Source organism: Bacteroides sp. ET336 (assembly GCF_024733815.1).
GTDB classification, from domain to species: Bacteria; Bacteroidota; Bacteroidia; order Bacteroidales; family Bacteroidaceae; genus Phocaeicola; species Phocaeicola cellulolyticus.
Genome location: NZ_JANRHK010000007.1, coordinates 115,343 through 159,606, shown reverse-complemented (window position 1 = coordinate 159,606; position 44,264 = coordinate 115,343). Strand labels below are relative to the sequence as shown.

Here is a 44,264-nt window from a genome sequence, read left to right as displayed (position 1 = left end):
AGACTTTGTTTACCTGTAAAATCATTTTTTGAAAGATGTGAAAGTAAAACGCACATAAATTTTACATTACGATTAATTTATTGTAAATTTACCACATTGACAAAAAAATTATATCTATGATAATAAAATCAATTTTAGATACAGACTTATATAAGTTCACTACATCATACGCTTATATAAAGTTGTTTCCTTACGCAATAGGAACATTCAGTTTTAAGGATCGTGACGAAACGGTGTATTCGGATGAATTCCTGAATGCACTTAAAGAAGAATTCAACAGATTGAAAAGAGTAGGGCTGACATCTGATGAACTTGAATATATGTCTGTCAATTGCAGATTTATGCCAAGAGTATATTGGGAGTGGTTGTCTTCTTTCCGCTTTAATCCTGAGATAATAGAGGTCTATCTTGATGAGGAGCGTCATCTGCATATCGAAGTTACCGACTATTTATATAAGGTTACTCTTTATGAAGTTCCTATTCTTGCAATAATTTCTGAAATAAAGAATATGTTTTTCAATCAGAAACCTTTGAAAGAAGAGGTTCTTGCAAAATTAGCCACTAAAGTGGAGTTGTCCAACTCGAATTTCATGCCATTTTCTGAATTCGGAACACGAAGAAGATTTTCTTTCGAAGTACATGATTGGGTGGTAGATTATCTGAAGAAACATTCTAAATACTGTACCGGTACATCAAACTGCTATCTTGCCATGAAATATAATATGCGTCCTATGGGAACGCATCCACATGAATGGTTCATGTTTCACGGAGCCCAGTTTGGATACAAGCATGCCAATTACATGGCATTGGAGAATTGGGTAAATGTGTATGATGGTGATTTGGGTACAGCATTGTCTGATACATATACTTCCGAATCGTTTCTGACAAACTTCAGCCGTAAGCAGGCAAAACTGTTTGATGGCGTAAGATGTGATTCCGGGGATGAACTTGAGTTTGTAGATAAACTTATTGACAGATATAAGGAATTGGGAATAGATCCTGTTACCAAAACAATAATTTTCAGTAATGCTTTGGATTTTGAGAAAGCTTTGTCATTATATAAGTATTGTCAGGGTAAAATAAGATGTTCGTTCGGAATAGGTACGAACCTTACCAATGACACAGGCTACCAGCCGTCGAATATTGTAATGAAATTGTCAAAATGTAAGATGAATGCCAACCAAGGCTGGCGAGAATGTATAAAATTGTCGGATGACATGGGAAAACACATGGGAAGCATAACAGAAGTTCAGGCATGCATGCATGAACTCAGAATAGAATGACCATTAACAGAATTGATATAATAATAGTAATAATATAGTAGAACTATTAAATTGTTGTTAAATACAGAGAAAAACTTTCATTTTATTTCATTATTCCAGAAATATATATACCTTTGCATCGAACAAAAAAAGAATATTATATGAATACAATGTTTTTACATATTTTGCTATGCGGTATTATTATTCTACTGGGAACACCGGTGGGAAGTGAGTCGCGTGCATACTGATGTAAAAATATTAAGATATATCAAGCCTTTCTCACTTCCCTGTGCGAAAGGCTTTTTTTTGATAACTATATAAAATGCAAAGAATATGAGTGAGAGATTATTTATTTTTGACACAACTCTTCGAGATGGTGAGCAGGTTCCTGGTTGTCAGCTTAATACTGTAGAGAAAATTCAGGTTGCCCGCCAGTTGGAAGCACTTGGAGTGGACATTATTGAAGCAGGTTTTCCGGTATCCAGTCCGGGCGATTTCAATTCTGTCATTGAGATTTCAAAGGCTGTTACATGGCCTACTATCTGTGCCCTTACGCGTGCGGTTCAGAAAGATATTGATGTAGCTGCAGAGGCTTTGAAATATGCAAAGCATAAAAGAATTCATACAGGAATCGGTACATCAGATTCACATATCAAGTATAAGTTCAATTCAACAAGAGAAGAAATTATTGAACGTGCTGTTGCAGCAGTGAAATACGCAAAACGATATGTTGAGGATGTTGAGTTCTATGCCGAAGATGCCGGACGTACTGAAAATGAGTATTTGGCCAGAGTGGTAGAAGCTGTAATCAAAGCCGGAGCTACAGTTGTGAACATTCCTGATACTACCGGATACTGCCTTCCTGAAGAATATGGTGCAAAAATCAAATATTTGATGGAACATGTCAATGGTATAGACAAGGCCATAATTTCAACTCACTGTCATAATGATTTGGGTATGGCTACAGCAAATACCATTTCCGGTGTTTTGAACGGAGCCAGACAAGTTGAAGTGACAATCAATGGTATAGGTGAGAGAGCCGGAAACACATCTCTTGAAGAGGTAGCCATGATTCTTCGTTGCCACAATGACATTGATATTGATACAAATATAAATACACAGAAAATCTATCCTACAAGCCGAATGGTTTCAAGCTTGATGAATATGCCTGTCCAGCCTAATAAGGCCATTGTAGGACGTAATGCCTTTGCACATTCGTCGGGAATACACCAGGATGGAGTATTGAAGAATGTTCAGACTTACGAGATTATCGATCCTAAGGATGTGGGTATTGATGATAATGCTATTGTATTGACAGCCCGCAGCGGACGAGCTGCCTTGAAACACAGACTTCATATTCTTGGATTGGATATGACTCAGGAGAAACTTGACAAGGTTTATGAGGATTTCCTTAAACTTGCCGACAAGAAGAAAGATATTTCTGACGATGATATAATGGTATTGGCCGGTGCCGACAGAAATGTGAATCATCATATCAAATTGGAATATCTGCAAGTTACAAGTGGTGTAGGAGTTCGTTCTGTTGCAAGTCTCGGACTTAACATATCAGGTGAGCATTTCGAGGCAGCTGCTACCGGTAATGGTCCTGTGGATGCTGCTATTAAAGCAGTTAAGCAGATTATCAAGCGCCAGATGACACTGAAAGAATTTACTATTCAGGCTATCAGCAAGGGTAGTGATGATGTTGGTAAAGTACACATGCAGGTGGAATATGACGGTCAGATGTATTATGGCTTCGGAGCCAATACAGACATTATTGCCGCATCTGTGGAAGCTTATATCGACTGTATCAACAAGTTCAGAAAATGAAACTTAATTAATAATTAACAATTAATAGTGATTGGTTTTGTTTATATAAAAAACAATAAACTCACAATTTTAAACTTACATGAATACTTTATTTGACAAAATATGGGATGCACACGTAGTGCAGAAGGTTGAAGAAGGACCTACCCAATTATATATAGACCGTCTTTATTGCCACGAAGTGACAAGTCCGCAGGCTTTCGCTGGTATGCGTGCACGCGGTTTGAAGTGTTTCCGTCCTGAGAAAATCTACTGTATGCCGGATCATAACACACCGACTCACGACCAGGACAAACCGATAGAAGACCCTGTATCAAAAGCACAGGTGGATGCCTTGGCACAGAATGCTGCCGATTTCGGTCTGACACATTTCGGAATGATGAACAAGAAGAATGGTATCATTCATGTGGTTGGTCCTGAGAGAGGATTGACACTTCCGGGAATGACTATCGTATGTGGTGACTCGCATACATCTACCCACGGTGCCATGGGAGCCGTAGCTTTCGGTATCGGAACAAGTGAAGTGGAAATGGTTATGGCATCACAGTGTATTCTTCAGGCACGCCCAAAGACAATGCGTATTACTATCGACGGAAAACTTGGTAAAGGAGTGACTGCAAAAGACGTAGCTCTTTATATGATGTCAAAGATGACTACAAGTGGTGCAACAGGATATTTCGTAGAATATGCCGGAGAAGCTATCCGCAGCCTAACTATGGAAGGACGTCTTACGCTGTGTAACCTGTCTATCGAGATGGGAGCACGTGGCGGTATGATAGCTCCGGACGAAGTGACTTTCGAATACATCAAAGGACGCGAATATGCACCTAAGGGAGAAGAGTGGGATAAAGCTCTTGCTTATTGGAAGACCTTGAAAAGCGATGATGACGCTGTATTCGATAAAGAAGTCCGTTATGATGCAGCTGATATTCAGCCGATGATTACATACGGAACTAATCCTGGTATGGGCATGGCAATTACTTCGAATATTCCAACTACAGATGGTATGAGTGAAGTGGAAAAAGGTTCTTTCGAGAAATCTATGCAGTACATGGGATTTACTCCAGGTGAAAGTCTTATAGGAAAGAAAGTGGATTATGTTTTCCTGGGTGCATGTACAAACGGACGTATAGAAGATTTCCGCGCCTTTGCTTCAATCGTTAAAGGACGTAAGAAAGCTGATAATATTACTGCATGGCTCGTTCCGGGCTCATGGATGGTGGACGAACAGATTCGTGAAGAAGGCTTGGACAAAGTTCTTGAAGAAGCCGGATTTGAAATACGTCAGCCGGGATGCTCTGCATGTCTTGCCATGAACGACGACAAAATACCTGCTGGTAAATATTCTGTTTCTACAAGCAACAGAAACTTTGAGGGACGTCAGGGACCTGGCTCAAGAACATTGCTTGCAAGTCCGCTTACAGCCGCAGCTGCAGCAGTAACAGGAGTGATAACAGATCCAAGAACACTTATGTAATCAGTAAAATTGAGTATAACAATGAAACAGAAATTCAATATAATAACAAGCACTTGTATCCCTTTGCCTTTGGAAAATGTGGATACAGACCAGATAATCCCGGCACGTTTCCTCAAGGCCACTACACGTGATGAAAAGTTTTTCGGTGACAATCTTTTCCGCGATTGGAGATATAATCCGGACGGATCGTTGAATAAAGATTTTGTTCTTAATGATCCTAAATATAGCGGACAGGTACTGGTGGCAGGAAAGAACTTCGGAAGCGGTTCAAGCCGTGAGCATGCGGCATGGGCTATAGCCGGATATGGATTCAGAGTGGTAGTGTCAAGTTTCTTTGCCGATATCCACAAGAATAACGAACTGAACAATTTCGTTCTTCCGGTAGTGGTAAGCGAAGAATTCCTGAAGGAACTTTTCGATTCTATATATGCCGACCCTAAAACTGAGGTAGAAGTAAACCTTCCGGAACAGACCATCACCAACAAGGCTACAGGCAAATCTGAGAAATTCGAGATAAATGCTTATAAAAAGCATTGTCTGATGAACGGTCTGGACGATATAGACTTCCTTGTAGAAAACAGGGACAAGATAGCAGCATACGAAGAAGCTGTAAGTAACAGATAATAATTGAACTGATAAATATGGATCATCCTGTAATAGAAATAATGGATACAACACTCCGCGACGGTGAACAGACCAGTGGAGTATCGTTTGTTCCACACGAAAAACTGATGATAGCCCGCATGCTGCTTGAAGACCTGAAGGTTGACAGGATAGAAGTGGCATCGGCACGTGTGTCCGACGGAGAACTGAATGCTGTCAGGATGATATGCGATTGGGCAGCACGCCACAATATGCTATATAAGGTAGAAGTACTTGGTTTTGTGGACGGAACTGTCTCTGTAGATTGGATACATGATGCTGGCGGACGGGTGATAAACCTTCTTTCGAAGGGCTCGGAGAAACACTGCCGCTATCAGCTGAAGAAAACACTGGAAGAACATCTTGAAGATATTCGCCGTACAGTGGCATACGCTTTGGACCGCGATATGGAAGTCAATCTTTATCTGGAAGACTGGAGTAACGGTATGAAAGACTCTCCGGAGTATGTTTTCGGACTTGTTGACGGATTGCTTGATGCAGGAATAAGGCGTTTTATGCTGCCCGATACTTTAGGTATTCTGAATCCTCTTCAGGTGATAGAGTATATGCGCAAGATGAAGAAACGCTATCCAGATTTGCATTTCGATTTCCATGCGCACAATGACTATGATTTGGCAGTCAGCAATGTATTGGCAGCAGTTCTGAGCGGAGTAAAAGGTCTTCACACCACAATCAACGGCTTGGGCGAGCGTGCAGGAAATGCTCCTCTTGCCAGTGTGCAGGCGATATTGAAAGATCATTTTCAGGCTATCACACATATTGACGAAAGCCGTCTGAATGAGATAAGCCGTACTGTTGAATCATACTCAGGTATAAGCATTCCTGCCAACAAACCTATAGTAGGTCAGAATGTATTCACTCAGGTGGCAGGTGTCCATGCCGACGGTGACAGCAAGAACAATCTTTATTTCAACGATCTTCAGCCGGAACGTTTCGGCCGTGTGAGGGAATATGCTTTGGGTAAGAACTCAGGTAAGGCGAATATCCGTAAGAATCTTGAGAGTCTGGGACTGGAACTGGATGAAGAATCAATGCGTAAGGTGACAGACCGTATCATTGAACTTGGCGACCGCAAGGAACTTGTGACTCAGGATGACTTGCCTTATATCATTAGTGATGTGCTCAAACATGATACGGTAGATAAAAAGGTCAAGCTTTTAAGCTACTTTGTCACCCTTGCCCAAGGATTGAAACCTATGGCAACATTGAGCATAGAGATAGACGGTAAAGTATATCAGGAAAGCTCAAGTGGTGATGGTCAGTACGATGCTTTTGTACGCGCATTGCGAAAGATATATAAAGGGACACTGAACCGTAAGTTCCCTATGCTTGTGAATTATGCCGTTACCATTCCACCGGGCGGACGCACAGACGCATTTGTACAGACAGTGATAACATGGAATTATGAAGACAAGGAATTCCGTACCCGTGGTTTGGATGCCGACCAGACAGAAGCAGCAATTAAAGCTACAATAAAAATGTTGAATCTTATTGAATAGAAAATAAACTTAAAACTCAAATACAATGGATTTTAAAATAGCAGTATTAGCCGGTGACGGAATAGGACCGGAAATCTCCGTTCAGGGAGTTGATGTAATGACAGCCGTTTGTGAGAAATTCGGCCATAAAGTTTCATACGAATATGCCATCTGTGGTGCAGACGCAATAGATAAAGTGGGCGATCCGTTTCCGGAAGCAACTTACGAGGCTTGTAAAAATGCCGATGCTGTATTGTTCTCGGCAGTAGGCGACCCTAAATTCGATAATGACCCTACAGCAAAAGTACGTCCGGAACAGGGACTTCTGGCTATGCGCAAAAAACTCGGTTTGTTTGCAAATATCCGTCCTGTACAGACTTTCAAATGTCTGGTACACATGTCTCCTCTTAAGGCAGAACTCGTTGACGGTGCAGACTTCCTTTGTATCCGCGAGCTGACAGGAGGTATGTATTTCGGCGAAAAGTATCAGGATAACGACAAAGCATACGATACAAATATGTACACCCGTCCTGAAATCGAAAGAATCCTGAAAGTAGGTTTCGAATATGCAATGAAACGCCGCAAACACCTTACTGTGGTTGATAAGGCAAATGTCCTTGCTTCTTCACGTTTGTGGAGACAGATTGCCCAGGAAATGGCTCCGCAGTATCCTGAAGTGACTACAGACTATATGTATGTGGACAATGCTGCAATGAAGATGATTCAGGAACCTAAGTTCTTCGATGTAATGGTTACAGAAAATACATTCGGTGATATCCTTACAGATGAAGGTTCTGTAATCAGCGGTTCTATGGGACTTCTTCCATCTGCTTCTACAGGCGAAAGTACACCGGTATTCGAGCCTATCCACGGTTCTTGGCCACAGGCTAAAGGGCTGAACATCGCCAATCCGTTGGCACAGATATTGTCTGTAGCAATGCTGTTCGAATATTTTGATTTGAAAGAAGAAGGAGCATTGGTCCGTCGTGCCGTTGATGCTTCGCTTGATGCCAACGTACGTACTCCTGAAATTCAGGTAGAAGGCGGTGCCAAATACGGTACTAAGGAAGTTGGCCAGTGGATTGTTGACTATATCAAGAAAGCATAATCATTACTCATATACAATATAAAAAGTCCGGACAGTGTTTTTTATTTTCTGTCCGGACTTTTTTTATATTTTCTGTGGTCGAATGTAATAATCTTACTGTGGTTTTCCTTTAAAGAATTTATGTTCCTTGATATTCTTGATTTTTATTTCTGCGTCTTGATAATAGGTTCTTCTGTCATTGTCTATTTCTCCGTTCTCGTCATACTTATAACGCTTGTCTTCAGGAACATTTTCCATATATTTGTTGAAATATTTTAAAGCATTCTCGTAGTCATCTCTGTAATAATATCTGCATCCGATGGTATAGAACAACACATTATCCTTGGAGTATTCGTATTGCTTTAATAAAGCGGCAATTTCGCCTTTGGTGTCAAGGTTCAGCTCGCAGCATTCTGCCAGACCTTTGTAGAGTCGGATCATAACACTGTCTGTTGGCATGGTCAGCGATATGGCAGTATTCATGGCTTCTACACCTTCTCCTTTCCATGAAGTACGTGCAGCAGATTTTGCGAAATAATATAAGGCTCCTGTGTTTGGTCCTGACGGTTGCATTATGCTTATAGCCTTTTTCAGATTGTCGTAAGCGGAATAAAAGTCATAGTTGCCGTAGTACGACATACCGAGATAGAACAGTGTCAGATAAGAATTGTCGCCCATTCTTTTCAAGCTTTCATATCTTTCTATCGCTTTGGGGTACATTTTCATCATGCAGAAAGCTTTTGCATTTTGACGGTTCACGTCTATGTTGAGTGAGTCATGTCGTCGGTATTCCTCTGTAATGAGCATTGCGTATGAATACTGCCCATTGTTGTTTACCATATTGGCTATTCTGGATATAATCTGAGGATCAAGAGAATCACGTCGAAATGCGGCATTATATCCGGCAAAGGCAGATAGAGGATCTTCGTTTTCGTATGTCTCTCCCAGCAGTCGGTATGCCGTAGCCGATGTAGAATCGCGGTCTATCCAGTCATGGCATGCTTTTCTTGCATTTTCCAGGTCGTCAAGAGCAATCAGGGCATTGATATGTTTTTGTCTGAAGAAAGATTTGTCGGGGCTGAGTCTCACGGCATGAGCGTATGCTTCAGAACTTTTCCTTACATCTCCAATCCTTCTGTAGCACTCTGCTATTTCTGCCCATGATTTTAGTGAGGTACTGTCCTGCTCAAGCCTATTCTGAAGTAGCGGAAGTGCGGTTTGCCATTTGTTGAGTTCCTTACAAGCCTGTAGTCTGAGTTCCGTACATTCCTCGTCAAGCGAGTCGGTACACGAAGTAAGTTCGAGAACCTTTTCGTATTCGTAGTTATCAATGGCAATTCTTATGCTGTCCTTGTTTTGAGCCAGCACTCCGAGCGTAAAGGTGCATGACAAACAAAAAAGAAGTCTTCCTGATTTCATATTTATGTATGTGGTTTATAGATTTTTCTTAATCTCGTCCTCTATCTCTTTGTCACTTATCTTTTCGGCGTATCCTTGGAATTTCTTCAATATCTTTCTGTCTTTACCTATCAGATAAAATTGAGGAACACTGCTTCCGGCCTGATAGTCATTAATAAGTTTTTCTATACTTTCCTTGTCGGCAGTGAGGAATTTGTATTTTATATCATTCTTCCTGATATAGTTCTCGCTCGATGATTTTCTCTTTATCCATGTCTCAACAGCTATGATTTCAAGCTCATTATTGTCGTATTTCTCTCTAAGCCTGTTCAGGAAAGGGATAGAAACTTTACACGGACCGCATCCTATTCCTGTGAGCTGTAGAAGGACAATTTTCGATTTAATGTCTTTAAGTGAGATTTTCCGGTCGTTAATATCAGTCAGAGTCCATTCCGGAGCAGTCTTACCTGTCATGTCAACGGCAGGCTTCTCTTTTTTCTGTCCTCTTATATACCGTTCATAGCCTTCCGGATAGTAATCTTCTGCTATTATTTTTCCCATTCCCGAGGGGTTGAATACAAAGTCGGAACAGATTTCTTCATTTATATTATGTTGCATTTCCCTGCGATAGCGGTATGGCATATCATTTTCTTTAGAAATCCATACTTTGTAAATAGATGTAGGGTCGTATGTGTAAGGGTTTTCCGGCATATATTGTGCCTTACCGAAAAACTCTACCTGATTGGGCATATTTATCGTCAGTTCCATAAGAAAATCTTTTCCCTCGTCCTTCAGTGTGAGGATAATGCTGTCGTTTGTGTTCAGCGCATAATCTATTATTGCTTTCATGTGATAAAAAGCTTCTTGTTTGATTAATCTGAATGGTAAAGGCCTTTTTCGTGTGAAGTCATCTATTACTATTTCTTTCTCCTTTTCTTCAATATATGATTGAACAGTTCCATCATATACTGATAGAGGATGCTTGAATTCCTTGTCTGATGCAATTAAATATGAATAACCTATGGCGGTATCTTCAGGATTTACATGCTCGTATATTTCCCTCTGTTCATCGTATACAGGTTCATTGTCTCCCGGCTCCCAAGATTTAAGTACACAATGGTATTTTACTGAATTTACCTTGTTCATATTCTCAAGCACTTCAGAAAGATATTCCCTGTCAGTTTTCTTTCCGCAGGCGGAAAACATTACCATAAATAATATAGAAATATAAATGTAGATATGTGTTTTCATAAATAGTGAAATTTGTTATTTGTGGTGATTTATTTTACGAATTTTTCAATTTTTTCTTTTATGATTCCTTTACGATACCCTGTCCAGATGTCTATTACCTTACATTCCGGAGATATCAGTACATAATGAGGTACGCCCTTTACACCGTATGCTGCCGCAAGTCCGTCGTTTACAGAACGAAGCTCATTCCACTGATTCCCGGTCATGTTGTTCTCCTTTATGAATTTCTTCCATCTGTCCTCTGTATTACTGCCTATACTTACAGTTTCAAGTTTTTCTTTATAAATTCTGCCAACTTCTTCCATTTCGGGTATTGAGGCCATACAAGGCTGGCAACCTATACTCCAGAAATCCAGCAGGATATATTTGCCTTTGAATTCGGAAAGACTACGTTTGTTTCCTTCCGTATCGTACAAAATTCCGTCCACCATATTTTCACCAGTTTTTACAGTTTCAGTCATTTTCATGTAGGCTGCTATCTCTCGTCCTACACGCGAATTCTTGTCTTCCTCAGTCAGGCGTCCGTATAGGGAATATACCAAATCTTTATGAGAATATTCAGGATTTTTATTTGTAAACAGATGCAATACCTGATAATAGTATTTTTCGAGCCACACTTTTGTCACCGGTGCGGTTTTCATGTATTCCAGTTCGCGAAGACGTGCCTTGTCCTCCAGCGGAAATACATGATTGTTTCTTATGGAATCTATCTGGTTTCGTATAGAAATGTCGCTTATATCCTTTCGGAACAATTCATATACTATCATCTCATTATTGAGCGCTTCAACCATTTCAGGCATTCCTATTTTGGTGAACTCACTTTCGTATTTCTGCTCTGGCACATTGCTTTCCACTTCCCAGAAAGGACAAAGCATCCCTTCACCTTGTATTTTAATTTCAGCTCCGGAAGTTATCCATAAAGGTAGTACTCTCACAGAAAAGGACTCCTTATATATTGTCATCAATTGCAATTGTTGAGGCACTTTGGAACTCATAGTATCTCTGAGAATGAATTTTCCTCCGATTATTGTGTCAGATACTATTTTAGCGGAGAACCTTCTGTCTTCTGCTTTGCATAGAGTGACAATAGTGCTGTCGGGGATATTTTCTATGTATCCCTCAATGAGGAATTCTCCTTCAGGAACTTTTTTATTATTACCGCTACAACCGCCAGTTGTAAATCCTAATATTATAGATGATAGTATAAAGAGCGTTGTTCTCATTGTATTAGTCTTATATTAAGAATCCACTTTAAGATTCCTGCCGTTAATCACATCTTAAAGTGGATTCAGAAAATTGATTTACTGTAGTCTGAATGTTACAGGGACAGTGTATTTCACTCTTACAACCTGACCTTTCTGCATTCCCGGTTTCCATTTTGGCATTCCGCCCAATACTCGCAATGCTTCAGCGTCAAGATCCGGATCTACAGAACGTACAACATTGAATTCAGTAGGAGTTCCGTCCTTTTCAACTACGAACTGTACAATAACTCTTCCTTGCACTTTTTTGTCCTGAGCTGCCTTAGGATATTTTATATTATCCTTAAGGTATGTCATAAGCTCCTTCATGCCTCCAGGGAATTCAGGCATCTGTTCCACTACGGCAAATGCTTCGTCTTTTGTGACAGGTTTGTCAATAGGGACTTCCTCTACATCAGGTTTTACTGTAGCAGCATTTTCTTTTACATCATCAGTCTTTGTTGCTTCCGAAGAGCATGAAATGTTTCCGGCAAGGAGTAGAGCAAAGGCCGGAATGGTGAACAGGGCATATTTGATATGGCCCGCACCGTTTGTCTTTTTCTTGTTCATCATAATGATACGTTGTTTAAGGTGAGAAAAATTAAAATTATTAGATAAACCGTACTTGTGACTGTATGTCAGTCCAAGCAGGTGATATTGATAGCTTTTTGTGGCAAATCCCGCATCCATAACCCTTCTGTCTGCCAGGAATTCAAGATTCAGTCTCACTTCGCGTTTCATAAGCCATGCGAATGGATTTATCCAGCAACATATATTTACCAGTTCGGAGATAATTACATCTATGGAATGTCTCTGGCGTACATGAGCCATTTCGTGAGTGAGAATTTCGCTTATTTCCTCTTCTTTTACATTGTCAGGATTCAGGAAAATCCAATTGAAGAATGAAAATGGTTCTGACTTGTCTTTCATGCATTTTATACGTATTCCGTTCACTGTTTTTTCCGATGTACGGAGTATAATCATATATAGGCTAATGGCCTGAACAATCAGTCTTACGGATAATGCCAATATACCTGCGATGTATATATTTTTTATCCATTCGGAAATTACGAATACCTGATTTCCCGGTTCCGTTCCAGCTGTTCCGACTACTATTTCAGGAATAGTGGTGGAATAATCAAAATTTGTCAGCATTACCAGGCTTTCACGTGTCTCCATCCATTCACGGATATCAATCAGTGGTATGATGAACGGAAGAATAAGTGACAGCAATAGTATCAACCGTCTTGAATTGAAGAGGGTATCGCGTGTGCATATCAGTTTATACAGTGCGTAAAACAGGATTATGCCCAAATTGACTTGAAGTAGGTATATCATAAATAATGTATTTTAAAGTATTGAAGATTTTACAGTAATCTGACAGAGATTTATTTGTCATCTTCTTTTTCTATCAGATTTATAATTTCGTTAAGTTCGTCTTTCGAAATCTTCTGTTCCTTGGCGAAGAAAGAAACCATTTCCTTGTATGAGTTGGCAAAGTAGTTTTTTACCAGACTGCTTACCGAATTTTTGGTATATTCTTCCTGTTTCACCAGTGGGGTATATCTGTAAGTGTTTCCGAACTTTTCGGCTTTCAGGTAACCCTTTCTTTTAAGATTGGTTATTATTGATGCAACCGTGGTATAGGGTGGGAGCGGTTCGTCATAACATCCCACTACATCTTTCACATAGCAAGGTCCCAATTTCCATATAAAGCGCATAGCTTCTTCTTCCTGAAATGTAAGTTTTTCCATATCGTATCAATCTTTTAATTACTAACTTTTCGCAAATCTACGAAATAATCGTAATTATGCAAATATTAGAAGGTTAAACATGGTTAATATCAGAATTAATTATCATTGTCCGTTTGATCGCAGAAGTTAACAATAAAACGACAGCTCATTCTACTTAGAATGAACTGTCGTTTTTGTACGGGTGTTTTGTGGTTGAAATTATGTCAAAATTTTTTCACTCTGATATGGCAATAAGGCTCGCCTCCTGTTTTGTCATAGTAATGTTGGTGGTAGTCCTCTGCTTCCCAAAAATGTGATGCCGGAGTAAGTGCTGTATTGACTTCATATCCTTTGTCGCGTAAGATGGAAATTACATTCTGTGCCTGTTCCAGCTGTGAATTATCAAGATAGAAAATCTCACTTCTGTATTGAGGACCTATGTCAGGACCTTGCCCGTCAGTCTGTGCAGGGTCGTGTATTTCAAAAAACAGTTTACACAGGTCTGTGTATGAAATCTTTTCGGCGTCATACTCTACAAGTACCGCTTCGGCATGCCCTGTAGTGTGAGCCTTTACTTCCTGATATGTAGGGTTTTCCTTGTATCCACCTATGTATCCCACTGTGGTGTTTATCACACCGTTTGCCTTTTCCATCTGGTGTTGTACTCCCCAGAAACATCCGCAGGCAAAAATAGCTTTTTCTGTTTTCATGATTTCAGTCAGTTTTATAAATGAATGTGCAAACATACAAAAAGATTTTAACTGCTGCACTATATATCTGTTTATCTGTTACCTTTGCGTCATAAACTACTGAATATTCGTGATTATGAAGAAAATATTGATACTCATTTTTATATCGTTTTGTACTTTATTCCAATCTTATTCGCAATCGTACAATGAGATTGTGGACCGTGCGATGAAATATGCCTTGACTGATAGTCTTGTACAGGCAGAACAGCTTTTCCGAGAAGCGTTGAAGATTGATCCTAACAATGCGCGTAATGCCCTTCTTTTTTCCAATCTTGGTACGGTGCTTAAGCGTATGGGACGTACGGATGAGGCTATAGAAGCATATACCATGGCTCTTAATATCACTCCCTATTCCACAGCCATGCTTCTAAACCGTGGAACTCTGTATCTTGACAAAGGATTGGACTCAAAAGCGTATGTAGATTTCTGTAACGTTATAGACCTTATACCTGAGAATATAGAAGCACGTCTTTATCGTGCATACATTTATATGCAGAGGCGTGAATATAAGGAGGCGCGCATAGACTATAATGTAATAGTAGGCAAGGAACCGTCGCATAAGGCTGCCAGAATAGGTCTGGCAATGCTTGATCAACTTGAGGGAAACCTTACTGGGGCACGTGACAAATTGAATCTGCTCATCGGTGAGTTCACTGATGATGCATCACTCTTGATAATGAGAGCAAATCTTGATTTGGAAAGAGGATATCCCGAGGCTGCTGTTCTTGACCTGGAAGAAGCGTTGCGTCTTAATCCTAATGATGCGGAAACCACAGTGCAGTTGGGTGATGTTTATCTGTCATTGAAAGATAAGGACAAGGCCCTTAAGGCATACGAAAAAGCTATCTCTTTGGGGATACCTCGTTCGGCACTCTTGGAGCAGATTAAGAAATGCAAATAGGTAATACTTGGTGTTTTATCCTATATTTATATCTTTATGAGTTGTAATATTTCTTTATCGCATTTACAAAATCACGTCCGTATTTCTTCTTTTTATATTCGCTGAATCCTGAAATGTCGTCAAGGTCTTCCAGAGTTTTGGGTTTCTTGTCGCAGAGCGATTGCAGCGTACTGTCGGACATTACAATATATGGAGGAATGGCTTCCTGTTCTGCCAGTTTTAGTCTTAACAGACGCAGAGTCTCGAACAGGGAGTCTTCATTTTCCAGATTCCCGTAAGCATTTTTCTTAATCTGTACAGGCGATGTAACGATAGTATTCTTTTTATATTGCTTATTGGAGAATTCATCTTCTTTAATGACAACCAGTTCCGCATTCTGTTTTCCGTACAGAACCTTGGCTCCCAGTTCGGTTATTTTCAGATGGTTGTTTTCGTTGTATGCTATTTCTATGTATCCCATGTTCAGCATTTGTAGCAGATAGTTTTGCCAGTGGCGTGAAGGAACGTCCCTTCCGGCTCCGAAAGTCTTTATTTTGTCGTATTCCTTTTCCGAAATTTCTTGTGTAAAGTTGCCTCGTAATATTTCTATAAGTGTCCCTGTGGCTATCTGTTGGTTGGTTCTTACTATTGCGCTCAGAGCTTTCTGTATAATAATAGTTCCATCAAATCTTTCAGGAGGATTACGGCATACGTCGCAATTGCCGCAGTCATGTTCCATTGTCTCTCCGAAGTAACTCAACAGGATTCTTCTTCGGCAGATGTCGGCTTCGGCATATTGCTGCATACGGTTAAGTTTCTCTATGTTTATTTCCTTCTGGTTGCTTTCTTCGGCAAATTTGGTAAGTTGGATCATGTCGCCAAGTGAATAGAACAACATAGTGTCGCTCTTCATGCCATCTCTACCAGCACGTCCTATTTCCTGATAGAAACTTTCTATGCTTTTAGGCAGGTTGTAGTGTATCACCCATCTTACGTTCGACTTGTCTATTCCCATTCCGAAAGCAACGGTGGCGCACACTATCTGTACACGGTCGTTGATGAAATCATCCTGTGTCTGTTCGCGTTCGAAATTCGACAGTCCTGCATGATATACTGCAGTGTCGAAACCTTCGTCGTAAAGAAGTTCGGCAACTTTCTCGGTAGTCTTTCTGCTCATGCAGTATATTATTCCGCTTTCATTGCCATGTTTTTCTATGAATCTTTTTATTATTCTGATTTTTTCTTTCTGCTGATATCCTTTCTTTACGTCAAGACTCAGGTTAGGACGGTCGAACGAGGAAATGAACACTTCCGGTTCATTCATTTTCAGCTGTTTTACTATGTCCTGACGTGTAATTTTGTCTGCTGTGGCAGTAAGTGCCACTATCGGAATCCTGGGGAACTGTTTTCTAAGTATGTCCAGCTGTGTGTATTCAGGGCGGAAATCATGTCCCCATTGCGAAATGCAGTGAGCTTCGTCTATGGCAAAAAGAGATATCTTAATGTCTCTGAGCAGATAGCTTGTTTCAGATATAAGTCTTTCTGGAGATATATATAGCAGTTTTACTTTTCCCTGCAGGCACTCCATACGTACATTCGTATTGTCAGTATCAGTGTTCATGCTGTTCAGTGCGCGTGCGGCTATGCCGTTGGCCTGTAATGCTTCCACCTGGTCTTTCATCAGCGAAATCAGTGGTGAAACCACTATGGCTGTACCTTCCATCATAAGTGCCGGAATCTGGTAGCATAAGGATTTGCCCCCACCTGTAGGCATAAGAACCAAGGTGTCTTTTTTGTTTAGTATATTTGTGATTATTTCTTTCTGTTGAGGACGGAACTCTGTATATCCGAAATATTTTTTGAGAATATCGAGCATTTGATAAGTCTGTTTTTGTTTGTGCAAAGATAATATTCTGCGTCTATACATACGAAAAAATGTTGACAAATATTTTGTAGTCTGAAAAAAATCTTACAAATTTGTATTGAAAAAATGTGAACTAGGACTAAAATAAATCAGCACAAATGGAAAATAATCATGAAGTAATAAATAATGAAAATGACGTACAGGTGAAGATGCCATATAATCTTAGAGAAAAGAAAATAAAGTCTGCACCTTATAGAGATCTTATAAGGACAGAACTGGCAGACGAACTTTACGACAGGATATATGAGCTGGTAGTAACGCAAAAAAAGTACAAACAGCCTAACTTCTCAGCCAGCGATTTGGCCAAGATACTGAAGACTAATACCAGATATCTTTCAGCTGTGGTTAATTCCAAGTTCAAAATGAATTTTTCGTGCCTGCTTAATGAATATAGAATTAGGGATGCAAAACGTATGCTTTCAGACAAAAGATATGCCGGAAAGAACATCGAGGAAATAAGTGCGATGTCAGGGTTTGCAAACCGTCAGTCTTTTTATGCAGCTTTCTACAGAATTGTAGGTATTACTCCTAATGAATACAGAAAAAATCATGAAAACGCCTGAAGATAATTTTAATTATTCTGTAGAGCAGTTTGCCGATCTGCAGATTTTACGATATAGAGTACATGGTTTCGAATCTTTGACATTAAATCAGAAGAAACTTATTTATTATCTCTCTGAAGCAGCTTTGAACGGGCGTGATATTTTGTTCGACCAGAACGGTAAGTATAACATGAAGATACGCCGTCTTCTTGAAGCTGTGTATTTACATTACGACGGCGACCGTTCGGATTCGGAATTTCTGGCGTTCGAAGTGTATCTGAAGAGAGTTTGGTTCTCAAGCGGAATTCATCATCATTATTCCACAGACAAATTCATTCCGGGATTTTCTGTGGATTTTCTTCGTGATGCTGTTATGTCATTGGATAAATCTCAATTGCCATTGTCCGAAGGAGAGACAGTGGTGGGATTATGTAATAAATTGTTTCCTGTAATTTTCGACCCTGCCATAATGCCTAAACGTGTTAATCAAGCAGATGGTGAAGACTTGTTGCTGACATCGGCTTCGAATTATTATGTAGGTGTCACACAGCAGGAGGCAGAGGATTTTTATGCTGCCATGAAATCGCCGGATGACGAGACTCCTGTCATGTACGGAATGAACAGTCGTTTGGAAAAGAAAAACGGAGAGATAACCGAAGTGGTCTGGAAACTTGACGGTGAATATGGTAATGCCATCCGTAAAATTGTCTATTGGCTTGAGAAGGCTATGGATGTAGCAGAAAATGAACATCAGAAAGAGGTGATACGTCTGCTCATAGAATTTTACCGTACAGGAGATTTGAAAATATTTGACGATTATTCCATTTGTTGGCTAAAGGATACAGAATCTCGTATCGATTTTGTAAATGGATTTATAGAAAGCTATGGCGATCCGCTCGGAATGAAAGCCAGCTGGGAGTCAATAGTAAACTTTAAAGATATGGAGGCTACTCACCGCACTGAGGTGTTGAGTAGTAATGCTCAGTGGTTTGAAGACCATTCGCCGGTATCTTCACAATTCAAGAAGTCTGAAGTTAAGGGTGTATCAGCAAAAGTCATTACGGCTGCCATACTTGCGGGCGATCTTTATCCTGCCAGTGCTATAGGTATCAATCTTCCTAATTCAAACTGGATTCGCAGTGTTCACGGTTCCAAGTCAGTGACAATCGGCAATCTTACTGATGCATATAACAAGGCTGCCAAAGGTAACGGTTTCAGAGATGAGTTTGTGTATAGTGAATATGAAAAGCAGCTGCTCGACAAGTATGCTGATATAACAGGTGACCTTCATACCGACTTGCATGAATGTCTCGGTCACGGTTCCGGCAAACTCCTTCCTGGTGTTGATCCTGATGCTTTGAAGGCATATGGCGCTACAATAGAAGAGGCACGTGCTGATTTGTTCGGACTTTATTACATACCTGATGCAAAAATGGTCGAGCTCGGCCTTACTCCGGGCAGTGAAGCTTATAAGGCTGAATATTATTCGTATATGATGAACGGATTGATGACTCAGCTTGTCAGGATAGAGCCGGGATGCTGTATTGAAGAATCGCATATGCGTAACCGTCAGCTTATTGCTGCATGGGCTTTGGAGCATGGGGCAGGAGATGGTGTTGTGCAGCTGGTTGTAAAAGATGGAAAAACATTTGTTGTCATAAATGACTACGAAAAGTTGCGCTTACTGTTTGGCGAATTGCTTGCCGAAATCCAAAGAATAAAGAGCGAAGGTGATTATGAGGCGGCACGCGAACTGGTAGAGAAATATGCCGTAAAAGTTAATCAAAAATTGCATTCTGAAGTTCTTGAAAGATACAAGTCTCTTAATCTTGCTCCATATAAAGGATTTATAAATCCTGTTTATAGTGTTGTGACAGACGATGACAATAATATAATAGACGTAAAAACAGACTATAGCGAAGGTTATGCCGAACAGATGCTTCGTTATAGTCGAGATTATTCTAATCTTTGAATTTATATCATGAACGACGTACAAGAAATTATAAAAGATATAAAATCGAAGTTCCGTTTGTATATGAATGGCGTAATTTCGCAAAGTATGCGCGAAAAGGGTATGGACTACAAACTGAATTTCGGTATCGAATATTCCCGTATCAAGGAAATTGCTGCAGGATATGAAAAAAATCACGAACTGGCTCAGGCTTTGTGGAAAGAGAATATCCGTGAGTGCAAAATAATGGCTACACTTCTGCAGCCGGTTGATTCTTTCTATAAGGATATAGCTGAAATATGGATTGAGGACATGAAATATCCTGAATTGGCAGAATATACCGTTATGAATATATTGCAGCATGTGGATTATGCTTCGGATGTAGTGTTCAAATGGATTGCCGACGAACGTATTTATTTCCAGTTCTGCGGATATATGCTGATGACTCGCCTTCTTATGAAGGGCATGAAGTTGAACGAACGTGCCGAGGCAGAGTTTTTGGATCAGGCATTCACTGAAATCGAAGGTGGAGAACCTATGGTGAAAAAGGCTGCTGCCACAGCGCTGAAGAAATTTGCCACACAGTCAAAAGAGAATGCCAAAATGGTGGGCAGACAGTTGGGCCTTTTAAGCAAAACAGCCAATCCGGAACTGAAACTTTATATCGATGAAATAAAATATGATATAGAATATTGTCAATAGTTTCTTGGATTGAGTAAATTATATTAACTTTGACGGCTGAAGATATTTTTTAATGGCAGACAAGATAAAAGATACGGTAAAACAGGTGCTTACAGAGTACCTACAGAAGAACGGACATCGTAAGACGCCCGAGCGTTATGCTATACTTGATTCCATATATTCCATAAAGGGACATTTCAATATAGAAACCTTGCTTCAGTATATGGAAGAGAAAGAAAAGTTCCGTGTCAGCCGTGCCACTCTTTATAATACTATTATTCTTCTGATAGATGCCGGTCTGGTTATAAAACACCAATTCGGTAATACTTCGCAATATGAACGTTCGTATAATAATGAAACCCATCATCATATGATTTGTACTTCTTGCGGAAAGGTTTCGGAATTTGAAGACGAAAATCTGAAGCAGGCTGTAGTTCAGAGTAAATTGAAAGGTTTCCAACCTACGCATTATTCGTTGTATATATACGGACTGTGCAGTAAATGTGTTTCCAAACGAAAAAAGAATAAATAAAAACTATTTTAATAAATATAACAATCATGAAAGTAGATGTCTTGTTAGGTTTACAGTGGGGCGACGAAGGTAAAGGTAAAGTTGTCGATGTTTTGACTCCACGTTATGATGTAGTTGCGCGTTTTCAGGGTGGTCCTAACGCAGGTCATACTTTGGAATTCGAAGGACAGAAATATGTTCTCCGTTCTATTCCGTCAGGAATTTTCCAGGGTGACAAAGTAAATATTATCGGTAATGGTGTAGTGCTTGACCCGGCATTGTTCAAGGCAGAGGCAGAGGCTCTTGAGGCAAGCGGACATCCTTTGAAGGAACGTTTGCACATTTCTAAGAAAGCACATCTTATATTGCCTACACACCGTATTCTGGATGCAGCATACGAAGCAGCAAAGGGAGCTTCAAAAGTTGGTACTACCGGTAAGGGTATCGGTCCTACATATACAGATAAAGTCAGCCGTAACGGTTTGCGTGTAGGTGACATATTGAATAACTTCGAAGCTAAATACGCCGCTGCAAAAGCTCGTCACGAACAGATCTTGAAAAGTTTGAACTATGAATATGATATCACTGAACTTGAAAAACAGTGGATGGAAGGTATCGAATATCTCCGTCAGTTCAATCTTGTAGATAGCGAACACGAAATAAACAATCTTCTTAAAGAAGGTAAGAGCGTTCTTTGCGAAGGTGCTCAGGGAACAATGCTTGACGTTGACTTCGGTTCTTATCCTTTCGTAACTTCTTCAAATACTATTTGTGCGGGTGCTTGTACAGGTCTTGGTCTTGGCCCTAACAAAATAGGCGAGGTTTACGGTATCATGAAAGCTTACTGTACACGTGTTGGTTCAGGTCCTTTCCCGACTGAGTTGTTCGATGAAACAGGAAAGAAAATCCGTGACCTTGGTCATGAATACGGAGCTGTTACAGGTCGTGAACGCCGTTGCGGATGGGTTGACCTTGTAGCTTTGCGTTACTCTATCATGATTAACGGTGTTACTAAGCTTATTCTTATGAAGAGCGACGTTCTTGACGGTTTCGAAACAATCAAGGCTTGTGTTGCTTATAAGGTAAACGGCGAGGAAATAGATTACTTCCCATTCGATATCAACGAAGGTGTAGAACCTGTTTACGTAGAAATGCCGGGATGGAAGACTGATATGACTAAGATGACTAGCGAAGATGAATTCCCTGAAGAATTCAATGCTTACATCTCATTCCTTGAAGAACAACTTGGTACTCCAATCAAGATTGTTTCTGTAGGTCCAGACCGTGCACAAACAATTGAAAGATATACTGAAGAATAATCTTTCTGGATTATAATACATTTGGCTGCTGGTTTTCATAGTTTGAATGAAAATCAGCAGCTTTTGTTTTTCCGTAAGCAAAAGTGTTTATTTACTGAATAAATATTTGTGGATGATATCTATTTGCTTTTATTTTGAAAGAATTAAGCTTTAAATTTTTGCAATTGTTTATTTTAATATATATTTGTGGAAACAAATTATTAATTACTATCTCTCTCTTAAATTTAATCCTTCAGTTGGGAGGCGTTCTCTGTGATTGAGGGCGTCTCTTATTTTTGGCTTTCATTACAAAATCTTGTTAACCGATAATTCCTATTTAATGTAAAAATACTAACTTTGCCGACACTTTGTAAATCAATATGTAGAGAATGATTTCAGTAGAAGGATTAAAAGTTGAGTTTGGAGTTACTCCTCTGTTTGAGGATGTATCATACGTGATAAATAAGAAGGACCGTATAGCACTTGTCGGTAAGAATGGAGCCGGTAAATCTACCATGCTAAAGATTCTTGCAGGCCTGCAATCACCTACTGATGGAGTAGTGGCGGTTCAGCGTGGAGTTACTATAGGGTATCTGCCTCAGGTAATGATACTGAGTGATACCAGAACTGTTATGGCTGAGGCTGAAATGGCCTTCGAGCATATTTTTGAATTGCAGGACAGTATCTCCAGAATGAATCAGGAACTGGCAGACAGAACAGACTACGATTCTGAGAGTTATCACGAACTGATAGACCGTTTCACTCACGAGAACGAGAGGTTCATGATGATGGGCGGAACAAACTATAAGGCGGAGATAGAACGTACGCTTACAGGATTGGGATTCTCAAGAAGCGATTTTGACAGACCTACATCCGAATTCAGCGGTGGCTGGAGAATGCGTATAGAACTTGCAAAACTCTTGTTGCGTCGTCCTGACGTTCTTTTGCTCGACGAGCCTACCAACCATCTTGACATAGAGAGTATCCAGTGGCTTGAAAACTTCCTGAAGATGAGTCCCGGAGCTGTGGTACTTGTCAGCCACGACCGTGCCTTTATCAATAATGTTACGAATAGAACTATAGAAATATCATGCGGACATATATATGATTATAAGGTTCCGTACGACGAGTTTGTGGTTTTGCGTAAGGAACGCCGCGAGCAGCAGCTTCGTGCATACGAAAACCAGCAGAAGGAAATAAAGGATACAGAAGAGTTCATCGAACGTTTCAGATACAAGGCCACAAAGGCTGTTCAGGTGCAGAGCCGTATAAAACAGCTTGAAAAGATTGTTCCTATTGAGATAGACGATGAGGATACTTCTTCTTTGCGACTGAAATTCCCGCCTGCTATCCGTTCAGGAAACTATCCTGTGATATGCGAGAATGTAAAGAAGGCATACGGTGACCACGTTGTGTTCCATGATGTCACACTTACAATAAACAGGGGTGAGAAGGTTGCTTTCGTAGGAAAGAACGGTGAAGGTAAATCTACACTTGTCAAGTGTATCATGGATCAGATTCCGTACGAGGGAAAACTTGTGATAGGACATAACGTACAGATAGGATATTTCGCACAGAATCAGGCACAGCTCCTCGATGAGAATGTAACAGTATTCGACACAATAGACCGTGTGGCAAAAGGTGATATCCGTCTGAAGATACGTGATATTCTTGGGGCTTTCATGTTCGGAGGTGAGGCTTCAGAAAAGAAGGTGAAAGTCCTTTCAGGAGGAGAACGCAGCCGTCTGGCAATGATAAAGCTTCTGCTTGAACCAGTGAACTTCCTTATCCTGGACGAGCCTACCAACCATTTGGATATGCGTTCCAAAGATGTCTTGAAAGAGGCTATCAAAGAGTTTGACGGAACGGTGATTGTTGTATCCCACGACCGTGAGTTCCTTGATGGACTTGTAACCAAGGTATATGAGTTTGGTGGTGGAGTAGTGAAAGAGCATATCGGAGGTATATACGATTTCCTTCAGAAAAAGAAAATGGAAAGTCTGAATGAACTTCATCTGTCGCAGTCGCCTACAGCTTCTTCGCAAAAAAAAGAAGTGCAACAACCGGCACAGTCGGAAAGCAAGCTTTCTTACGAAGCCCAAAAGGAACTGAACAAGAAAATCAGAAAACTGGAAAAACAGGCTGCCGACTGTGAAGACAGAATTTCCAAAATAGAAACTCAAATATCGCAACTGGAAGAAAAGATGGCTACTCCTGAGGGAGCATCCGACATGAAACTCTATGAACAGCATCAGGATTTGAAAAACCAGATTTCCCAGATTGAGGAAGAGTGGGAGACGGCACTGATGGAAATAGATGAACTTAAAACAGAACTATAACTAAATATTAATTTATGAAAACTAAACATTGTATTGCTTTTGCAGCATTGGCTGTAGCCGCACTGTCCGGATGTGCAGGCCAGAAGGAAGCAAAGGTGAGCACAGGAATAAACCTTGCCAACCTTGACACAACAGCAGTTCCGGGAAATGATTTCTTCCGTTTTGCTTGTGGCGGTTTTAATGATTCACATCCGCTTACAGCTGAATACTCACGCTATGGAGCATTCGAAATGCTTATGGAAGACAACCAGAAGCAGTTGAAAGAAATGATCGAAGGATTTGCTTCAAAGGAAAATCAGGCTGGAAGCCAGGGACAGAAAATCGGAGACTTGTATAATCTGGCAATGGACAGCGTAAAGCTTAATGCTGATGGTATAGCTCCAATCAAACCTATGCTTGACAGAATAGCTGCAATATCTGACAAGAACCAGATTATGCAGGTTAAGGCTGAAATGTTCAACAACGGTATTGGTACATATTTCAGCAACTATGTATATGGTGACCCAAAGAACAGTACTTTGAATATCTTCCAGATTGCCCAGGGAGGTATTAACCTTGGAGAAAAGGAATACTATCTTGATACAGACGAAAGTACAACCGCTATCCGTGAACAGTACAAACTGTATATCACTAAGCTTTTCACATTGGCTGGTTTCTCAGAAGATGAGGCTAAACAGAAAATGGCTGATGTGATGGAAGTTGAAACAGCTATTGCAAAGGCTTCTTACAGCGCAGTAGAACGTCGTAATCCTGAAGCCAACTATCATAAAATGTCATACGATGACTTGAAGAAGACTTTCCCTGGAATAGATTGGGATGCTTATCTCAAGGCTTTGGGAGTAGAAGGTGTGACAGAACTCAACGTAGAGCAGATTGAGCCTATCAAGGAAGTGGAAAATCTTATCAATACTTTGCCTCTTTCACGTCATATCTCTTATCTGCAGTACAATCTTCTTGATGCTGCAGCAAATTATCTGAGCGATGATTTCGTAGCTGCAAGATTTGATTTCTACGGTAAGGTATTGTCTGGCCGTCAGGCAAACCAGCCACGTTGGAAACGTGCAGTTAATGCCGTTAACGGAATGTTGGGCGAAATAGTAGGTCAGATGTATGTAGAGAAATATTTCCCGGCAGCTGCCAAAGAACGTATGGTGGCATTGGTTAAGAATCTTCAGTCTGCTCTTGGCGAACGTATCCAGGCACAGGAATGGATGAGCGACAGCACTAAGGTAAGAGCTATGGAGAAACTTTCTACATTCCACGTAAAAGTAGGTTATCCTGACAAATGGAAAGACTATTCAGATCTTAACATCGAGAAAGATTCATACTGGGCAAATGTATGCCGTGCTGCACAGTGGGGCACAAAAGATATGTTCAGCCGTATCGGAAAACCTGTTGACAAGGATGAATGGTTGATGAGTCCTCAGACTGTAAATGCATATTACAATCCTCAGACTAACGAAATCTGTTTCCCTGCCGCAATTCTTCAGTATCCGTTCTTTGACATGAATGCTGACGATGCTTTCAACTATGGTGCTATCGGTGTTGTAATCGGTCATGAAATGACACACGGATTCGATGATCAGGGACGTCAGTATGACAAGGACGGTAACTTGAAAGACTGGTGGGCTGAAGGTGACGGTGACCGTTTCAATGAACGTACAAAAGTAATGGTTGACTTCTTCAACAACATTGAAGTCCTCCCGGGATTGAAGGCCAACGGACAGTTGACTTTGGGTGAAAACATAGCAGACCACGGAGGTTTGAATGTTTCTTATCTTGCTTATAAGAATGCAACAAAGAACAACCCTCTTCCTGAAGAAGACGGATTTACTGCTGACCAGCGTTTCTTCATCGCATACGCTACACTTTGGGCCGGTAATATCCGCGAAGAGGAAATCCGCTCACGTACTAAGTCAGATCCTCACTCACTTGGCGAATGGCGTGTGAACGGTGCTCTTCCACATGTTGATGCATGGTACGAAGCATTCGGTATCACTGAAAAAGATTCAATGTATCTTGCACCTGAAAACCGTTGTAGAGTTTGGTAATTCTTATTGAAGAATTAAGATAAAAAATAAGCCGTTTGTAGTTGGATTTGCATCTACAAACGGCTTTTGTTTTTTAAGTAAAAAGTTATCAGAAATTATAGTTCAAGCTGAGGCCAAACACCTTGTTGGTACGGCTATAGATATTTGTTCCTTTAGTGCCTGTATTGTAATAATTGTCAGACTCTTTTGTATAGTCACTATAGTTTGTCCAGAAGTAGGCGATATCCATATTCAGTGACTTGCTCAGATAGATTCTGGCTCCGAAACCTAATGAATAAGAATCGCAGTAGAAGCTTGTGTCTGTCTGGAAATCATCACTGAGTCCGTAGTTGGTTTTCTGGAAGCCACCGCTGACAGTAATATATTTCATTACATCCCATTCTATACCGGCCAAATATTCGTGTGTACCATGATTAAGTGTTTTCTGTCTGTCCGAAGCCATTCCTGCATGCTTGTCATCAAAGAAATGGTATTCTACCGAAGCACGCAGATTAGGTAAGAACTCATATCCGGCTGCAACTGAAAGCATTGAAGGAATGTCGCTTGGCGTATTTACTCCTTCTTTGTAGTCTGCCAGGTATGCTTCATCTACATTAATCAGTTCCATCTTGCTTGAAACATTTTCAATGTTTAGGTTTGCCTTAAATTCATATTTCAAGCCGATGTTAAGTTTGTTGAGCTTGAAGTCAGCACCTAGAATAGGAGTTATTCCCCATCCCTTTTGGTCACATTTCAGATTGATATCCGCTATGGTTGCGTCCTGAAGTCCCAAAGCAGGAGCCATGGCTGCATATTGTTCTGTGAGTGATGCGTTGAGATAACCTTCATATCCTCCGGTCATATAGTTCATTCTGCCACCTGCATATACAGACAGCCAGTCGTTTATCTTATAGCTGAAACCAAGCTGGACGCCATAGATGTATTGTTTTCCGTCCATGGCAGAGTTTATGTCATACATTGAAGGTTTAACCAAGCCCTGAGTCTTTTGCTGTATCAATCCGGTGGCAAGTGCGTTGAACATAGGAAGTCCGTTGCTGAACGATGCCTTACCTCCACCTCCTGTTATTGCAAATGCTGCAGAAACAGTCCAGTCACCTTTTTTGTATAGACCATGAAACGAAGGAATTATAGGTGCCGATGCGGTTCCCTTATAATTTTGTGTTGTACTTTGTCCGTCGAGTGTCCACAATCCTGATGTAGCGCTTATTTCCCTAGTCTGATATGCACTCTGTCCTGTCAGAGAAAGATGGAAGCCATCTTCTTTCAGGAAAGAAAGACCTGCAGGATTACTGTAAACTCCGTCAACATCTATTGACGCTCCACGTGCTGCCATTCTCAAAAATGCCGCATGTTGGTTTGTGTTAGTCAGATAATCTCCTGCGAAAGTTGTGTTTGAAACGATAAGCGCCGTTGCGCCTAATAATAAAAATTTATTCATTTAGCTTTAAAAATTGGTTATGAAGCTGCAAAGGTAGCGCTTTTGTTTGGTATATACAAGTCTTTTTGATTGTAATGCAATAATATTGGTGTGAATGAAATAGTTTTAAGTGAAACAAAATCATCTTTCAGCCATCGGGAATACATATATAATATTATATGAAATTATGTATTGAAGAGTTCTTTTCGTATCTTTGCTGCATATTTATAATATAGAATAAACATCGTGTATGACTATGTATTCCAATAAAGAAATCTGGTGCGTTACTTATCCTATACTTCTCGGGCTGCTTGCCCAAAATATTATCAATGTTACAGATACTGCTTTCCTCGGACATGTAGGTGAAGTGGCTTTGGGAGCTGCCGCAATGGGAGGACTCCTATATATCTGTGTCTATACAGTGGCATTCGGTTTCAGTATAGGTTCGCAGATATTGATAGCGCGCCGCAACGGCGAAGGAAACTACCGTGATGTCGGTCCCGTCATGATGCAGGGCAGTATGTTCAGCTTCCTTATGGCTGTAGTACTTGCTGTGGTTATGTATATTTTTGCCGGTCCGCTGATACGTATGCTTATAACTTCCGATACTATATACGAGGCTACATATCAGTTTTTTACATGGCGTATATGGGGATTTCTTTTTGCTTTTCTCAATGTAATGTTCAGGGCTTTTTATATAGGAATCACCAATACGAAAGTCTTGACTCTCAGTTCCGTTGTGATGGCACTCGTGAATGTAGTACTCGACTATGGTCTGGTGTTCGGTGAATTGGGATTGCCTGAGATGGGTGTCAGAGGTGCAGCTTTGGCTTCCGTTATAGCAGAAGCGTCATCACTGGTATTCTTCCTGATATATACATATTGCAGAATTGATCTTAGAAAATACGGTTTCAGACGTTCTTTAGGAATGGATTTCTGTATGGTAGGCAGGATATTGCAAATATCGTCATTTACTATGGTGCAATATTTCCTTGCTATGGCAATATGGTTTGTGTTTTTTATGGCCCTTGAGCGTTTGGGACAAAGAGAACTGGCTATAGCCAATATCGTAAGAAGTGTGTATATAGTGTTGCTCATTCCGGTTCAGGCATTGGCCACTACCGCCAATACGTTGGTTAGTAATCTGATAGGTGCGGGAGGAACTGACAAGGTTATAGCTCTGCTTCACCGCATTGCAGGCATTTCATTTCTCATAATGGTGGTATGTGTTGCGCTTACAGTAATATTCCCTGATCCGATTCTCTCTATCTATACGAGTGATTCCGGTCTTGTAGCCGAGTCTATACCGGCACTTTATGTTGTCTGTGCATCAATGCTTATAGCTGCATTGGCAAATATTTATTTCAACGGAATATCTGGTACGGGCAATACTCAGGCTGCTCTAGGAGTAGAAGTCGGTATCCAAATATTCTATGCTCTTTATGTAGTTGTGGTTGGTATGGTTCTCCGTCAGCCTGTCGAGATATGTTTTACCACAGAGATAATATATTATGTGTTGATGCTGACTTTTAGTCTTATATATTTGAAAAAAGCTAAATGGCAGAATAAAAAGATTTGAGGTTAAAGAGCCTGTTTTAATTTTGCACACTGTTGTTTTGATATTTATTTTTGAGGATATTTTTCGGCTTTAGTGAGAAGCATAGCGGGCTATGCGCCGATTGAAAGCCGGGAAATAGACCAAAAAGAAACTCAAAACAAAGCGAAAAATGGGTTATAAACTCTTTTTTATGGAAAATTAAAACGGGCTCTAAGTTTTTTTATGTATTTTTGCACCCCGTTGAAATAGAAGAAATTAAGAAAAATCAAAATAATATATGTTCGATAATTTAAGTGAAAGACTTGAGAGGTCGTTTAAGATATTGAAAGGTGAAGGTAAAATCACCGAAATCAATGTTGCCGAGACTCTGAAAGATGTACGTCGTGCTTTGCTTGATGCCGACGTGAACTATAAGGTTGCGAAAAACTTTACAGATACAGTAAAGGAGAAAGCCTTGGGACAGAACGTGCTTACTGCAGTTAAGCCAAGTCAGTTGATGGTTAAGATTGTTCATGACGAACTTACCAAACTGATGGGTGGTGAAACAGCTGAACTTGAACTTAAAGGACGCCCTGCAGTGATACTTATGTCAGGTCTCCAAGGTTCAGGTAAGACTACTTTCTCAGGAAAGTTGGCACGTATGCTGAAAACCAAGAAAAACCGTAAGCCTCTGTTGGTAGCCTGCGACGTTTACCGTCCTGCAGCCATCGAACAGCTGAAGGTGCTTGGACAGCAGATTGAAGTTCCTGTTTATTCTGAACCGGACAGCAAAGATCCTGTACAGATTGCATTGAATGCTATCCATGAAGCAAAAGCTAAAGGTTATGACCTGGTGATTGTCGATACAGCCGGTCGTCTTGCTATCGACGAACAGATGATGAACGAGATTGAGGCTATCAAGAAAGCTATCAATCCTGATGAAACACTGTTTGTCGTTGATTCAATGACAGGTCAGGATGCTGTAAACACAGCACGCGAGTTCAATGAACGCCTTGACTTCAATGGTGTAGTTCTTACTAAGCTGGATGGTGATACACGTGGTGGTGCCGCACTTTCTATCCGTACTGTAGTTAACAAGCCTATCAAGTTTGTAGGTACAGGCGAAAAGCTTGATGCAATCGATTTGTTCCATCCTGCACGTATGGCAGACCGTATCCTCGGTATGGGTGATATCGTATCACTCGTTGAACGTGCGCAGGAACAGTACGACGAAGAAGAAGCTAAACGTCTTCAGAAGAAAATCCAGAAGAACCAGTTCGACTTTAATGACTTCCTTACACAGATAAACCAGATCAAGAAGATGGGTAACATCAAGGAACTTGCTTCCATGATTCCTGGTGTGGGTAAGGCTATCAAGGATATTGATATTGACGACAATGCCTTTAAGAGCATTGAGGCAATCATCTATTCTATGACACCTGAAGAACGTACTCATCCTGAAATCCTGAACGGTTCGCGCCGTATGCGTATCGCAAAAGGTAGTGGTACAAACATTCAGGAAGTTAACCGCCTTCTCAAGCAGTTCGACCAGACTCGTAAGATGATGAAGATGGTTACTGGCAGCAAGATGGCAGGCATGATGCAGAAGCTGAAGAAGAAATAATACTTCGTTTTAGAATATAAATCGGGCTAAATACCGTTTAAATAGTGTTTGAATACTGTTTAAACGGTATTTAGCCCGATTTTTTATGTGTTGCTTTTAATGATTATACGGCATATTTTATACCCGGAAAAAACGTGCGCACGTTTAAGGTAAAATGGACGCCCGTTTTGATTAAAATGGACGCCCGTTTTAGGTCGAACGTGCGCACGCTTAATATAGCATATATTTTTTACGCATTTCCTTGTACTTGTTCAGGTCTTCAAGCCATGCAGAACGTATCTCTTTTTCCGATTTACCATTTAGCATATCCAGTCTTACCTGATTGGTTCCCATCAGCAGATCGAACCATTTGGGGCGTGTAAGGAATGATTCGGATTTGTTCATTTTCTTGAATTCATTGTACATTTCGATGACATATTTCAATGAAAATCCGTTCAGTTGTTTTGCGTCAGTATTTCTCAGGTCGATGCCATGACATTCAGTGTTCTTGTGCAAAGGATTTTTGTCGAAACCTTCCAAAGCTTTCGGTGTGAATGAAAAGGGATACTTGTCTTTTGGCAATAATGGCGAACCTATCACCTGGAAAGGGAAATATGTTCCGCGTCCTACACTTACTGATGTAGCCTCGAACAGACACAGAGATGCATAAAGGGCAATGGACTGGTCGTTTGGCAGGTTAGGGGAGGGTTTCACCGGAAGTGAATATGGGTCACCATGTTTCCATCCTTTTATCTTTATTACTGAGTAATTACACTTCATATTGCTGCCAAGCCATCCTTCGCCGTTAATCATTCCTGCCAGTTCTCCCATTGTACATCCGTGCAGCACAGGGATAGGCAACATTCCTACAAAACTTTTGTATTCCTTTTTCAGGATAGGTCCGTCAACATAGTCGCAAGGATTAGGGCGGTCGAGCACTACAAGTTCCTTACCGTTTTCGGCACAAGCCTGCATCACATAATATAAAGTACTTATGTATGTGTAGAATCTTGCTCCTACATCCTGAATGTCGAACACTATCATATCAATGTCAGCCAGCGCTGTGGCAGATGGTTTCTTGTTTTTTCCATACAGAGAAATAATGGGAGTTCCGGTTTTTACGTCCTTGCCGTCCTTCACTGTCTCTCCGGCATCGGCCTTACCTCTTAAGCCGTGTTCAGGCGCAAACAGAGCCACAGGTCTTTGACCTAAGGAGCATAATGTGTCAAGCAGGTGAGTACTGCCGATAAGCGAAGTCTGGTTTGCCACAAGGGCAATTCTTTTATTATTGATTAAAGATATCAGTGTCTCTATTTGGTCGGCTCCGTTCTGTATGTTTGCAGCTCCACATATGCCGGAGAAAGAAATTAATAGTAAAATAACGAGATATTTCATGATTGGACGATATTATTTATTAGTTTTGTAAATCGAATTATAATAATGCAAATATAATAAGTTTCCAGTTATGAACCCAATAGCACTGATTGATAAATATTATCCCGAAGATAACGAACTTAAAAAGATTCTTTTGAAACACAGCCGTTCGGTGGCAGACAAGGCTCTGGAGATGGCACGTAAGCATCCGGAGCTGAATCTGGACATGCAGTTTATAGAAGAGGCTGCAATGCTTCATGATATAGGTATATTCCTTACAGATGCCGACAGTATATATTGTTACGGCACTTATCCGTATATATGTCATGGTTATCTGGGTGCCGATCTTGTACGAAAGGAAGGATATCCACGTCATGCATTGGTGTGCGAGCGTCATACCGGTGCCGGTCTGTCGTTGAAAGCTATCGTTGAGCGTGACCTTCCTGTTCCGCATAGGGATATGCTTCCTGTAAGCCTGGAAGAGCAGATTATATGTTTTGCCGACAAGTTTTTCTCAAAGACAAAACTTGATAATGAAAAGTCGTTGGAAAAAGCCCGCAAGAGTATAGAAAAGCATGGCGAAGAAGGACTTGTAAGGTTTGACAAGTGGTGCGAGATGTTCTTGTAATATTTATTTTGTCGTAAAAATACTTTAAAAACCAATTGCTTATAGTGTTATTTAAGTGATAATGCTTACTTTTGTATCGCTTATCGCGAAAAAGATATATAATGACATCGTTTAAAAGAACTACATACATATTTATAATATTGTTTCTGCTCGGTCTTGTTTCCACTTTCTACGCTGAGGCGCAGAGGGTTAGGGGAAGGCGTTCGGGTAGGAATGTATCGTCCGAAATAAAAACCGATTCGTTAAATATTGATTCCCTTTCTGTTGATTCTCTATCATCGGACTCTTTGGCTTCTGATACGGCAAAAAATAAGGATGCCCTGGACGCTCCTGTGGTATATGAAGCAAGCGATTCTATTGTATTCACAAAGGGAGGTTTTGCTCATCTTTACGGTTCAGGAAAGGTTAATTATCAGAAGATAGAACTTACTTCCGCTGTTATCACAATGAACATGGACAGTAATACTGTATATGCCAGAGGTGTGAAGGATACGGCTGGGGTTGAGTCCGGTCTGCCAGTATTCAAGGATGGTGAGACTCCATACGAATCAAAGATAATGCGATATAACTTCAAGACCAAGAAAGGTTTTATAAACAGTATCGTGACACAGCAGGGAGAGGGATACGTGACAAGCCGTGACGCAAAGAAAGGTGCTGAAGACGAAATCTATATGCAGCATGGCCGATATACTACCTGTGACAATCACGAACATCCTCACTTCTATCTGCAATTGTCTATGGCAAAAGTACGCCCGAAGAAAAATGTGGTTTTCGGACCTGCCCATCTTGTGGTGGAAGATGTTCCTTTGCCTATAGCTGTTCCTTTTGGTTTTTTCCCGTTTAACAGCAGTTATTCATCAGGTTTCATCATGCCTAGCTATGGTGATGAGCTTAACCGTGGATTCTATCTTCGTGATGGCGGTTACTACTTTGCCATAAGTGACAAGATGGACTTGAAGGTTCTGGGTGAAATCTTTACAAAAGGTTCGTGGGGGCTTTCTGCTGCATCCAACTATAACAAGAGATATAAGTTCAGCGGTTCGTTCAATGCAAGCTATATTGTTACCAAGACAGGTGACAAGGGAATGCCGGACTATTCCGTATCGAAAGACTTCCGTATCCAGTGGAGCCATCGTCAGGATGCCAAGGCAAGCCCTAACAGCTCGTTCTCGGCAAGTGTGAACTTTGCTACAAGTAGTTACGACCGTTCCAGCTTGAACAGTTTGTATAATCCGCAGCAGTATGCCCAGAATACCAAGGCTTCAAGTATCAGTTACTCACGCAGTTTTCCGGAAATAGGTCTTAATATCTCCGGATCGTTCAATATCACTCAGAATACACGAGATTCGTCTATTAACATGACGTTGCCTGACGTGAACATCTCATTGAACCGTATATATCCGTTCAAGCGCAAGAAATCTGCAGGTGACGAGCGTTGGTATGAAAAGATTTCATTCCAATATACAGGAGCCATGACAAACAGTGTAAACACAAAGGACAACCTTCTGTTCAAGACTCCTCTTACACAATGGAAAAACGGATTTCAGCACAAGATACCGGTATCGGCTACCTTCAACCTGTTTAAGTACATAAACATTGTTCCGTCGTTCAACTATACTGAAAGATGGTATCTTAACAAGATAAAGAGGAGTTATGACCCGACTCTGAATACTTCGGATCATATACGTAAGGATACAATAAACGGATTTAACCGTGTGTATGACTATAACATGTCCGTACAGATGAATACCAAACTTTACGGTATGTACAAGCCTCTTTTCATGAAGAGCAAGGAAATACAGGTACGTCATGTGTTTACTCCTACGGTAAGCTATACTTATACGCCGAACTTCGGAACGAAGAGGTTCGGATATTATGACACATATACCTATACCGACGAAAACGGAGAGGTACGTACCGTGGAATATTCACTCTATGACGGTATGACATACGGTACTCCGGGAAAGACTATGTCGCAGAACATCTCATTCTCTGTTGACAATAACATCGAAATGAAGATGAAATCGGATCGTGATACTACCGGATACAGGAAGATAAGTCTTGTTGACCAGTTGGGAGCGTCAATGTCTTATGATGTGGCAAACAAGAGATGGAGCGATTTGAGCATGAACGTACGCTTGAAACTTACCAAGAACTATACTTTCAATATGAATGCTTCGTTCGCTACATATGCTTATGAGTTCGATAAGAATGGTAATGTCGTAGTGGGTGACCGCACAGAATGGTCGTACGGACGTTTCGGACGATTCCAGGGGTATAGCGGTTCGTTCTCTTATACTCTGAATAATGACACATTCAAGAAGCTGTTCGGAAAGAAAGATGAAAAAGACGGAAAGAAGGATGGCGAGAATGACAGTGAAGATGAGAATGACGAAGAAACGACAGAAGAACAGGAACAGAAGAATTCGAATATGAGGAAGACTGAGGCTGCTTCTATCAGTCCTGACGGATATATGGCATTTAAGTTTCCTTGGAGTGTAAGTTTAAGCTATAGCTATAGCATACGTGAAGATAATTCGGACAAAAAGAAGATAAATATCAAAACCATGAGATATCCGTATAAACTGACACATTCGCTTAATATCTCAGGTAACTTTAAGATTGGCAGCCGCTGGAATATGAATTATTCTACCGGATATGACTTCACTACAAAAGAATTGTCAATGACTACGCTTAATATAACCCGCGACCTTCACTGTTTCAATATGAGTTGCGGATTGGTGTTCGGACCTTATACTTCGTATAACTTTACTATCCGCGCCAACTCCAGCATGCTTACTGATGCCCTTAAATGGGATCAGCGAAGCAATACCGGTAGTGCGGTTACTTGGTATTAATACATTGTTACCAGTCGATGGCTGTCTTGCCGTTTTTTACAAGATAGTCATTGGCAAGGCTGAAATGGTGGTTTCCGAAGAAACCGCTGTGTGCCGACAATGGCGAAGGGTGAACGGATGTTAGGACAAGATGTTTGCTTCTGTCAATGAATGCTCCTTTCTTCTGAGCATAAGCACCCCACAGGATGAACACAAGATTGCTTTTTTCTTCTGCCAGTTTTCTGATGACTGCGTCTGTAAATTCTTCCCATCCTCTTCTCTGGTGTGAGCCGGCCTGATGCGCACGTACTGTCAGTGTAGCATTGAGCAATAGTACGCCCTGTTCTGCCCATTTGGTAAGATTGCCACTTTGTGGGATTGGTTTGCCAAGGTCATTGTTTATTTCCTTGAATATATTCACTAGTGAAGGCGGAGGTTGTATTCCGTCATTTACCGAGAAACATAATCCATGTGCCTGACCGGGACCATGATAAGGATCCTGTCCGATAATTACTACCTTTACCTTGTCAAAAGGACACAAGTTGAAAGCATTGAATATGAGTTTTCCCGGCGGATAGACGGTAGTTTCGTGATATTCTTTTCTCACGAAATCTGTCAGCCGTATAAAATAGTCTTTCGAGAATTCCGGCATTAATGCTTCCTTCCATGATTCTTCTATCTGTACGTTCATTGTTGTTTTTTATATTCAGTTGTTTTATTGTATTCGCAAAGGTAATATTTTATAAATAAAAAAACAACGGAGTTCTGTTTGCCACTTAACGTGGTCACTGAACTCCGTTGGATAAATATATTTATTTTTGCCTATTTGCCTAAATAAGTGTCATGCCGTGTTCTTCACATTCTTTTCTCATGCTTTCAGGCCATATGCTGGCTTGTATTTCGCCTATATGTGCCTTTTTCAGATATAGCATACACAGACGTGACTGTCCTATACCACCGCCGATGCTCAGTGGCAGTGAGCCGTTCAGAAGTCTTTTGTGGAAATATAATTCCTTTCGGTCCTCTTTTCCTGAAAGTTCCAATTGGCGTAACAGTGCTTCCTTGTCAACGCGGATACCCATTGACGAAAGCTCTATGGCACGTCCCAGCACTTCGTTCCATACCAGAAGGTCACCGTTGAGTCCCGGCAGTCCGGTTGCCGGATCTATAGTGGAATAATCGTCATAGTCAGGGGCACGAAGGTCATGAGGCTCGCCATTGCTAAGCTTGCATCCTATACCTATAATGAATACGGCACCATATTTTTTCGTAATCAGATTTTCCCTTTCTTTAGGAGTCTTGTCTGGATACATTTGTAAAAGTTCTTCTGAATGTATGAACTGTATGTCGTGTGCAAGGAAAGATTTTATCTGCGGATACATTTCGCATATCATATATTCGGTGCGTCGCATGGCAGAGTATATTCTGGTTACTATGCTTTTCAGGAAATCTATATTCCTTTGTTCCGGTGTGATAGTCCTTTCCCAGTCCCACTGATCGACATATAATGAATGGAGGTTGCCCAATTCTTCATCTGCACGTATTGCATTCATGTCGGTATAGATACCATATCCGGGACCGATGTTATAATCGGCCAGTGTCATTCTTTTCCATTTTGCAAGTGAATGTACAACTTCTGCCTGTTGGTCGCCCAAGTCCTTGATAGGGAAAGAAACAGCGCGTTCCACTCCGTTAAGGTCATCGTTTATACCCATTCCTTTCAGTACGAATAATGGTGCGGTGACACGGCGTAGTCTGAGCTCGGACGAAAGGTTCTGTTGGAAAAATTCTTTTATTTGTTTGATGCCAAGCTCTGTCTGTTTCATGTCAAGCAGAGCCTTATAGTTGGCAGGTTTTATTAAGTAACTCATGATTTAGTGTTATTAGTTTTGTTGGCAAAGATAGGTATATTTTGTAAATATGCAATTATTATAACGAAAAAGTTATCAAAAAGTTTATATATTGAGTAAGATTATTGAATAATTGTCATTCGTAAGCGTAGGTTTTACTTCTTATTGATAGTATTTTACATGGAACTTTGTTTCCTAATTCCGATAAACTTATTATTTTTGTACCCGATTTCATAATATTAAAATAGAATGCGCCCATAGTTCAATGGATAGAATAATGGATTCCGGTTCCATCGATTGGGGTTCGACTCCCCATGGGCGTACATTTTGAGCGATTAAACTGTTGGATTTCAATGGCTTAGTCGCTTCTTTTTTGCTCAGGTCCCCCCAGAATATTCAGTTTTTCGTAAAAGCACTCCTACCATTTATTCCATTTTTATCATTATTAATTATATTCACAATCTAATATAACACACTATATTCAATTGTCAAGAACACAATTTTATGTCCTTATACAAAAATAGAATCTGAACAAAAAATGGAAAGACTTGAGAATAGAAAAAACACTTCTTAAGAATGGCTTTGGAAAAACATTGTTTTGAAACCTAGCATGAGTTTGAAGAAGTAGATTATTAATGTAACAATGAGAAAGAAGATTATCTGAAAAAGGTAATTTCTCTTTTCTTTTTTCTTCTTTTTATGGTAATGGGATATGATGATGGCTATATTTTATTTCGTATTCCTCCATTACTGCCAAAAATATTCTATTTTCAATATTATAGTATATAAAAAAACACAAAAGTTGTCTTCCGGTTTTGATGAAGAAATTATGTAATAGTCTCCTGCCTCTTATACGATGATTTTATAATATGTAAATCAAAATTCCTTCCCATTCTGATAGTTATAGTTTTGTTCAATGATAAAGACCTAAACTCTGAGCAAGATTCTAATACAGTTTTCAAATCTCTGGCAACGGCAGAACCAGACTTAACAGGAACTTTACCATTTACAATGTCAAGTCTGAATCCATAACCACTACTTTTTCTATTTCCAACATTGAGGAATAATTCATGATTAAGATTATAAGAACCTCCACCATTCTTCAAGGATTGTAAGATATAAGGAAGAATCTTAGTCCATACTTCTATATACAAGTTACTATTAGTCATTTTTTTACTGTAAAGATAATATTTTAAAAATTTTCCATCTAAGAAAATCCATAAATCCTTACCTTTGAAAGAAATAATACTCATTAAACAGAGCGTAATATTGAACAGAAAACACTATTTTTGCAATGTCCAATCGGAGAAATGGTTGGACTAATTCAGAAAGCGTTTTTTGCTTTTATCCTGAAAACGAAATCGCCAATTTCAACAGTGAAAGGACGAAAGACAATATTACGCTCATTTTCTGTTTGTATATGTTCCCGGTATAGCCAATATTATATCGGTTCATATATCGTACAGGCGTGGGAGTATTGTTTCTTTCTTATTCATCTTCACGAGGTGTTTGGCGATACCTGTTTTCGATGGATAGAGCAGGACAAGCCTCACGCTTGAACCGAATAATATTCTATATCTTTCTGATTATCAAATTATACATTCAATATTCATTGTAATTTGATACCGCAAAGTTCCCGGAATTTACAATGCTAATACCGGGATTTGAATGCTATTATAAGTAAATGCGCCGTTTTAAATTGCGCTTCTATATTCATTCGGCGTACACCCAGCCACTTTCTTGAACATCCGGCTCAAATGATGCGGATACTGGAAGCCGACTTCGTAAGCAATTTCGCTCACGGTCTTGTTCGTGCTTGCCAGCAAATCCTTGACGCGGTTGATAACGGTAAGGTGGATGTATTCGATGGCGGACTTGCCGGTTTCCTTCTTCACAAGGTCGCCGAAATAGTTGGCGGAGAAGTGGAGCTGGTCGGCACACCACGCCACGGAGGGCAGACCGATTTGCTCGGGCTTGTCTGAATCGAAGTAGCCGGTCATCAGTTCTTCGAAGCGAGTGAGGACATCGCGGTTGATAGTCTCACGGGTGGCAAACTGGCGGTCGTAGAAACGGAGGCAATGGTTGAGCAGGACTTCGATGTTGGAGGTGATGATGCTGCGGCTATGCTTGTCGATGCGGTGGTGCAGTTCTTCCTCTATCTCGGTGAAGCAGTTGAAGATGGTCTGCCGCTCGCGCTCGGACATATGCAAGGCTTCGTTCACTTCGTAGGAGAAGAATGTGTATTCCTTCATCTTGCGGGCAAGGCTTGTGCCTCGCAGCAGGTCGGGATGGAACAGCAGACAATAGCCTTCGGGATTGGGCGTTTCGCCGCCGTCGTCGATGCCTGCCACTTGTCCGGGAGCCACGAATACCAATGTGCCTTCCTGATAGTCGTATTGGCTGCGCCCGTAAGTCAGCTTTCCGTGTATCTTCTCTTTCAGGTAGATGCCGTAGAAGCCGTAAAGTTTCTTTTTATGCTTCAAAACCTTGACATCCTTGAAGTCGATGAATGTCACCAACGGATTGAGTGTTTCAATCCCTAAAAACTCATTGTAATCGTGGATGCTGTTGATATTTATGATGTCGCCCATATCTTGTTTCCTCCATTTATTAAAGTATGATGCCACAAAATTAATCTTTTCTTTACTCATTCAGCAAGGAGGGAAGGCATTTCTGTAAAATGGGTGCAAGATTCTGTGATTTGTGTTATCCCGTTGATTGGACGCTACTTGCGGTGAATGCCATTCGTTGATATTGGTGCTTCAATCCGTAATCTGTGTATGGACGAAAGACATACGCTGCTGTAATTTTGCACCTGACAAAAACAAAGTTCAAAATGAAAATGATTATCAATATCTGTCTGCTTATGGCGATTTTATCTTTCAACAGTTGCGATGAGAATATGGCTTCATCATACGTTCCCTCGCAGGAAGGAAATGACTCGGTTCCTGCAACAACGGGACACTTGACTACCCGCAGCACCATTGCCGATGTCTTGGCTCATCCGGCTTTCGAGGGGTTCAGCCGATACATCTTGCCTTTGGAATGGGGGTATGACGTGGATATGCCGCTCTCCGAAGTGGAGCGTTTGCTTCCCTACCATAATTATATTGACGCGGAGCGGTGCGTGGGCTACATCAACCAGATGATAGATTCGGTGGCAGCCGGACGCAGGATTTATTACGACTTGGGGCGCGAAGATGCCGGACTGTTCTTCTTCCGTGGACGGTCGGGCGCACCGTTTGCGGTCGTCTGTCCCGGAGGCGGCTTCTCGTATGTTGGCTCCATCCACGAGGGATTTCCCCACGCCTTGGCGTTGAGCCGGATGGGGTATAATACGTTTGTCATTCAGTATCAGACGGGCAGCGCACAGACGGCTTGCGAGGACTTGGCGGCAGGCATCGAATACATCTTCCGCCACGCCACGGAGTTGCAGGTCGATACGGCAGGCTATTCCGTGTGGGGCAGTTCGGCGGGGGCACGTATGGCTGCATACATCGGTTCTTACGGCACGGCGGCCTTCGGTGCGGCAGAGCTTCCCCGTCCGCGCACGGTGGTGATGGCCTACACGGGGCATAGCGAATATACCCGGCAAGACCCGCCTACCTATGCCGTGGTAGGCTCGAATGACGGCATTGCCAATCCGAACACGATGCGCCGCCGCACCGAAGCTCTGCAAGCCATCGGCATCCCGGCGGAGTTCCACCTCTATCCGAACCTCCGGCACGGCTTCGGGCAGGGGCGTCGGGTTCTGCGAGCCGAGGGCTTCGAGGCAGCGTGCGGCTGCGGCGGACGTGTCGGCGTCGCGGTCGCGCTCGGCGGCCGAGCGTTTCAGGTAGATGGTGTTGAAGGCGGTGTTCACGGCCTCCAGCTCGTCGGGCGCGTCGGCGAGGCCGATGGCGGCCAGCGCGGCGACGTAAGGCTCCTGGCGGAGCTTCTCGACGAGGTCGGTCAGGGTACTCGTCTCCGAAGCATAGTCCAGGCGGGGCACATCGCCTGCCTCGCGGAAGGCGAAGGCGAGCGTAGAGCCTGCCTTCTACTTGTCGGCGGCGGGCTGGTAGTCGGCGTAGGCCTGGATAATTTGTTTGTAGAAGAGGAAGAGCTTGTCGCGTGCCTGGTCGGCGGCGACGATTTCAGACGTTTCCAGATAGCCTTTGTCGGGCTGGAAGCATTCCAGCTCGTTGGCCACGGCGGCGGCAAAGGCGGCGCGCTGGGCGGCGAAGCCACGGGCCTCGGCCACGTCCTGGGGGATGGCGGCGAGGGCGTCGGTGGCAAACTGTGCGTGTTGCGGGTTCCGGGCTTTGCTGCGCGAGAAGTCATAGATAATTTCTTTCATACGTTTTTTATTCAATAAAGTTATACATTGGGTTCTTTTTGCGATTTCGTCCTGCATGTTGCAGGAAGCTTTCGCGCTTTGCGATTCCGTCCTGCACGTTGCAGGAAGCTTTCGCGAAGCGCGAAAACGTCACGCTTAGGGGATGGCTACGATTTTGTCCGCGTATTCGAACCATGTTTTCTTGTAGGCATCTACCGACCCGGCCGGCACGTAGATGTCGGAAAGGGCGGTACACTGGTAGAAGACGTGACCAATATGTACGGGCGGTGTCTCACCTAGGAAAGTGGCGGTGGAAAGGGAGCTGCAATCGCCGAATGCCCCCGCACCGATGCCTGTCACTCCGCTCGGGATTTCGATGGATTTCAGGGGGGAGCAGCCGAAGAATGCGTAGTTTCCGATGGTATTCAGCGCTACAGGGAAGTCAATGGAGGTCAGGGACGAGCAATGGTTGAATGCGTAGTCTCTGATGTCCGTGATGCCTTGGGGCAGCTTGATGGTCTGGAGGGTCGAGTTGTCTCCCATGTGTCCGGTGTATGCAAATTTTGCTGCGTCGTCGCCCGTATAGGTGGTGCCCGCGAGGTCGAGGTCGGTCAGCATGTCTTTGTTCCGTTTGATGGCCTCCCAGTCGTCGTCGTTGATTTCGCCGCTTGTCACGGTGATGGATTTCAGGTCGATGCGGCTGCCTATCAGGGTGGCAAGCTGGCCGGGCTGGAGGTTGCCTATCGTCAGCTCAGTGCCGCAAAAGACGGTGATGCGCCCGATGGTGGTGCTGCCCTTCTTGTTGTCCAGCATCACGAGGATTTCGCCTGTGGCGGCGCCGCTCGTTATGTCGGCGGGGGCGGTGACGGTGAGGATGAGGCTAACGCTGATGGAGGCCTTCCATCCGTCGGGGACGGTTATCAGGTAGAGGTCGTCCGCAGTGGGGTTGTCGATGCCGGTGACAATGCATTGTATTTTCGCCGTTTGCCCGTAGGGCAGGGATACACCCGGAACATTGAACGTCAGGCTGATGCCCGTGTAGCGTGGCACTTGGAAGATGCTGCCGTCGGCCAGGGTGAAAGTGACGTAGTCGGCGTTCATCGTGTCGATGCCTTTAAAGAAGCTGTCGCCTTGCGGACCGGCAGGACCGGTGGAACCCGTGTTACCCTTCTCGCCGCTGACGCGCGTCCACGTCTGTCCGCCGTCCACGCTCAGGTAGATGGCGTCGGGCTCGATGTCTTTGTTCTGCGAGTCGGTGGTGATTTGCTGTTCGTTGAGTTTCGCGCCCGTGGCCAGCTGAGGCAGCGGGGCGTCGTCGCCGGCGGGTCCTTGTTCGCCTTGCGTGCCGTTGGCTCGGATGGGGTTGCCGTCGGTGTCGGTCAGGAACTCGCCGTTCAGCGTCCAGTACCAGTTGCCGTCTTCGGCCTGCGCGGCGCCTATTTGCGGGGTGTCGCCCTTGTCACCCTTGTCGCCCTTCGTGCCATGGTAGATGGTGATGGCGGGTGTGTTCAGGAAGCTGATGGTGAAGCCCACCTCCACGCCGTCCTTCACGACGGGCGTCACGGCGGTGATGTAGTCCGTCGTGCTGAGCAGCGTCTGTAGGGCTTGGATGTTGGTGTTCGTTTCCGCCTGCCAGGCTTCGAGGGCGGCGATGCGCGCGGCCTGTGCGGCCAGTTCTTCGGTGTTTTGGTTCACCTGTTCCCAGAGTTCGGAGTCGTCGTACTTGCAGGCCGCCAGGGTCAGCGCGGCGAGCAGGAGGAGGGTTAAGGTCTTTCTTGCTTTCATATAGTTGTCCGATTAAAATTGGTTCTCATAGCATTTGCCGGGGGAGATGGACGCACCGTGGTGCGTCCCTACAACGAGTGCGTGTTGCAAATGTAATAAAAACACGTCGTTTAATCAAGCAAAAAAAACGAGTTTTTGACCTCGGAGGTGAGCCTACATCAACCCGGACTTGATGTACCATGAGGTCGGACTTCATCCTACATCAGTTCCGGACTCATCTTTATTAACATTTGCAGCCCAAAGCTCCGACAATGCCAATCCGTCAGGATAAGCACCGTCCGAGCCTCGGATAGCACCAATCCTGCAGGATAAGCATCATCCGAGGGGGCGGACAGCGGTTCTCGAAGAAAATAAGCACTGTCGGAGGCTCGGACAGCCCTTATTCTACAGTTTTAGCCCTGTGGAAGCCCTCGGACAGTGCTAAAAATCTTCCGCAAGCCTTGTCCGAGCTATTTTCGGCGTTTCGGTGAAATGGGTGCTTCTATCTGTAATCTGTGTATGGACGGAGAAGCCTTGCCGATGTAATTTTGCATCAGAAAACAATTAATAGACAAAAGAATATGGATACAGTAAAA

33 protein-coding genes, 1 tRNA gene and 2 pseudogenes (1 of these 36 cut by a window edge) are annotated in these 44,264 nt (G+C 42.1%); 21 read left to right on the top strand and 15 right to left on the bottom strand.

Going from position 1 to position 44,264, the window contains the following annotated elements; all coding sequences use genetic code 11:
* The first annotated feature begins 116 nt into the window (after positions 1–116).
* From pncB to leuB, 6 genes are all read left to right on the top strand, one after another.
* Positions 117–1,283, top strand: a complete 1,167-nt coding sequence (pncB, locus tag NW213_RS08915; protein ID WP_258322530.1) for a nicotinate phosphoribosyltransferase — start codon at positions 117–119, stop codon at positions 1,281–1,283.
* Positions 1,284–1,595: 312 nt separating this feature from the next.
* Positions 1,596–3,092: a 2-isopropylmalate synthase gene (locus NW213_RS08910; RefSeq protein WP_154043983.1), complete on the top strand. Its 1,497-nt coding sequence runs from the start codon at positions 1,596–1,598 to the stop codon at positions 3,090–3,092.
* Between the two features lie 79 nt (positions 3,093–3,171).
* Positions 3,172–4,566 carry a 3-isopropylmalate dehydratase large subunit gene (leuC, locus tag NW213_RS08905; protein WP_204447382.1) on the top strand — a complete coding sequence of 465 codons (1,395 nt, stop codon included), beginning with the start codon at positions 3,172–3,174 and terminating at the stop codon, positions 4,564–4,566.
* A 21-nt stretch (positions 4,567–4,587) separates the two neighbouring features.
* On the top strand, positions 4,588–5,190 hold the full coding sequence (gene leuD, locus NW213_RS08900; RefSeq protein ID WP_154043981.1) for a 3-isopropylmalate dehydratase small subunit: 603 nt from the start codon (positions 4,588–4,590) through the stop codon (positions 5,188–5,190).
* Positions 5,191–5,207: 17 nt separating this feature from the next.
* A complete protein-coding gene (locus NW213_RS08895; RefSeq protein WP_258322529.1) occupies positions 5,208–6,728 on the top strand; it encodes an alpha-isopropylmalate synthase regulatory domain-containing protein in 1,521 nt (506 codons plus the stop codon).
* 25 nt (positions 6,729–6,753) lie between these two features.
* A complete protein-coding gene (leuB, locus tag NW213_RS08890) occupies positions 6,754–7,815 on the top strand; it encodes a 3-isopropylmalate dehydrogenase (RefSeq protein WP_258322528.1) in 1,062 nt (353 codons plus the stop codon).
* A gap of 93 nt (positions 7,816–7,908) precedes the next feature.
* Here the strand turns inward: leuB and NW213_RS08885 are convergent, their stop codons facing one another.
* From NW213_RS08885 to msrA, 6 genes are all read right to left on the bottom strand, one after another.
* Positions 7,909–9,213 carry a lipopolysaccharide assembly protein LapB gene (locus tag NW213_RS08885; RefSeq protein ID WP_258322527.1) on the bottom strand — a complete coding sequence of 435 codons (1,305 nt, stop codon included), beginning with the start codon at positions 9,211–9,213 and terminating at the stop codon, positions 7,909–7,911.
* Positions 9,214–9,228: 15 nt separating this feature from the next.
* Positions 9,229–10,443 carry a TlpA disulfide reductase family protein gene (locus tag NW213_RS08880; protein WP_258322526.1) on the bottom strand — a complete coding sequence of 405 codons (1,215 nt, stop codon included), beginning with the start codon at positions 10,441–10,443 and terminating at the stop codon, positions 9,229–9,231.
* A gap of 29 nt (positions 10,444–10,472) precedes the next feature.
* Positions 10,473–11,666 carry a peroxiredoxin gene (locus NW213_RS08875; protein ID WP_258322525.1) on the bottom strand — a complete coding sequence of 398 codons (1,194 nt, stop codon included), beginning with the start codon at positions 11,664–11,666 and terminating at the stop codon, positions 10,473–10,475.
* A 78-nt stretch (positions 11,667–11,744) separates the two neighbouring features.
* A complete protein-coding gene (locus NW213_RS08870) occupies positions 11,745–13,022 on the bottom strand; it encodes a M56 family metallopeptidase (protein ID WP_258322524.1) in 1,278 nt (425 codons plus the stop codon).
* A gap of 50 nt (positions 13,023–13,072) precedes the next feature.
* The gene (locus NW213_RS08865; protein WP_204393570.1) at positions 13,073–13,438 is read right to left on the bottom strand and encodes a BlaI/MecI/CopY family transcriptional regulator; all 366 of its coding nucleotides are present in this window, start codon (positions 13,436–13,438) and stop codon (positions 13,073–13,075) included.
* A gap of 203 nt (positions 13,439–13,641) precedes the next feature.
* Positions 13,642–14,127, bottom strand: a complete 486-nt coding sequence (msrA, locus tag NW213_RS08860) for a peptide-methionine (S)-S-oxide reductase MsrA (protein WP_258322523.1) — start codon at positions 14,125–14,127, stop codon at positions 13,642–13,644.
* Between the two features lie 115 nt (positions 14,128–14,242).
* Between msrA and NW213_RS08855 the strand changes: the two genes are divergently transcribed.
* Entirely contained in the window at positions 14,243–15,067 is an 825-nt protein-coding gene (locus NW213_RS08855) for a lipopolysaccharide assembly protein LapB (protein WP_258322522.1), read from the top strand.
* Positions 15,068–15,101: 34 nt separating this feature from the next.
* On the opposite strand, the gene recQ is transcribed toward NW213_RS08855, so the two are convergent.
* On the bottom strand, positions 15,102–16,922 hold the full coding sequence (recQ, locus tag NW213_RS08850) for a DNA helicase RecQ (protein WP_258322521.1): 1,821 nt from the start codon (positions 16,920–16,922) through the stop codon (positions 15,102–15,104).
* A gap of 146 nt (positions 16,923–17,068) precedes the next feature.
* On the opposite strand from recQ, the gene NW213_RS08845 reads away from it, so the two are divergent.
* From NW213_RS08845 to NW213_RS08815, 7 genes are all read left to right on the top strand, one after another.
* Entirely contained in the window at positions 17,069–17,533 is a 465-nt protein-coding gene (locus NW213_RS08845) for an AraC family transcriptional regulator (RefSeq protein ID WP_258322520.1), read from the top strand.
* Positions 17,520–19,484, top strand: coding sequence for a dipeptidyl peptidase 3 (locus NW213_RS08840; RefSeq protein WP_258322519.1), 1,965 nt, complete (start codon positions 17,520–17,522; stop codon positions 19,482–19,484). The genes NW213_RS08845 and NW213_RS08840 overlap by 14 nt, the downstream gene beginning before the upstream one ends.
* Positions 19,485–19,493: 9 nt before the next feature.
* Positions 19,494–20,165: a DNA alkylation repair protein gene (locus NW213_RS08835; protein ID WP_154043970.1), complete on the top strand. Its 672-nt coding sequence runs from the start codon at positions 19,494–19,496 to the stop codon at positions 20,163–20,165.
* Positions 20,166–20,217: 52 nt separating this feature from the next.
* Entirely contained in the window at positions 20,218–20,676 is a 459-nt protein-coding gene (locus tag NW213_RS08830; protein WP_154043969.1) for a Fur family transcriptional regulator, read from the top strand.
* Positions 20,677–20,702: 26 nt separating this feature from the next.
* On the top strand, positions 20,703–21,974 hold the full coding sequence (locus tag NW213_RS08825) for an adenylosuccinate synthase (RefSeq protein ID WP_154043968.1): 1,272 nt from the start codon (positions 20,703–20,705) through the stop codon (positions 21,972–21,974).
* A gap of 368 nt (positions 21,975–22,342) precedes the next feature.
* Positions 22,343–24,292 carry an ABC-F family ATP-binding cassette domain-containing protein gene (locus tag NW213_RS08820; RefSeq protein ID WP_235340632.1) on the top strand — a complete coding sequence of 650 codons (1,950 nt, stop codon included), beginning with the start codon at positions 22,343–22,345 and terminating at the stop codon, positions 24,290–24,292.
* Positions 24,293–24,306: 14 nt separating this feature from the next.
* Positions 24,307–26,343 (top strand): M13 family metallopeptidase, encoded by a 2,037-nt coding sequence (locus tag NW213_RS08815; RefSeq protein WP_204393556.1) that lies wholly within the window; start codon positions 24,307–24,309, stop codon positions 26,341–26,343.
* An 88-nt stretch (positions 26,344–26,431) separates the two neighbouring features.
* Here NW213_RS08815 and NW213_RS08810 read toward each other — a convergent pair whose 3' ends face one another.
* Positions 26,432–27,781: an OmpP1/FadL family transporter gene (locus NW213_RS08810; RefSeq protein WP_154043965.1), complete on the bottom strand. Its 1,350-nt coding sequence runs from the start codon at positions 27,779–27,781 to the stop codon at positions 26,432–26,434.
* A gap of 235 nt (positions 27,782–28,016) precedes the next feature.
* Here NW213_RS08810 and NW213_RS08805 point away from each other — a divergent pair, with 235 nt between their 5' ends.
* On the top strand, positions 28,017–29,339 hold the full coding sequence (locus tag NW213_RS08805) for an MATE family efflux transporter (RefSeq protein WP_258322518.1): 1,323 nt from the start codon (positions 28,017–28,019) through the stop codon (positions 29,337–29,339).
* Between the two features lie 256 nt (positions 29,340–29,595).
* A complete protein-coding gene (ffh, locus tag NW213_RS08800; RefSeq protein WP_204393551.1) occupies positions 29,596–30,921 on the top strand; it encodes a signal recognition particle protein in 1,326 nt (441 codons plus the stop codon).
* A gap of 210 nt (positions 30,922–31,131) precedes the next feature.
* On the opposite strand, the gene NW213_RS08795 is transcribed toward ffh, so the two are convergent.
* On the bottom strand, positions 31,132–32,295 hold the full coding sequence (locus tag NW213_RS08795) for a DUF1343 domain-containing protein (protein ID WP_258322517.1): 1,164 nt from the start codon (positions 32,293–32,295) through the stop codon (positions 31,132–31,134).
* 70 nt (positions 32,296–32,365) lie between these two features.
* Here NW213_RS08795 and NW213_RS08790 point away from each other — a divergent pair, with 70 nt between their 5' ends.
* Both NW213_RS08790 and NW213_RS08785 read left to right on the top strand, forming a co-directional pair.
* Positions 32,366–32,902, top strand: a complete 537-nt coding sequence (locus NW213_RS08790) for an HD domain-containing protein (RefSeq protein WP_154043962.1) — start codon at positions 32,366–32,368, stop codon at positions 32,900–32,902.
* A gap of 101 nt (positions 32,903–33,003) precedes the next feature.
* Complete coding sequence (locus NW213_RS08785) at positions 33,004–35,760, top strand: putative LPS assembly protein LptD (protein WP_258322516.1); 2,757 nt, start codon at positions 33,004–33,006, stop codon at positions 35,758–35,760.
* Between the two features lie 7 nt (positions 35,761–35,767).
* On the opposite strand, the gene ung is transcribed toward NW213_RS08785, so the two are convergent.
* Both ung and asnA read right to left on the bottom strand, forming a co-directional pair.
* Complete coding sequence (gene ung, locus NW213_RS08780) at positions 35,768–36,430, bottom strand: uracil-DNA glycosylase (protein ID WP_258322515.1); 663 nt, start codon at positions 36,428–36,430, stop codon at positions 35,768–35,770.
* Positions 36,431–36,569: 139 nt separating this feature from the next.
* A complete protein-coding gene (asnA, locus tag NW213_RS08775; RefSeq protein ID WP_154043959.1) occupies positions 36,570–37,610 on the bottom strand; it encodes an aspartate--ammonia ligase in 1,041 nt (346 codons plus the stop codon).
* 230 nt (positions 37,611–37,840) lie between these two features.
* Here asnA and NW213_RS08770 point away from each other — a divergent pair.
* Positions 37,841–37,912 (top strand) — tRNA-Arg (locus NW213_RS08770).
* A 504-nt stretch (positions 37,913–38,416) separates the two neighbouring features.
* Here the strand turns inward: NW213_RS08770 and NW213_RS08765 are convergent.
* Together NW213_RS08765 and NW213_RS08760 are read right to left on the bottom strand one after the other, a co-directional pair.
* Positions 38,417–38,758 (bottom strand): hypothetical protein, encoded by a 342-nt coding sequence (locus NW213_RS08765; protein ID WP_258322514.1) that lies wholly within the window; start codon positions 38,756–38,758, stop codon positions 38,417–38,419.
* A gap of 525 nt (positions 38,759–39,283) precedes the next feature.
* Positions 39,284–40,180, bottom strand: a complete 897-nt coding sequence (locus NW213_RS08760) for an AraC family transcriptional regulator (protein ID WP_258322513.1) — start codon at positions 40,178–40,180, stop codon at positions 39,284–39,286.
* Between the two features lie 245 nt (positions 40,181–40,425).
* On the opposite strand from NW213_RS08760, the pseudogene NW213_RS16995 reads away from it, so the two are divergent.
* Positions 40,426–41,085, top strand: a pseudogene (locus NW213_RS16995) (alpha/beta hydrolase); the annotation flags it as partial.
* 351 nt (positions 41,086–41,436) lie between these two features.
* On the opposite strand, the pseudogene NW213_RS16990 reads toward NW213_RS16995, so the two are convergent.
* Positions 41,437–41,580, bottom strand: a pseudogene (locus NW213_RS16990) (DUF6261 family protein); the annotation flags it as partial.
* Between the two features lie 480 nt (positions 41,581–42,060).
* Positions 42,061–43,689 carry a leucine-rich repeat protein gene (locus NW213_RS08750; protein ID WP_258322511.1) on the bottom strand — a complete coding sequence of 543 codons (1,629 nt, stop codon included), beginning with the start codon at positions 43,687–43,689 and terminating at the stop codon, positions 42,061–42,063.
* A 560-nt stretch (positions 43,690–44,249) separates the two neighbouring features.
* Here NW213_RS08750 and NW213_RS08745 point away from each other — a divergent pair.
* Positions 44,250–44,264: the 5' portion of an aldo/keto reductase gene (locus tag NW213_RS08745; protein ID WP_258322510.1), read on the top strand. It continues 834 nt past the right edge of the window; only the first 15 of its 849 coding nucleotides appear in the window; its start codon is at positions 44,250–44,252; its stop codon lies off the right edge, out of view.

What these genes read in the sequence shown, in the direction of transcription:
- NW213_RS08765 (WP_258322514.1), bottom strand. Translation starts at nt 38,758, where the DNA reads ATGACTAATAGTAACTTGTATATAGAAGTATGGACTAAGATTCTTCCT.
- NW213_RS08825 (WP_154043968.1), top strand. Translation starts at nt 20,703, where the DNA reads ATGAAAGTAGATGTCTTGTTAGGTTTACAGTGGGGCGACGAAGGTAAA.
- leuB (WP_258322528.1), top strand. Translation starts at nt 6,754, where the DNA reads ATGGATTTTAAAATAGCAGTATTAGCCGGTGACGGAATAGGACCGGAA.
- NW213_RS08880 (WP_258322526.1), bottom strand. Translation starts at nt 10,443, where the DNA reads ATGAAAACACATATCTACATTTATATTTCTATATTATTTATGGTAATG.
- recQ (WP_258322521.1), bottom strand. Translation starts at nt 16,922, where the DNA reads ATGCTCGATATTCTCAAAAAATATTTCGGATATACAGAGTTCCGTCCT.
- pncB (WP_258322530.1), top strand. Translation starts at nt 117, where the DNA reads ATGATAATAAAATCAATTTTAGATACAGACTTATATAAGTTCACTACA.
- NW213_RS08830 (WP_154043969.1), top strand. Translation starts at nt 20,218, where the DNA reads ATGGCAGACAAGATAAAAGATACGGTAAAACAGGTGCTTACAGAGTAC.
- NW213_RS08805 (WP_258322518.1), top strand. Translation starts at nt 28,017, where the DNA reads ATGTATTCCAATAAAGAAATCTGGTGCGTTACTTATCCTATACTTCTC.
- NW213_RS08845 (WP_258322520.1), top strand. Translation starts at nt 17,069, where the DNA reads ATGGAAAATAATCATGAAGTAATAAATAATGAAAATGACGTACAGGTG.
- NW213_RS08895 (WP_258322529.1), top strand. Translation starts at nt 5,208, where the DNA reads ATGGATCATCCTGTAATAGAAATAATGGATACAACACTCCGCGACGGT.
- NW213_RS08865 (WP_204393570.1), bottom strand. Translation starts at nt 13,438, where the DNA reads ATGGAAAAACTTACATTTCAGGAAGAAGAAGCTATGCGCTTTATATGG.
- NW213_RS08785 (WP_258322516.1), top strand. Translation starts at nt 33,004, where the DNA reads ATGACATCGTTTAAAAGAACTACATACATATTTATAATATTGTTTCTG.
- NW213_RS08750 (WP_258322511.1), bottom strand. Translation starts at nt 43,689, where the DNA reads ATGAAAGCAAGAAAGACCTTAACCCTCCTCCTGCTCGCCGCGCTGACC.
- NW213_RS08815 (WP_204393556.1), top strand. Translation starts at nt 24,307, where the DNA reads ATGAAAACTAAACATTGTATTGCTTTTGCAGCATTGGCTGTAGCCGCA.
- NW213_RS08910 (WP_154043983.1), top strand. Translation starts at nt 1,596, where the DNA reads ATGAGTGAGAGATTATTTATTTTTGACACAACTCTTCGAGATGGTGAG.
- asnA (WP_154043959.1), bottom strand. Translation starts at nt 37,610, where the DNA reads ATGAGTTACTTAATAAAACCTGCCAACTATAAGGCTCTGCTTGACATG.
- NW213_RS08875 (WP_258322525.1), bottom strand. Translation starts at nt 11,666, where the DNA reads ATGAGAACAACGCTCTTTATACTATCATCTATAATATTAGGATTTACA.
- NW213_RS08760 (WP_258322513.1), bottom strand. Translation starts at nt 40,180, where the DNA reads ATGGGCGACATCATAAATATCAACAGCATCCACGATTACAATGAGTTT.
- NW213_RS08790 (WP_154043962.1), top strand. Translation starts at nt 32,366, where the DNA reads ATGAACCCAATAGCACTGATTGATAAATATTATCCCGAAGATAACGAA.
- NW213_RS08885 (WP_258322527.1), bottom strand. Translation starts at nt 9,213, where the DNA reads ATGAAATCAGGAAGACTTCTTTTTTGTTTGTCATGCACCTTTACGCTC.
- NW213_RS08840 (WP_258322519.1), top strand. Translation starts at nt 17,520, where the DNA reads ATGAAAACGCCTGAAGATAATTTTAATTATTCTGTAGAGCAGTTTGCC.
- ung (WP_258322515.1), bottom strand. Translation starts at nt 36,430, where the DNA reads ATGAACGTACAGATAGAAGAATCATGGAAGGAAGCATTAATGCCGGAA.
- NW213_RS08810 (WP_154043965.1), bottom strand. Translation starts at nt 27,781, where the DNA reads ATGAATAAATTTTTATTATTAGGCGCAACGGCGCTTATCGTTTCAAAC.
- NW213_RS08835 (WP_154043970.1), top strand. Translation starts at nt 19,494, where the DNA reads ATGAACGACGTACAAGAAATTATAAAAGATATAAAATCGAAGTTCCGT.
- NW213_RS08820 (WP_235340632.1), top strand. Translation starts at nt 22,343, where the DNA reads ATGATTTCAGTAGAAGGATTAAAAGTTGAGTTTGGAGTTACTCCTCTG.
- leuC (WP_204447382.1), top strand. Translation starts at nt 3,172, where the DNA reads ATGAATACTTTATTTGACAAAATATGGGATGCACACGTAGTGCAGAAG.
- NW213_RS08855 (WP_258322522.1), top strand. Translation starts at nt 14,243, where the DNA reads ATGAAGAAAATATTGATACTCATTTTTATATCGTTTTGTACTTTATTC.
- ffh (WP_204393551.1), top strand. Translation starts at nt 29,596, where the DNA reads ATGTTCGATAATTTAAGTGAAAGACTTGAGAGGTCGTTTAAGATATTG.
- leuD (WP_154043981.1), top strand. Translation starts at nt 4,588, where the DNA reads ATGAAACAGAAATTCAATATAATAACAAGCACTTGTATCCCTTTGCCT.
- msrA (WP_258322523.1), bottom strand. Translation starts at nt 14,127, where the DNA reads ATGAAAACAGAAAAAGCTATTTTTGCCTGCGGATGTTTCTGGGGAGTA.
- NW213_RS08870 (WP_258322524.1), bottom strand. Translation starts at nt 13,022, where the DNA reads ATGATATACCTACTTCAAGTCAATTTGGGCATAATCCTGTTTTACGCA.
- NW213_RS08795 (WP_258322517.1), bottom strand. Translation starts at nt 32,295, where the DNA reads ATGAAATATCTCGTTATTTTACTATTAATTTCTTTCTCCGGCATATGT.